Origin of the sequence: Hymenobacter cellulosilyticus, from assembly GCF_022919215.1 — a bacterium.
GTDB lineage: Bacteria > Bacteroidota > Bacteroidia > Cytophagales > Hymenobacteraceae > Hymenobacter > Hymenobacter cellulosilyticus.
In genome coordinates this window covers 982,501-1,036,775 of the sequence record NZ_CP095046.1, presented here as the reverse complement: position 1 = coordinate 1,036,775, position 54,275 = coordinate 982,501, and the positions used below count along the sequence as shown (strand labels likewise).

62 protein-coding genes and 4 pseudogenes (1 of these 66 running past the window's edge) are annotated in these 54,275 nt (G+C 59.5%); 30 read left to right on the top strand and 36 right to left on the bottom strand.

The genetic code is table 11. The features are described 5' to 3' along the window. The 6 genes and pseudogenes from MUN79_RS05170 to MUN79_RS05145 all read right to left on the bottom strand — a co-directional run. Positions 1-190: the beginning of an MFS transporter gene (locus MUN79_RS05170; RefSeq protein WP_244676706.1), read on the bottom strand. Its footprint begins 353 nt before the window's first position; 190 of the gene's 543 nt are visible here — the first part of the coding sequence; it begins with the start codon at positions 188-190; its stop codon lies off the left edge, out of view. Positions 191-266: 76 nt separating this feature from the next. Next, complete coding sequence (locus MUN79_RS05165; RefSeq protein ID WP_244676705.1) at positions 267-2,111, bottom strand: alpha-amylase family glycosyl hydrolase; 1,845 nt, start codon at positions 2,109-2,111, stop codon at positions 267-269. A gap of 119 nt (positions 2,112-2,230) precedes the next feature. Continuing rightward, the gene (locus MUN79_RS05160; RefSeq protein ID WP_244676704.1) at positions 2,231-2,938 is read right to left on the bottom strand and encodes an SDR family oxidoreductase; all 708 of its coding nucleotides are present in this window, start codon (positions 2,936-2,938) and stop codon (positions 2,231-2,233) included. A gap of 88 nt (positions 2,939-3,026) precedes the next feature. Then, entirely contained in the window at positions 3,027-3,200 is a 174-nt protein-coding gene (locus tag MUN79_RS05155; RefSeq protein ID WP_244678281.1) for a cyclomaltodextrinase C-terminal domain-containing protein, read from the bottom strand. Continuing rightward, a complete protein-coding gene (locus tag MUN79_RS05150; protein WP_445991694.1) occupies positions 3,200-4,435 on the bottom strand; it encodes an alpha-amylase family glycosyl hydrolase in 1,236 nt (411 codons plus the stop codon). The genes MUN79_RS05155 and MUN79_RS05150 overlap by 1 nt, the downstream gene beginning before the upstream one ends. 174 nt (positions 4,436-4,609) lie before the next feature. Further along, positions 4,610-4,773, bottom strand: a pseudogene (locus MUN79_RS05145) (cyclomaltodextrinase N-terminal domain-containing protein); the annotation flags it as partial. A 554-nt stretch (positions 4,774-5,327) separates the two neighbouring features. Between MUN79_RS05145 and glgP (MUN79_RS05140) the strand changes: the two are divergent. From glgP (MUN79_RS05140) to MUN79_RS05120, 4 genes and pseudogenes are all read left to right on the top strand, one after another. Next, positions 5,328-6,299, top strand: a complete 972-nt coding sequence (gene glgP, locus MUN79_RS05140) for an alpha-glucan family phosphorylase (RefSeq protein WP_244676703.1) — start codon at positions 5,328-5,330, stop codon at positions 6,297-6,299. 20 nt (positions 6,300-6,319) lie between these two features. Beyond that, entirely contained in the window at positions 6,320-6,976 is a 657-nt protein-coding gene (gene glgP, locus MUN79_RS05135; protein ID WP_244678279.1) for an alpha-glucan family phosphorylase, read from the top strand. A 287-nt stretch (positions 6,977-7,263) separates the two neighbouring features. After that, a pseudogene (gene gntA / locus MUN79_RS31700) lies at positions 7,264-7,934 on the top strand (guanitoxin biosynthesis heme-dependent pre-guanitoxin N-hydroxylase GntA). Next, positions 7,924-8,517 (top strand): DUF1989 domain-containing protein, encoded by a 594-nt coding sequence (locus MUN79_RS05120; protein ID WP_244676700.1) that lies wholly within the window; start codon positions 7,924-7,926, stop codon positions 8,515-8,517. Before gntA ends, MUN79_RS05120 begins: the two are co-directional and overlap by 11 nt. Before the next feature lie 69 nt (positions 8,518-8,586). Here MUN79_RS05120 and MUN79_RS05115 read toward each other — a convergent pair whose 3' ends face one another. Beyond that, positions 8,587-9,273 carry an arylesterase gene (locus MUN79_RS05115; protein WP_244676699.1) on the bottom strand — a complete coding sequence of 229 codons (687 nt, stop codon included), beginning with the start codon at positions 9,271-9,273 and terminating at the stop codon, positions 8,587-8,589. 303 nt (positions 9,274-9,576) lie between these two features. Between MUN79_RS05115 and MUN79_RS05110 the strand changes: the two genes are divergently transcribed. Together MUN79_RS05110 and MUN79_RS05105 are read left to right on the top strand one after the other, a co-directional pair. Further along, the gene (locus tag MUN79_RS05110; RefSeq protein ID WP_244676698.1) at positions 9,577-9,894 is read left to right on the top strand and encodes a thioredoxin family protein; all 318 of its coding nucleotides are present in this window, start codon (positions 9,577-9,579) and stop codon (positions 9,892-9,894) included. Positions 9,895-9,908: 14 nt separating this feature from the next. Further along, the gene (locus MUN79_RS05105; RefSeq protein WP_244676697.1) at positions 9,909-10,151 is read left to right on the top strand and encodes a DUF6952 family protein; all 243 of its coding nucleotides are present in this window, start codon (positions 9,909-9,911) and stop codon (positions 10,149-10,151) included. Between the two features lie 68 nt (positions 10,152-10,219). On the opposite strand, the gene MUN79_RS05100 is transcribed toward MUN79_RS05105, so the two are convergent. From MUN79_RS05100 to MUN79_RS05075, 7 genes are all read right to left on the bottom strand, one after another. Further along, the gene (locus tag MUN79_RS05100; protein WP_244676696.1) at positions 10,220-10,834 is read right to left on the bottom strand and encodes a TetR/AcrR family transcriptional regulator; all 615 of its coding nucleotides are present in this window, start codon (positions 10,832-10,834) and stop codon (positions 10,220-10,222) included. A 30-nt stretch (positions 10,835-10,864) separates the two neighbouring features. Next, positions 10,865-11,551: a carotenoid biosynthesis protein gene (locus MUN79_RS05095; RefSeq protein ID WP_244676695.1), complete on the bottom strand. Its 687-nt coding sequence runs from the start codon at positions 11,549-11,551 to the stop codon at positions 10,865-10,867. A 146-nt stretch (positions 11,552-11,697) separates the two neighbouring features. Further along, positions 11,698-12,483 (bottom strand): phytoene desaturase family protein, encoded by a 786-nt coding sequence (locus MUN79_RS30635; protein WP_375378238.1) that lies wholly within the window; start codon positions 12,481-12,483, stop codon positions 11,698-11,700. A 53-nt stretch (positions 12,484-12,536) separates the two neighbouring features. Then, the gene (locus tag MUN79_RS30630; protein WP_311136659.1) at positions 12,537-13,079 is read right to left on the bottom strand and encodes a phytoene desaturase family protein; all 543 of its coding nucleotides are present in this window, start codon (positions 13,077-13,079) and stop codon (positions 12,537-12,539) included. Positions 13,080-13,362: 283 nt separating this feature from the next. After that, entirely contained in the window at positions 13,363-13,623 is a 261-nt protein-coding gene (locus MUN79_RS05085) for a hypothetical protein (RefSeq protein WP_244676694.1), read from the bottom strand. 13 nt (positions 13,624-13,636) lie between these two features. Further along, on the bottom strand, positions 13,637-14,824 hold the full coding sequence (locus MUN79_RS05080) for a class I SAM-dependent rRNA methyltransferase (RefSeq protein WP_244676693.1): 1,188 nt from the start codon (positions 14,822-14,824) through the stop codon (positions 13,637-13,639). 74 nt (positions 14,825-14,898) lie between these two features. After that, positions 14,899-15,339, bottom strand: coding sequence for an SRPBCC family protein (locus MUN79_RS05075; RefSeq protein ID WP_244676692.1), 441 nt, complete (start codon positions 15,337-15,339; stop codon positions 14,899-14,901). A gap of 190 nt (positions 15,340-15,529) precedes the next feature. Between MUN79_RS05075 and MUN79_RS05070 the strand changes: the two genes are divergently transcribed. Beyond that, a complete protein-coding gene (locus MUN79_RS05070) occupies positions 15,530-15,787 on the top strand; it encodes a hypothetical protein (protein WP_244676691.1) in 258 nt (85 codons plus the stop codon). 25 nt (positions 15,788-15,812) lie between these two features. Here MUN79_RS05070 and MUN79_RS05065 read toward each other — a convergent pair whose 3' ends face one another. Continuing rightward, positions 15,813-16,325 carry a hypothetical protein gene (locus MUN79_RS05065; RefSeq protein WP_244676690.1) on the bottom strand — a complete coding sequence of 171 codons (513 nt, stop codon included), beginning with the start codon at positions 16,323-16,325 and terminating at the stop codon, positions 15,813-15,815. 489 nt (positions 16,326-16,814) lie between these two features. Next, entirely contained in the window at positions 16,815-17,099 is a 285-nt protein-coding gene (locus MUN79_RS05060) for a hypothetical protein (protein WP_244676689.1), read from the bottom strand. A gap of 213 nt (positions 17,100-17,312) precedes the next feature. On the opposite strand from MUN79_RS05060, the gene MUN79_RS05055 reads away from it, so the two are divergent. Beyond that, positions 17,313-17,990: an SIMPL domain-containing protein gene (locus MUN79_RS05055; protein ID WP_244676688.1), complete on the top strand. Its 678-nt coding sequence runs from the start codon at positions 17,313-17,315 to the stop codon at positions 17,988-17,990. A 110-nt stretch (positions 17,991-18,100) separates the two neighbouring features. Next, entirely contained in the window at positions 18,101-19,105 is a 1,005-nt protein-coding gene (locus tag MUN79_RS05050) for an LLM class flavin-dependent oxidoreductase (RefSeq protein ID WP_244676687.1), read from the top strand. Positions 19,106-19,208: 103 nt separating this feature from the next. On the opposite strand, the pseudogene MUN79_RS05045 reads toward MUN79_RS05050, so the two are convergent. From MUN79_RS05045 to MUN79_RS05030, 4 genes and pseudogenes are all read right to left on the bottom strand, one after another. Continuing rightward, positions 19,209-22,179: pseudogene (locus tag MUN79_RS05045) on the bottom strand (DEAD/DEAH box helicase). Positions 22,180-22,357: 178 nt separating this feature from the next. Further along, on the bottom strand, positions 22,358-23,587 hold the full coding sequence (locus MUN79_RS05040) for an FtsX-like permease family protein (protein ID WP_244676686.1): 1,230 nt from the start codon (positions 23,585-23,587) through the stop codon (positions 22,358-22,360). Between the two features lie 178 nt (positions 23,588-23,765). Next, positions 23,766-24,575, bottom strand: a complete 810-nt coding sequence (locus MUN79_RS05035; protein WP_244676685.1) for a class I SAM-dependent methyltransferase — start codon at positions 24,573-24,575, stop codon at positions 23,766-23,768. Between the two features lie 127 nt (positions 24,576-24,702). Beyond that, positions 24,703-25,140, bottom strand: coding sequence for a ribosome-binding factor A (locus MUN79_RS05030; RefSeq protein ID WP_244676684.1), 438 nt, complete (start codon positions 25,138-25,140; stop codon positions 24,703-24,705). 201 nt (positions 25,141-25,341) lie between these two features. Between MUN79_RS05030 and MUN79_RS05025 the strand changes: the two genes are divergently transcribed. Then, entirely contained in the window at positions 25,342-26,754 is a 1,413-nt protein-coding gene (locus tag MUN79_RS05025; RefSeq protein ID WP_244676683.1) for a hypothetical protein, read from the top strand. Positions 26,755-26,888: 134 nt separating this feature from the next. Here the strand turns inward: MUN79_RS05025 and rpiB are convergent, their stop codons facing one another. The 3 genes from rpiB to glyA form a co-directional block, all read right to left on the bottom strand. Beyond that, complete coding sequence (gene rpiB / locus MUN79_RS05020; protein ID WP_244676682.1) at positions 26,889-27,317, bottom strand: ribose 5-phosphate isomerase B; 429 nt, start codon at positions 27,315-27,317, stop codon at positions 26,889-26,891. A 51-nt stretch (positions 27,318-27,368) separates the two neighbouring features. Continuing rightward, positions 27,369-28,226, bottom strand: coding sequence for a twin-arginine translocase subunit TatC (gene tatC / locus MUN79_RS05015; RefSeq protein ID WP_244676681.1), 858 nt, complete (start codon positions 28,224-28,226; stop codon positions 27,369-27,371). A gap of 150 nt (positions 28,227-28,376) precedes the next feature. Beyond that, a complete protein-coding gene (gene glyA / locus MUN79_RS05010) occupies positions 28,377-29,648 on the bottom strand; it encodes a serine hydroxymethyltransferase (RefSeq protein ID WP_311136750.1) in 1,272 nt (423 codons plus the stop codon). A 186-nt stretch (positions 29,649-29,834) separates the two neighbouring features. Between glyA and MUN79_RS05005 the strand changes: the two genes are divergently transcribed. After that, the gene (locus MUN79_RS05005; protein WP_244676680.1) at positions 29,835-30,359 is read left to right on the top strand and encodes a hypothetical protein; all 525 of its coding nucleotides are present in this window, start codon (positions 29,835-29,837) and stop codon (positions 30,357-30,359) included. 11 nt (positions 30,360-30,370) lie between these two features. On the opposite strand, the gene MUN79_RS05000 is transcribed toward MUN79_RS05005, so the two are convergent. Continuing rightward, a complete protein-coding gene (locus MUN79_RS05000; protein ID WP_244676679.1) occupies positions 30,371-30,778 on the bottom strand; it encodes a hypothetical protein in 408 nt (135 codons plus the stop codon). Positions 30,779-30,858: 80 nt separating this feature from the next. Here MUN79_RS05000 and MUN79_RS04995 point away from each other — a divergent pair, with 80 nt between their 5' ends. Next, positions 30,859-31,215 carry a tetratricopeptide repeat protein gene (locus tag MUN79_RS04995; RefSeq protein WP_244676678.1) on the top strand — a complete coding sequence of 119 codons (357 nt, stop codon included), beginning with the start codon at positions 30,859-30,861 and terminating at the stop codon, positions 31,213-31,215. 18 nt (positions 31,216-31,233) lie between these two features. Here the strand turns inward: MUN79_RS04995 and MUN79_RS04990 are convergent, their stop codons facing one another. From MUN79_RS04990 to MUN79_RS04975, 4 genes are all read right to left on the bottom strand, one after another. After that, a complete protein-coding gene (locus tag MUN79_RS04990; RefSeq protein ID WP_244676677.1) occupies positions 31,234-31,419 on the bottom strand; it encodes a hypothetical protein in 186 nt (61 codons plus the stop codon). Continuing rightward, a complete protein-coding gene (locus tag MUN79_RS04985) occupies positions 31,395-31,931 on the bottom strand; it encodes a metallophosphoesterase family protein (RefSeq protein ID WP_244676676.1) in 537 nt (178 codons plus the stop codon). Before MUN79_RS04985 ends, MUN79_RS04990 begins: the two co-directional genes overlap by 25 nt. A 210-nt stretch (positions 31,932-32,141) precedes the next feature. After that, positions 32,142-32,357, bottom strand: coding sequence for a hypothetical protein (locus MUN79_RS04980; protein WP_244676675.1), 216 nt, complete (start codon positions 32,355-32,357; stop codon positions 32,142-32,144). Positions 32,358-32,453: 96 nt separating this feature from the next. After that, positions 32,454-32,960, bottom strand: a complete 507-nt coding sequence (locus tag MUN79_RS04975) for a hypothetical protein (protein WP_244676674.1) — start codon at positions 32,958-32,960, stop codon at positions 32,454-32,456. Positions 32,961-33,068: 108 nt separating this feature from the next. On the opposite strand from MUN79_RS04975, the gene ybiA reads away from it, so the two are divergent. From ybiA to MUN79_RS04920, 11 genes are all read left to right on the top strand, one after another. Beyond that, positions 33,069-33,638: a riboflavin biosynthesis intermediates N-glycosidase gene (gene ybiA / locus MUN79_RS04970; protein WP_244676673.1), complete on the top strand. Its 570-nt coding sequence runs from the start codon at positions 33,069-33,071 to the stop codon at positions 33,636-33,638. Positions 33,639-33,656: 18 nt separating this feature from the next. Beyond that, the gene (locus MUN79_RS04965) at positions 33,657-33,905 is read left to right on the top strand and encodes a 4a-hydroxytetrahydrobiopterin dehydratase (protein WP_244676672.1); all 249 of its coding nucleotides are present in this window, start codon (positions 33,657-33,659) and stop codon (positions 33,903-33,905) included. A gap of 129 nt (positions 33,906-34,034) precedes the next feature. Beyond that, positions 34,035-34,733, top strand: coding sequence for a 16S rRNA (cytidine(1402)-2'-O)-methyltransferase (rsmI, locus tag MUN79_RS04960; RefSeq protein ID WP_244676671.1), 699 nt, complete (start codon positions 34,035-34,037; stop codon positions 34,731-34,733). 3 nt (positions 34,734-34,736) lie between these two features. After that, positions 34,737-35,627 (top strand): hypothetical protein, encoded by an 891-nt coding sequence (locus MUN79_RS04955; protein ID WP_244676670.1) that lies wholly within the window; start codon positions 34,737-34,739, stop codon positions 35,625-35,627. After that, a complete protein-coding gene (gene lnt, locus MUN79_RS04950) occupies positions 35,537-36,385 on the top strand; it encodes an apolipoprotein N-acyltransferase (protein WP_244676669.1) in 849 nt (282 codons plus the stop codon). The genes MUN79_RS04955 and lnt overlap by 91 nt, the downstream gene beginning before the upstream one ends. Then, positions 36,382-36,726 (top strand): hypothetical protein, encoded by a 345-nt coding sequence (locus tag MUN79_RS04945; RefSeq protein ID WP_244676668.1) that lies wholly within the window; start codon positions 36,382-36,384, stop codon positions 36,724-36,726. Before lnt ends, MUN79_RS04945 begins: the two co-directional genes overlap by 4 nt. A gap of 14 nt (positions 36,727-36,740) precedes the next feature. Continuing rightward, complete coding sequence (locus MUN79_RS04940) at positions 36,741-36,959, top strand: hypothetical protein (RefSeq protein WP_244676667.1); 219 nt, start codon at positions 36,741-36,743, stop codon at positions 36,957-36,959. Between the two features lie 37 nt (positions 36,960-36,996). Further along, entirely contained in the window at positions 36,997-37,809 is an 813-nt protein-coding gene (locus tag MUN79_RS04935; protein ID WP_244676666.1) for an inositol monophosphatase family protein, read from the top strand. Positions 37,810-38,070: 261 nt separating this feature from the next. After that, complete coding sequence (locus MUN79_RS04930; protein ID WP_244676665.1) at positions 38,071-38,268, top strand: FeoB-associated Cys-rich membrane protein; 198 nt, start codon at positions 38,071-38,073, stop codon at positions 38,266-38,268. Positions 38,269-38,401: 133 nt separating this feature from the next. Continuing rightward, positions 38,402-38,743, top strand: coding sequence for a hypothetical protein (locus tag MUN79_RS04925; protein ID WP_244676664.1), 342 nt, complete (start codon positions 38,402-38,404; stop codon positions 38,741-38,743). Positions 38,744-38,819: 76 nt separating this feature from the next. After that, a complete protein-coding gene (locus tag MUN79_RS04920) occupies positions 38,820-40,118 on the top strand; it encodes an erythromycin esterase family protein (protein WP_244676663.1) in 1,299 nt (432 codons plus the stop codon). 283 nt (positions 40,119-40,401) lie between these two features. Here the strand turns inward: MUN79_RS04920 and MUN79_RS04915 are convergent, their stop codons facing one another. The 6 genes and pseudogenes from MUN79_RS04915 to MUN79_RS04890 form a co-directional block, all read right to left on the bottom strand. Continuing rightward, positions 40,402-41,421: an SPASM domain-containing protein gene (locus tag MUN79_RS04915; RefSeq protein ID WP_244676662.1), complete on the bottom strand. Its 1,020-nt coding sequence runs from the start codon at positions 41,419-41,421 to the stop codon at positions 40,402-40,404. A 179-nt stretch (positions 41,422-41,600) separates the two neighbouring features. Beyond that, a complete protein-coding gene (locus MUN79_RS04910; RefSeq protein WP_244676661.1) occupies positions 41,601-43,031 on the bottom strand; it encodes a TlpA family protein disulfide reductase in 1,431 nt (476 codons plus the stop codon). A gap of 236 nt (positions 43,032-43,267) precedes the next feature. Next, positions 43,268-44,651, bottom strand: a pseudogene (gene radA / locus MUN79_RS04905) (DNA repair protein RadA). A gap of 149 nt (positions 44,652-44,800) precedes the next feature. Further along, entirely contained in the window at positions 44,801-45,484 is a 684-nt protein-coding gene (locus tag MUN79_RS04900) for a T9SS type A sorting domain-containing protein (RefSeq protein WP_244676660.1), read from the bottom strand. Further along, a complete protein-coding gene (locus MUN79_RS04895) occupies positions 45,481-46,836 on the bottom strand; it encodes a delta-60 repeat domain-containing protein (RefSeq protein ID WP_244676659.1) in 1,356 nt (451 codons plus the stop codon). Before MUN79_RS04895 ends, MUN79_RS04900 begins: the two co-directional genes overlap by 4 nt. Next, on the bottom strand, positions 46,742-47,341 hold the full coding sequence (locus MUN79_RS04890; RefSeq protein ID WP_244676658.1) for a delta-60 repeat domain-containing protein: 600 nt from the start codon (positions 47,339-47,341) through the stop codon (positions 46,742-46,744). The genes MUN79_RS04895 and MUN79_RS04890 overlap by 95 nt, the downstream gene beginning before the upstream one ends. 167 nt (positions 47,342-47,508) lie before the next feature. Here MUN79_RS04890 and MUN79_RS04885 point away from each other — a divergent pair, with 167 nt between their 5' ends. The 7 genes from MUN79_RS04885 to MUN79_RS04860 all read left to right on the top strand — a co-directional run bounded on the left by MUN79_RS04885 (position 47,509) and on the right by MUN79_RS04860 (position 52,607). Further along, complete coding sequence (locus tag MUN79_RS04885; RefSeq protein WP_244676657.1) at positions 47,509-48,168, top strand: Crp/Fnr family transcriptional regulator; 660 nt, start codon at positions 47,509-47,511, stop codon at positions 48,166-48,168. Next, on the top strand, positions 48,156-48,902 hold the full coding sequence (locus tag MUN79_RS04880) for a sensor histidine kinase (RefSeq protein WP_244676656.1): 747 nt from the start codon (positions 48,156-48,158) through the stop codon (positions 48,900-48,902). The genes MUN79_RS04885 and MUN79_RS04880 overlap by 13 nt, the downstream gene beginning before the upstream one ends. A 363-nt stretch (positions 48,903-49,265) precedes the next feature. Next, positions 49,266-50,189: an FAD-dependent oxidoreductase gene (locus MUN79_RS30625; RefSeq protein WP_311136658.1), complete on the top strand. Its 924-nt coding sequence runs from the start codon at positions 49,266-49,268 to the stop codon at positions 50,187-50,189. Positions 50,190-50,200: 11 nt separating this feature from the next. Further along, positions 50,201-50,920 (top strand): NAD(P)/FAD-dependent oxidoreductase, encoded by a 720-nt coding sequence (locus MUN79_RS30620; protein WP_311136657.1) that lies wholly within the window; start codon positions 50,201-50,203, stop codon positions 50,918-50,920. Between the two features lie 239 nt (positions 50,921-51,159). After that, positions 51,160-51,441 (top strand): hypothetical protein, encoded by a 282-nt coding sequence (locus MUN79_RS04870; RefSeq protein ID WP_244676655.1) that lies wholly within the window; start codon positions 51,160-51,162, stop codon positions 51,439-51,441. Continuing rightward, on the top strand, positions 51,402-51,989 hold the full coding sequence (locus MUN79_RS04865; RefSeq protein WP_244676654.1) for a metallophosphoesterase family protein: 588 nt from the start codon (positions 51,402-51,404) through the stop codon (positions 51,987-51,989). Before MUN79_RS04870 ends, MUN79_RS04865 begins: the two co-directional genes overlap by 40 nt. 123 nt (positions 51,990-52,112) lie before the next feature. Then, positions 52,113-52,607, top strand: coding sequence for a hypothetical protein (locus MUN79_RS04860; RefSeq protein ID WP_244676653.1), 495 nt, complete (start codon positions 52,113-52,115; stop codon positions 52,605-52,607). A gap of 150 nt (positions 52,608-52,757) precedes the next feature. Here the strand turns inward: MUN79_RS04860 and MUN79_RS04855 are convergent, their stop codons facing one another. Continuing rightward, complete coding sequence (locus MUN79_RS04855) at positions 52,758-53,174, bottom strand: hypothetical protein (RefSeq protein ID WP_244676652.1); 417 nt, start codon at positions 53,172-53,174, stop codon at positions 52,758-52,760. Further along, positions 53,120-54,154 carry a lysophospholipid acyltransferase family protein gene (locus MUN79_RS04850; protein ID WP_244676651.1) on the bottom strand — a complete coding sequence of 345 codons (1,035 nt, stop codon included), beginning with the start codon at positions 54,152-54,154 and terminating at the stop codon, positions 53,120-53,122. Before MUN79_RS04850 ends, MUN79_RS04855 begins: the two co-directional genes overlap by 55 nt. Positions 54,155-54,275: the final 121 nt, after the last annotated feature.

Sequence of the window (54,275 nt, the reverse complement as noted above, 5' to 3'; positions counted from 1 at the left end):
TCCAGAGAATCGGAATGTCGTCCTTGTTGGCGCCCAGCGTTTCGAAGATGCGGCTGATGTTGTTGTTCTGCAGCTCGAAGCCAAACTGAATGCCCAGAAAGCCGAAGCTCATGTTCCAGATTTGCCAGAAGCTCAGGCGGGGTTTTGGGCGGGTGTCCGTGCCGGACGAGGCCGCTACGCTGGTTGCCATTTGTGGGGGAATTTTAGGGGAGAGAAGGAGTAGGCTAAGCAGCTCGGGCCTACGCGGGGCCCCGAGCCGCACCGGGTTATTGTTTCGGCTTGATTTCGAACACGTAGGCGCTCAGGGGCGTGAGCGTGATGTTTAGGTTTTCGGTGGCCGGGGCGTTGTTTAGCAGGTCGGTGTAGGTATAGAACTTGGTGGGGTCCAGGCCCATTGCTTTCATGGCCGACTTCGGAATCTCGATTTTGGGCGTCAGGGTCACGTCCTTGCTGAAGTTGGCAATGATGAGCAGCTGCTGCTTGTCGGTGTAGCGCAGGTAGCTGTAGACGCGGCGCTGGTCGTAGTTCTTGCCTAGGTTGTTGGCGTCCTGGAGCTCGTAGAACCGGCCCCGGCGGATGGCGTCGCTGGTGCTCGTGAGGTTGAGCAGGCGGGAGTAGAAGTCGCGCAGCTGCTTTTGCACGCCGTCGAGCTTGCCGCCGTCAAACTTGCCGCCGTTCATCCACTTCTGGTGCTCGGGCACGCCCCAGTAGTCGAAGATGGTGGTGCGGCCGTCGGCGCCGCTGAAGCCTTCCGAGCCGTTGGCGGGCTCCCCCACTTCCTGCCCGAAGTACACCATCACCGGGCCCGAGCCCAGCGTGGCCGACACCGTCATGGCCGGAATAGCCGTGCGCGGGTCACCGGCAAATTCCTTGGAGGCAATGCGCTGCTCGTCGTGGTTTTCCAGGAAGCGCAGCATGCGGGAGCCAAAGCCCCGGCTTTCCTCGCTCCACACCTTGGTAATATCCTCGGTGTTGCCCGAGCCCGTCATCAGGCGGCGCAGGCCATCGTAGAGGCCTACCTTGTCGTAGAGGTAGTCGAACTTGCCCTTTTCCAGATAGTTGCGGTACTCCTTGGGATTGTAGGCTTCGCCCATGAAGATAATGTTGGGCTTCACCTTCTTCACCTCCGGAATTACCCAGGCCCAGAACTCGGTAGGCACCATCTCGACCATGTCGCAGCGGAAGCCGTCCACGTCTTTCTGGGCCCAGTACACCAGGATGTCGCGCATCTTGAGCCAAGTGTCAGGTATGGGCTCGAAATGGGTTTTGCGGTTGTTCTGGTAGTCTACACCGTAGTTGAGCTTCACGGTTTCGTACCAGTCGTCCACCTTGGGCGCCTCCGAGAAAACGTCGTTGCCGGTGGCCTTGGCGGGCATTTCAGCGTATTTGCCGTCTTCCTTGGGGCCCAGGACCGCACCCAGCGGGTTGCCGGCTTTGGGCACTACCAGAGCTTTGCCGGGCAGGTAATAGAAGTTATTGTTGGGCGCAAAGGCCACCGTTTTGTCGTCCTTTTCGCCCAGGTCCACCACGCCCACGGGCTTGGCATTCGACTTATAGCTGCGGGCTACGTGGTTGGGAATGAAGTCGATAATAACCTTCAGGCCGTTGGCGTGGGTGCGCTTCACCAGGGCCTCAAACTCTTGCTTGCGGGTTTTGACGTCTACGGCCAGGTCGGGGGCAATGTCGTAGTAGTCCTTGATGGCGTAGGGCGAGCCGGCCCGGCCCTTCACCACGTCGGCATCGTCGGGGCCGGGGCCGCCGGCCTTGGTGAAGTCGCTCATCGTGGCGTGTTCCAGCACCCCGGTATACCACACGTGGCTCACGCCCATCTTCTTGATGGCCTGCAGCGCCAGGTCGTTGATATCGTTGAACTTGCCCACGCCGTTTTCCGCGTTGGTGCCGTAGGGCTTGTTCACGCTGGTCTTGTTGCCAAACAGGCGGGTCATTACCTGATAAATAACCAGCTTATGATCCTGGGGCACCTCATCGGTGGTGTTCGGGTCGGCAAGGGAGTTAGGCTCGGACACAGAAGAAAAAGAACTCGGAAGTGAAAAGGAGAAAGACGCCAAAGCCAGACTGGCGGCCACGGCAGGCACTAGCAGTTTTTTCATAGTACGGGTAAGATAGGAAAGGTGAAATTGTGAAGTGGTGAAATGGTGAGTCGATGTTCTATTTCGAGCCGCTTTGCGCCAGCGGAACGACTTACTCACCACTTCACAATTTCACCATCTCACCATTCCTGCGTCAGGGGGTGAATCATGAGCTCGTCGACGACGACGTGGGGCGGGGCTTCCAGCACGTAGCGCACGGCCTGGGCAATGTCGGCGGGCTTGAGGTGGGTTTTTTCCGAGTCGGGGCTGCCGGGCTTGGATTCGTTGAAATAGGTATCGACCAGACCCGGGAAGATGCTGCTGACTTTGATGCCGTGGGGCCGCACTTCCTTGCGCAGGGAGCCCAGCAGGGCGTCCTGGGCAAACTTGCTGGCTCCGTACACCGTGCCGTGCTCGAAGGTGCGCCGGGCCACGTCGGAGGTAATGCCCACGATGTGGCCGCTTTTCCTGCTTTTGAAGTGGGGCACCAGAAACTTGCAGAACAGGAAGGTGCCCTTCACGTTCACGTCGAATATCCGGTCCCACTCGTCGGAGGCGTTGTTCTCCAGCAGGTTAAACGAGCCCACTCCAGCGTTGCAGACCAGAATGTCTACGTGGCCATAGTGGCGGATGGCTTCGTCTACCACGTTCTGCACGTCGGCTTCGTCGGCCACGTCGGCGGGAATGGCCAGGCCGTTGGTTTTGTGCACCAGCTCGTCCAGCTCGTCGGTGGAGCGGGCCACCGAAACAACCTTGGCGCCCTGCATGGCCAGCAGTAGGGACACGGCCCGCCCGATGCCGCGTGAGGCTCCGGTAACGATGGCAACTTTGTCGGTGAGGTCGTTCATACGCGGCAGAGCTAGAGGGTGATAGGAAAGTTTAGAAAGTATAGTCTACAAAATTGGACGCGGAAAAGCGGCAATGTGTTCCGTATTTCTACTTTTTCAACTCCAGCACCCAGGCCGTGCGGGCCGGAATCTGTACCGATTTCAGGTCGGCTACCGTGGCTCCCGTCGTAACTTCCGTGGCCGACGAGAAGCCGTTGAGGCGCTCGGCAAACCGAACCATGTCCACGGTCTTGCTGTCCTTGTTCGAGTTCATCATCACCATCACCGTGCCCGCATCGGAGTGGCGGAAGTAGCAGTAAATTCCGTCCTGGGGATGAACTGGGTGAGCTTGCCCGAGTGCAGGGCCGGGTGGGTTTTGCGGTAGTTAGCCAGCTTGCTCACGTAAGTAAAGGCCTCCCCGGCCTGCCCGGTGCGGCCCGCCGCGGTAAAGTAGTTTTTCTGGTCGCCGGGCCAGCCGCCGGGGAAATCCTCGCGCACCAGCCCGTCGGGGTTGCTGAAATTCTTCATCAGCACCTCGGTACCGTAGTACAGCTGCGGAATACCGCGCGTCGTCAGCAGCCAGGCTAGGCCCATCTTGTACTTGGCAAAGTCTTCGCCGATAACCGAGTAGAAGCGGCTCAAGTCGTGGTTGTCCAGGAACACCACATTGCGCATCGGGTCCTCGTACATCCAGTCGCCCTGCAGGGCGTAGTAGAGCTTGGCAATGCCGTCGGTCCAGCCCGCGTCCTTGGTCATGGCCTCGTTGATGGCGTAGTAGCTCTGGAAGTCGGTCACCCCGGGCAGATTCGACTTAAACCCGTTGACGGGCGGCAGAATGTTGCGGGCGAAGAAAGCCTGTTGGCCGTTGCCCTGCACCCAGGTTTCGCCAAACATGCCCAGCTGCGGAAACTCGTTGAGCACGGCCTCGCCCCACTGCATCAGGAAGTTGCGGTCTGAGTACGGGTAAGTATCAATGCGGTAGCCGTCCAGGCCCGTGTATTCCACCCACCAGATAAAGTTCTGAATAACGTAAGTGGCCACCAGCGGATTGCTCTGGTTCAAGTCCGGCATAGTCGTGTCGAACCAGCCTTCCCCGTAGAGCTTGCGGTCCAGGTCCGAGGCGTAGAGGTCGTTGAAGGCCGCGTCGCGGAAGTTGCTGCGCGTAAAGCTGGGCCACTGGTGAAACCAGTCGGCGGCGGGCTGCTCCAGAAACAGGTAGTTCTTGCTGCCCATGTGGTTGAGCACCACGTCGTGAATCACCTTCAGCCCGTTTTGGTGGGCCCGCTGCACAAAGCGTACGTAGTCTTCATTGGAGCCGTAGCGGCGGTCCACGGCGTAGTAGTCGGTCAGGGCGTAGCCGTGGTAGCTGGCCTTGGGCATGTCATTCTCCACCACCGGCGTAGGCCAGATGGCCGTGACGCCCAGCTCCTTGAGGTAGTCGAAGTGCTGCTCCACGCCTTTCAGGTCGCCGCCGTGCCGGGCGTACATCGAGTCGCGGGCCACGCGGGAGGCGTGCATGCCTTTTACCACGTCGTTTTTCGGGTCGCCGTTGGCAAACCGGTCCGGCATGAGCAGGTACACGAAGTCGGCGCTGGTCACGCCCTGCACCTTGGTTTTGTCGCCGGGCGTAGTGCGCTGTCGTAGCTCGTAGCTGTACTTCAATTTCTTGGCGCCCCGAAACGCCAGGTTCAGCTTGCCCGGTTTGGCACTGGGGCTAATCGTGAGGTTGACAATCAGGTAGTCGGGGTTTTCCAGCTTCTGGGTGCCGTCCAGCGTCACGCCGGGGTAGCTCAGCGCCACCGTGCTCCCCCGATTCCGGGGCTGTGCACCAGTAGCTGCAGCTTGGGATTCTTCATGCCCACCCACCAAAACGTTGGGTCGATGCGGGTGGAGGAAGCGGCTTTGACCGGGGCGGCTAGTGGGGCGGCGGGTGCTTCGGCGGCGGTAGCAGCCAGGGGAGCAGTGGCCAGCAGAGCCCCGGCAAGCAGGGGCAGAAAGGCGGGGAATTTCATGGACGAAATCAGGTCAGCGGAAAAGAGACACGGCAAGGTAACTTTAGCAGCCGCAGCGTCCAATATGAAGCACGTGGTAAAGTTAAAAAACCGTCTTTTTAGGCTGTATAAGCCGAAAAAAGCCCGGTTTTCCAGCGGTTAGTGCGGGTTTTAGTTGCGTAATTTATTCGTTTGCTGGCTATACTGTAAACCCATCCGGTGCCGGGTCGTGAATTTCATTTAGGCAAGGCAGGGTCCGTGCGCAGCCAGATTGGGCACTGAAGAGTCGGTAATGCAAACGTTTGCTCTGAGGCTCACGCCGTTCGGGCTTTTTTTAAGTCCGGAATTGTGCTGACCTTGGCGGCTTGGAGGGCCGCTCCGCGTCGCCTTCCGCTTCACCTCTTCCCTCCCCACTGTTCATGTCTTTCCAATTCCAACCATACGCGCCTGCCGCTGAATTCTCCACCCAGGCCGCGTACTTTTCCATGGAGTTTGCCCTCGACCAGGCCCTGAAAACCTACTCGGGCGGCCTGGGCTTTCTGGCCGGCTCCCACATGCGCTCGGCCTACGAGCTCAAGCAGAACCTCATCGGTATCGGCATGCTGTGGAGCTACGGCTACTACGACCAGGGCCGCAACGAGGACCAGACCATGCGGGCCGATTTCCGCCTCAAGTCCTACTCCTTCCTCGAAGACACCGGCCTGGTATTTCCCATCACCATTCACGGGGCTGAGGTGAAAGTAAAGGCCCTGTACCTGGCGCCCGACACGTTCGGTACGGCCCCGATGTTCTTCCTGACCACCGACATTCCCGAAAACGACTACATCTCCCGCACCATCACCCACTACCTCTACGACGCCGACACGGCCGCCCGCGTGGCGCAGTCCATGGTGCTGGGTATCGGTGGTGGTAAGCTCCTCGATTTGCTGGGCGTGAAGATGGACACCTACCACCTCAACGAGGGCCACGGCCTGCCGCTGGCGTTTTACCTCTACGAAAAGCACGGCCGCAGCCTGGAGGAAGTCCAGAAGCGCCTGGTGTTTACGACCCACACGCCCGAGCTGGCCGGCAACGAGGAGCACCCCATGCAGCTGCTCACCGACATGACTTTCTTCGGCACCGTGCCCGCCGATGAAATCCGCCGGGTGGCCCGGGTGGAGAATGAGACGCTGAACTACACGCTCACGGCCCTGCGCTTCTCGCGCAAAGCCAACGCCGTATCGAAGGTACACGGGCAGGTAGCCAACGAAATGTGGGGCCACTACGAAGGCATCTGCCCATCATCCCGATTACCAACGCCCAGAACGGCACCTACTGGCGCGACGCCGAGCTGCACGCCGCCCTGGAAGCTAACGACGATGAGGCCCTGCTGGCACGCAAGCGGGAGCTGAAAAAGCAGCTGTTCGACTTCGTGGCCGACCAGACCGGCACCCTGCTCGACCCCAACGTGCTGACCGTGGTCTGGGCCCGCCGCTTTGCCGGCTACAAGCGCGCCAACCTGATTCTGCATCATTTTGAGCGTTTTGCCCAGATGGTAGCCAAGCAGGACCGGCCCGTGCAGGTTATCTGGGCCGGCAAGCCCTACCCCAAGGATTACGGCGCCATCGGCATGTTCAACGACATCATCCAGCGCACCAAGCAGTTTAAGAGCTGCGTCGTGCTGACGGGTTACGAGCTGGGGCTTTCGGCTTTGCTTAAGAAGGGCTCCGACATCTGGCTGAATACGCCCCGCTTCCCCCGTGAAGCCTCCGGCACCAGCGGCATGACGGCCGCCATGAACGCCAGCCTGAGCCTGAGCATCCCCGACGGCTGGATTCCGGAGTTTGTGCGCCACGGCGAGAATGGCTTCCTACTGCCCCTGGCCAACCTCAACGAGCCCGACCACGTGAAGGACGACGTGGAAGCCCGGGGCGTACTCGACGTGCTGGAAAACGAAATCCTGCCGCTTTACTACGACGAGCCCGCCAAGTACCTGGAAATTGCCAAAACTGCCATGCGCGAAGTTGAGCCCGAGTTCGAGTCGCACCGCATGGCCACGGAGTACTACCAGGAAATGTACAACGCTTGAGCTTAGGCGTTCTGAAACAGAACAGTAGTGTGTACCAGCAAGGCGGTTCGACAAATAAGTCGGACCGCCTTTCTGGTTTTTCAGTGAGGCTAAGGCCGAGCTTTCAACCGGCCATTTTACTGTTTAGTCTAGCCCTAGAGCAAGTTCAACCGTAAGAATAGGCAGGCCTACGCCAATCATCAGGATTTGTTTAACAATTATATTAGTAAACTTCAACAGAAATACAGTCGTATTCAGAAGCAGGAATAGAGCTATTCCGCCCCTGATTGTGAAGTAACCTGTTGGATATGACTGATGACGAGCAAAATATAGTAACAAAGGAATATCTTGATTTTATACAAAACCGAGATTTTCCTTGCGTAGCTGCCAAGACGGCCCTCACCTGGAACCAGATTCAGACCTTGGTCGTCGACCACATGGCCTGCCCCAAAGACGACGCGGCCATTCTGCAGTTCCTTTACGACTTTGTCGATGCCTATCGGCAGTCCGATAAGCTCTACCACAGTGCGGCCATTATCTTCAAAGGCCCCGAGCACCCGACCGAGGCGCAGTTTGATGAGTTTCTGTGGCAGCGTCTGCAGGCCGTATCTAACCTGGATGCCCAGCGCTACGGCTACGACAAGCGCGTCGTGGCCGATGTCAACTCCCCGATTTCAGCTACAGTCTCAAGGAAGAAGCCTTTTTTGTGATTGGTCTGCACCCGGGCAGCAGCCGGCCCGCGCGGCAGTTCAAGTACCCCACGCTGGTTTTCAATGCCCACGACCAGTTCGAGCGAATCCGTACCGAAGGCCGTTACAACAAGCTGCGCGACACCATCCGCACCCGCGACGTAGCGTACTCGGGCTCCATCAACCCCATGCTGGAAGACTTTGGTCAGTCGTCGGAAGTATACCAATACAGCGGTAAAGCGTATGATGAAGCCTGGAAATGCCCATTTTTAAGCCAACATGCCCGATAACCTCACCATCATCCCGCCCCGTAGCGGCGTTTCGTTTCTGCTCAAAAAAGGGCAGCGCCTCAAAGTCGTGGACATTGAAGGCGAGCAAGTGTCTGACTTTGTGTGCTATAACCTCGAAGACAAAGGCGAGGTTATATCCTCGGGCCGCACCATCGACTACGCCGAGACTATCCTGCTGACCAAAGGCCACCCACTGTATTCCAACCGCAGCAACGTTATGTGCGAGATTGTGGAAGACACCGTCGGCCGGCATGACTTCCTGCTCACACCCTGTAGCGCCGACACGTTCCGTATCATTTACGGGCACACCCAGCCGCACCGCGGCTGCTTCGGTAACCTGTGTGCGGCCCTGGAGGAGTACGGCATCAGCCCCGACGCCATTCCAATCAGCTTCAACATCTTTATGCACGTAACCGTGGACGGCAACACGGGTAAGGTGGACGTGCTGCCGCCCAAGAGCAAGGCCGGCGACTACGTGGTGCTGGAAGCCAAGATGGACTTACTGGTGGGCCTCACGGCCTGCTCGGCAGAAATGTCGAATAACTACGCCTTCAAGCCCATCGGCTACCAGATTGAGGAATAGGTTCTGAACGGCCTTGACTGGCGTATGCAGTTGATTATAAACAAGCAGCCCTAAGCTACTACCTGTAGCTTAGGGCTGTTCGCTTAGCAGCGGGCCGAGCGTGGCCCACACGTTGTTGGCCAGAATCTTCTGGCCCTCGGCATTGGGGTGCACGCCGTCGGGTAGGTTGAGGTGACGCTGGCCCAGCACGCCCTGCAGCAGGAAAGGCACAAAGGGCAGACTGTTCTTCTCGGCCAGCGTACGGAACAAAGCCTTGAATTCGGCGGCATAGCGCCCGTACTGGTGGCCACCGAGCACGCTCAAGTCGAAGGGGAATTCCAGGCCTACCAGCACGATTCGGGCCTTGGGGTACTTGAGCTTCACCTGGTCGATGATGGTTTGCAGGTTCTGGGTGGTTTCGCGCACCGGAATGCCGCGCAGACCGTCGTTGGCGCCCAGCTCCAGCACAAACACGTCGACCGGCTGCCGGGCCAGCACGCTGGCAATGCGCTGCCGGCCGCCGGCGGTGGTTTCGCCGCTTACGCCATAGTTGAGGGCTCTGTAAGGCAGCTTAAGCGAGTCGAGGCGGGCCTGAATCAGGGAGGGAAAGGCCTCACTGGCCCGCAACTGGTAGCCGGCCGTAAGGCTGTTGCCAAAGAAAATGATGTTCTGCATACGAGGAGGAACCGCCGGCTGGCGGCGCTGAGCGGAAGAGGAATCAGCCGGTCCGCAGGCGAAAAGCAGCAGGCTCAGGCCAAATAATAGAAGCTGACGCATACGACGGGTAACGACTGAGGTAAGTAATGGCCTCTATACTCCGAACCGCCCTAGCAGGGTTGTTACAGTTGGGTTTTTCGCCGTTTCGGGGTCGGATGATTGGCAAGCAAGTAGTTGCTTCTGGCCGTTGTTGGTGGCGGAAGCAGCAAGGCCCCTCTTGTAACCGACGAATGGGCAGGGAAAAAGAGTAGCGGAAATTAATCGTCGAATAAACCTTTTTACCGCTTTCGTGCTTTAGCTTTGCAGCCAGATAAGAATCGTTCTTATCTGGCTGCTTCTTGTTCAATCAATTTCCTTAGCATAATGTCCGTTACGAAAGCAACTGATTCCGACTTCCAGCAATTGCTCGAAACCAATGAGAAAGTAGTGGTGAAGTACTACGCCGACTGGTGTGGCAACTGCCGCCTGTTCTCGCCTAAGTTTAAGCGGATGGCCCAGGCCGAGCAAAACCAGAACATCAAGTTCGTGGACGTGAATGCCGAAACCAGCCCGGCGGCCCGCAAGCTGGCCAACGTAACCACTTTGCCCTTCTTCGCCATTTTCAAGGACGGCGAGCTGGTAGACACCGTTTCGGCCAGCAAGGAAGAAGCCGTAGCCGACTTGATTAACCGCCTGAACTAAGGCCCGCCGCTGCTATGAAAATACCCGTAATCAAGCGCCTGGTAGAATCGCAGACCCTGCAAAGCCTGGTAGCTGCCGAAGAAGCCCTGCTCGAGGAGCAGCAGCCCGCATTCGAGGTAGAAGGCGAAGACGAAGGTGAGAAGCTGACCCACGTGTTTGCCGCCATCTTCATTCTGAACCACATGCAGGACAACGGCTCCGAGTTCAAGGACGCCCTGCGCGAATACACCAAGAAAGTGCGCGTGTCCATTAGCTAATAGTTGTTTGCACAACGAAAAAGAGGAGCCCCAAGGGCTCCTCTTTTTGTTTCTGGTGGTAGGGTTGCCTACATGCGGGCAAAATAGCCGGAGGCAGCTTTCAGGCCTTCCTCGGTGCAGAGGCCACGCACGTAGTATAGGTACACGCTGCGGAATACCTCGGCCGTATCGTAGCGGCTGGGTGGAAAAATCTGCTCATTGAGCACCATGTAGAGCTGCTCAATAATGATTTTAGCAACCAGGGCAATGTTGATGTCGCCGCGCATGCTCTTGTGCAGAATGGCCTCGTTGAGCAAGCCCTGCAGCTGGGGCGTGGAGTACTCGGCCAAATGCTGCTGGCCCAGCTCCCAGGCCTGGGGGAAGTCCTGAATCAGGTCGGAGAAGTACTCGGGCGACTTCACCTTGCGCAGGTCCCGGATGCCCATTTCCAGCAAGCTCAGCAGGCGGGCCACGGCGTTGTCTACGGTCTTGAACAGCTCGGCGTGCTCCCGCTTCTGCCGCTCAATGTCGTGCTGGGTTACTTGCAGAACCAGGTCTTCCTTGTCGCGGAACATTTCCCGGAACGTAGCCGGCGAAATATCCAGGGCCTGCATGATCTGCTCCAGCGACAGACTGGAGATGCCGCGGGTCTGAAACAGCTGGACGGCTTCTTCCAGTAAGGTGTTGCGTAAGGTTGGGTTCATAGCAGGCTGTCGGAGTGGGACTCACGAAAGTTAGCGAATAAACCAGCCAAGCCCGAAGAAAAATAGCAATTGGAGCAGGTACACAAAGGGAACCAGCGGGTTACGCTTTTCGAAATCGGTCCGGTTGAAGTACACTTGCAGAATCAGGGACACGGCAAACCAGCCCTTGAAATTCTGCAGCGGAATCACGTCGTAGGCCCAGGTCCAGAAATCGTACTGCACGGCTATAGGCTCCAGGCAGATGTCCATGCCCACCAGCAGCAAGGCCGCTGCCACGGCCCGCAGAAAGCCGCCCACGGGCAGGTAGCGGGCCAGGGTGCCGGCCATATACGTCAGCATCAGCCAGTTGAGGCCAATAAGCAGGGGCGTGTTCAGCCATTTAGGGCCCAGCGTGGCCCCGTAGCTGTATACGCCAAAGAGCTTACCGGTCTGCACGCCCACCACTTCCACGAAGAAGCCTACGACCATGGTCGTGATGCAGAAGCCGATGAAGGCAAAGCCCCGGTCGCGCTGAAAAGCGAAGAGCAACACAGCCGTCAGCAGCAGGTTCAGGGGTACAAACTGCAGGTAGAAGTCCGGGTCCTTGGAGAAGCCCAGGCCCAGAAAGCCCGTGACGTGAAACAGCAGCAGAACGCCCTGGGCCACGCGCAGGCGCCGCTGGCTGGTATCGGGAGCTACTGCCGGAGCGGACAGGTGTTGAGTTGGTTCGGAAGACATGAATCAGGAATGCTGAATGCTAAAATAAAGGGGGCTGCAGCAGAAAGGCTTCAACTCAGCAGGTGGAAAGCCGGGACGGGCCCGGAGTGGGCACGCCGTGATCTACTGTAGATAATTCAACATTCAACGCGCTACTAGTTAAAATCTTAGACCAGGTCGGCTACTATCTTGGCCGAGAGCAAACTCAGCGGAATGCCGCCGCCCGGATGCACACTGCCGCCGCAAAAGTACAGCCCTTCCAACTTCCCCGAAAAGTTGGGGTGGCGCAGGAAAGCCGCCAGCGCGTTGTTGGAAGAGCTGCCGTACAGGGCCCCGCCAAACGAGGACGTCCGCTGCTCAATGCCCCGTGGGTCCCAGACCTGCCCGGCCCGCAGCAACGGCTCCAACTCCACGCCCAGCGCCCGGCCGACTTTATCCAGTACGGCGCGGCGGGTCTTTTGGATCAGGGCGTCCCAGTCCTGGCCCTGGTTGTGGGGCACGTTCACCATCACAAACCAGTTTTCGTGCCCGGCCGGGGCGTCGGAAGGCGTTTTTTTGGAAGTAATGTTCACGTACACCGTCGGGTCGTCGGTGACGGTTTTCTCCTCGAAAATAGCCTGGAACTCCCGGCGGTAGTCCTGGGAAAAGAAGATGTTGTGCAGGTCCAGCTCGGGGAAGCTTTGGGCCACGCCCCAGTAGAAAATTAGGGCCGACGACGAACGGGGCTGACCCAGGGTCCGCTCCGGGGCAGGCTGCGTGGGCAGCAGGCGGCGGTACGTCGGCACCACGTCCATGTTGCTGACTACCACACCGAAGTCGTACACGTCCTGGCCTGTGCGCAGGCCCGTAACCCGGCCGGCCGCCGTCAGAATTTCTTCCACCGGCTCATTATAGCGGAATTCGACACCCAGCTCCTCGGCCAGCTCTACCAGGCTGCGGGCAATGCTGTAGATGCCGCCTTCGGGGTAAAATGCGCCGATGCCATGCTCCAGGTGCGGAATCAGGCTCAGCGTGGCCGGGCCTGGTAGGGGTCGGAGCCGTTGTAGGTGGCAAACCGGTCGAAGAGCTGCACGAGGCGTGGGTCGGCAAAGGCCTTGGCGTGGCGCTGGTGCATGGTACCCATCAGGCCCAGGCTGGGCAGAGCTGCCAAAGCGCCCAGCACGTCCTTACTCAGGTACGTGCGGGCCTTGTGCAGCGACTTGTGCAGAAAGGTGCTTTCGGTGGCTTGGTAGGACTGGCCGCTGCGCTTGAGAAACTGCCGGACGCTGACTGCCGGCACGCCCAGCTTGGCTTCTACTTCGGCGGCAAACTTTTCCTCGTCGGCCCAGGCCGTGAGGCGGGTGCCGTCGGTGAAAAAGTACTGGGTGATAGGGTCGAGCCGCTCGTAGCGGAAGTGGTCCTGGGGGTTGCGGCCAGCCAGCTGGAACAGCTCATCGACTAGCGCCGGCAGAGTAAACAGCGACGGGCCGGCATCGAACCGGTAGCCGCCAGGCAGGGCAAACTGGTACATCTTGCCCCCAAACGTGTCCTGGGCTTCGAACACCGTCACGGCGTGGCCTTTTAGGGCTAGGCGCAGGGCGGCGGCAATACCGGCAATGCCGGCCCGATGACGGCGACGGACGGTTTGAGGGAACTGCTGGTTTTGGGTTTGCGGGCCAAGTGTGGTTATCGGTTGCTCAGTGAACGTGTGGCGCTGCGCGGAGTCTTGGCCCAGTCAAGGACAAAACTTTTCGGCTCAGAGACTGGGCTGTCTACTCCTTTCACAAACTGCCCGTCAAAATGTTCTAGCTGCACCACCCGAAAGCGCGGCGCCAGAATTATCAACTCGGCAGTTATAGTATCCAGAAGGGCGACGCGCACGAAAGCCCAGCAGCCAGTGCCGCTCCCACAGTGGTAAAGCTACCCGGCGGCCCACCACACCGCCGGTGCAGCAGCACGACGGTTTGTGCGGCCGTAATCCAGTATGCTGGTCCCCAAACCGGACTGCCCTGCCCAAACTCGTGCAGCGGGCCGTAGTGAATTGCCTGCCGCTGATTCGGGGCCGGAAACCGGCTGGGAAAATTCCACGGGTCGGTTTGCGGCAGGTGCTCCATCACAACGGGCTTTTTACTCCACAGCCAGCACCAGCCCTTTCAGGTACTCGCCCTCGGGGTGGAACAAGCTCACGGGGTGGTCGGCGGGCTGGGTAAGGCGGTGCAGGATGCGGGCCGGGCGGCCGGCTTCGATGGCCGCGGCCAGCACTGCCCCTTCAAACAGCTCGGCCGATACCACCTGGGAGCAGCTGAAGGTGAAGAGCAGGCCGCCGGGCGCAATCTGCTTGATGCCGGCCACATTCAGGCGCTTGTAGCCCATCAGGGCATTATGGCGGGCCGAGAGGTGCTTGGCAAAGGCCGGCGGGTCGAGCACGATGAGGTCGTATTGGTTGTGGCGGTCCTTGAGGAAGCTGAACACGTCCTGGGCGTAGGCTTCGTGCTTGCTTTCGAGGCCGGTCAGGGCCGCGTTGCGCTCGGTCAGCTCAATGGCCTTCTTGGAGCTGTCCACGGAATGCACCAGCTCGGCGCCGGCCTGCAGGGCGTAGGAGCTAAAGCCGCCGGTGTAACAGAACGTGTTCAGCACGCGGCGGCCCGGGGCGTAGCGGGCCAGCAGACTGCGGTTGTCGCGCTGGTCGATGAAGAAGCCGGTTTTCTGGCCGGTTTCCCAGTCTACGGCGAAGGGGTGGCCGTTTTCCTGCACAATGTGCTCTTGCCCGTTGCTTTCGCCGAAGAGGTAACCGTTCTGGGCGCCGGGCGCGGCCTTGGCGGGCACGGTTTCGGCGCTCTTGTCGTAAATGGCTCGCAGACCCGGAATTACGGCTTGCAACGCGGCGGCAATCAGCGGGCGGGCTTTATACATGCCCGCGCTGTGGGCCTGCACCACGGCCACGTCGCCATACACGTCGATGATGAGGCCGGGCAGGCCGTCGCCCTCGGCGTGGGCCAGGCGGTACACGTTAGTATCACCCTGGCCCGTGAGCTGCAGGCCTTTGCGCAGCTCGTAGGCATTGCGGATGCGGTTTTCCCAGAATTCGGCGTCGGGCAGTTGGGCCTCGGTGCCGAAGTCGAGCATGCGCACGGCAATGGAGCCAGGAGCATAGTGGCCCATGCCCAGCACTTCGCCGTTGGAGGCCTGTACCATCACCACCTCGCCTTCCAGCACCTCGCCCTGCATCCGGCCGATGGCGCCCGAAAACACCCACGGGTGGCGGCGGCGCAAGGATTGGTCTTTACCAGGTTTGAGCGTGACAATGGCAGGCATAACGAAGAAGCTAGGTGACAATACGAACTACAAAAGTACGCCAAAGCCGGGCAGCCGCCGTTATGCCCGGCGCATTAAGCGAATACGCGGCGGTAAATGGGCTTGCGGTAGGCAAACTGAGCCCACATCAACGGGTAAAGCAGGGCGTCGAGGACCGGGGAAGCGGTGCGAAACTCCAGGGCATCGACAATTACGCTGCCGCCATTGGGACCGGGCTCAATCAGGTGGCGGTGGCGCCAGAACCGCAGCGGGGCGGGTGAAATCTGGCCTTCGTCGATAAAGAAATGGGTACCGTCGGGCTGCACGCCGTGGTCGGTAATGAGGCTGGTCCAGCGCTGCCGCAGCGGGCCGCTGACGAGCTCAATTTCGACCTGGTCGCCGCGCTGGCAGCCGTCGAAACGGTGGAGGCGCAGCTTCGGAAACGGCGGAGCCAGGGCCAGAAACAGCTCCCGGGTGAAGCCGGCAAAAACCTGGGCGGGCGGCTGGGCCACCGGCGTACGAAGCGTGACATGCATAGGCCGTGCTAACCCGGATTCGGCCGCTTTGGTTTTCAATAGGATGCCGACCTAGTTATGTCACCATACTGAGCAAACAGGCTAGAAATGCACTCAGTGAATAGGTTGAGCTTGGCGTTTTTTCAGCGTCGAAATCTAGCCTTAGCGCTACCAGGTGCCGTAAACTGAAGGAATCTTTCCTCCGACTCCCATGCCACTGCACCCCGAACTAGATAAGAAACTGAGCAAAACATACGAGCCGTCGGCCAGCATCAATGATGTGTTTAAAGGCTACGACATAACCTTCGTTACCAACGAGAATGGGGAGCCGATGACCCTGTTTTTTGGCAAGCGCCGCCCCGACGGCCTCATTGCCGGGGAGCGGTACACGCGCACCATCAAGCGGGAGCCCGACGGCCTAGCCGTTAAATCAAGCCACTGGGATTTACGCGGCAAAATAATGCGCTAAGACCGGCATCGGCTGCTACAGGCCGCTATTTACTGGTTTTCGAGGCCGGTTGGTCAACGTCTTTATTGAGTCGGTAGCTGAGCAGTGCGTTCAGGCTCCAGCTTGCCACGTGCTGGCCGGCAAAGATCTGGCCGGCATACAAGCGGCTGTTGAGCTGCGCGCCGAAACGGCCATGAGCTAAACCCACCTCCAGGTAGGGCAGCAGGGTGCCACGGAAACCGCCCAGAAAGTTCTGCGTGTACCCCCCGTACGTCAGCTCCGACTTCGGATTCAAGAAGCTGTTGATTTCGTAGCCGGCCCCATACAGTAGCTGCAGCTTGGTGCCGAGGGGCGCAAAGCCCCGCAGTCCGATTTGCAGATTTACTACGGTGCCCCGCCAGACAAAGCTGCCCGGCTGCGCCCCGTTCTGGCTGAGCGTGCGGAAGCTGACCGGCTTGGTACGCCCAAACCGTGAGGCCAGCAGCGCCGCGTGCAGCGCCAGCCGCCGCCCCCACTGATAACATCCACGTACCCCCGGCTTGCGCGTGTACCTTACCATCGGCATCAAGGCCCGTGAAGTCGGCAACGTCTCTGGCTTCCCCACTGAACAGTACCGAGTTGTAGCGGGCTCCGGTTAGAATTCCGGCCCGAACGGCCACCCGGCCGGCAGCCAATTTCTGATCCGCCGTTTCCCGGCCCAACTGGCGCGTGGCCGAGCATTCCCGGTTGTAGGCCTGCACCACCGTTTTTAGGCCTTCAGCCGTGAATGGAGCCTTGGCCGCAGCTGTGGTAGCAACTTTGCAGTCCCCGAAATACTGGAGCAGTTGGCCCTGATAGTTATTGGCGTCGGCAATGACCCGCACTCCGTCCTGAACCTTGATGTAGTTACGCTCGGTCATTTCAATGTAGGGCTGCGCTTCGCGGCGTACAAAAAAGTGGTGAACATTACTTAAAGTAACGCTCAGCAGGGAGGCCGGGCCTTCTACCAGCACGTCGGCCAGCACCTGTTCGGGCTTTTGGTAGCTGCGCGCGTTATTGGGCAAGTGGCTTACATCTGTGGTGGCGCTACGGTCCAGGGGAGCAGTTCAAGTCGCAGATGCCGGCCGCTGACCAGTCCCAGGCCCCGTAGCTGCAGCGCCGAATACGTGATAAGCTCCACCGTGGGTGCGCTACGGAAACGCACGGAGGCAGGTGGGTCTTCCCAGAAGGCATTTTCCACTTCGCCCCGTAGCGTGTCGCCGCTGCTGAGCACCACGTAGCCGGGCTCAATGGTTTGCGCCTGCAGGCGGAAGCAGGCCGAGAATACTGAAAACAGGAGGAGATAAGGACGCATTCGGACCGGATAGTTTCCGTAAATGACGAGCTTTTGCGGGGAAAATTCGGGCGGCAATTCACTCCGCAAAAGAAAATTGTGGGCCGCCATACGCTGAGCTGCCAGGGTTTAGTTATATAGCCTCACTCCTATTCTACTCGACCCCGTATGACTCATTTTTCTTCCTTTGCAGCACTTCTTCTGGTTTTGGGCGGGCTTGGTGCCTGTCAGTCGGTGCCCTCCACTTCGGCCGTGCCGCGGCAGGTGCGCAGCGTGGGCTACGGCAGCGTAACGGTGTACCCCGACTATGCCGAGCTGACCGTAGACGCGGCCTTTACCCGGCCCAAGCTCAAGGATGCTGTGGCCGAAGTACAGGGCGTAGTCGACCAGGTGCTGACCTTGTCCAAGCGGTATGCGCCGGGCCCCAATGATGTGCGGGTGAGCAGCACGTCGTCCAATAAGGAGTTCACCTACGTGCGCGGCAAAGAGGTCTTTGCGGGCTTCAACTCCACCCAGTCGGTAACGGTGCGCATCACGGACCTGAAGCGGCTGACGCCATACCTGGAAGAGCTGCTCTCTACCCGCATCAGCCGCATCAAGGACCTGAGCTATGGGCACACCCGGGCCGACAGCCTGCGCCGCGAGGCCGACGTGCTGGCCTTGCTCGACGCGACCAAAACGGCCGACAAGATGTGCGCTGCCCTCAAGGTGAAGCGGGGCGAGGTGCTGGAAGCCTCTGACTCGTCGAGTCCCGAAAGCAGCTCCGGCGGCTATGGGCAGTCGGCTGATATTGAGCTTTATGGCAAGGGCTTTGGGGCCGCGGCTTCAAAACTACCCCCGAGTTGCTGCACTTCAACAGCACCTGCACCCTGGCCTCGGCCCTGGAATAAGCTTCGATGCTGGCCGGGGTAATGAGGTTGGCTTTGCTGGCGGCTTATTGGTCAGGACGAAACGGGGCCGAATTCTAATCCAGGGAAACAACCGGGCGGCGTGGGCTGTTTTAGAGCCTTACATCGAAATCAATGCCTGAACATAGCTCCCGAATACCCGTTTCCATTCTCGATTTAGCGGCCATTACCGAGGGCTCCACGCCCGCCGATACCTTCCGCAACAGCCTGGACCTGGCCCGGCACGCTGAGCAGTGGGGCTACATCCGCTACTGGCTGGCCGAGCACCACAACATGGCCAGTATTGCCAGCTCCGCTACGGCCGTGCTTATTGGGCACATTGCCGGCGGCACATCTACCATCCGGGTAGGTTCGGGAGGCATTATGCTGCCCAACCATGCTCCCCTGGTAGTCGCCGAGCAGTTTGGAACCCTGGCTTCCCTCTACCCTGGCCGCATCGACCTGGGCTTGGGCCGTGCCCCGGGCACCGACCAGGTTACGGCCCAGGCCCTGCGGCGCGACCGGCTCGGGGCCGGCACCGAGTTTCCGCAGCAGGTGCAGGAATTGCAGCAGTATTTATCGGCTGAAAATCGGGTGAACAAGGTGCGGGCCGTGCCCGGCGAAGGACTGGATATTCCTATCTGGCTGCTGGGCTCTAGCACCTACAGTGCCCAGCTGGCGGGTATGTTGGGTTTGCCTTTTGCCTTTGCCAGTCACTTCGCCCCTACGCACTTGCAGGCAGCTTTGCAGTTATACCGTTCTTCGTTCCAGCCTTCTGAGCACCTCGAGAAGCCCTATGCCGCGGCCTGCGTCAACGTTATCCTGGCTGACACCGACGAGCAAGCTCAGCAGCTGGCTACGTCCTTTCACCAGTTTGCCCTGAACATCATCCGCGGCACTTCCCGGCCTCTGCAGGCCCCGGTACCCAGTATGGATGGCCTGTGGAGTGAGTTGGAAGAAGAAGCCGTAAGCCACATGATGGCCTACTCGTTTATTGGCTCCCCCGCCACGGTACAGAAGCAGCTGCAGTATTTCCTGGGTGCCACCCAGGTCGATGAGCTACTGGCTGTAGCCCACATCTACGACCACGCGGCCCGCCTGCGCTCCTACGAGCTGCTGGCCGAAATTAGCAAGTGGTAAGCTCAGCCGCGGGCCATAAAACACTGAGGCTGGTAGCAAAACAGGCGAGGTGCTTATCCGAAAACTTCCGGTAAGCGCCTCGCCTGTTTTGCTTGAGGAAAATTTACCCCAGCAACTCCTCAATATCCTCCTTGGTCAGGCTCTTGATAATGGCCTCGTCAGTGGTAATCAGGTCCGTGACCAGCTGAATTTTCTTGTTCTGCAGGGCCAGGATTTTCTCCTCCACCGTGTTCTTGGTGATGAACTTGTAGGTGAACACCGTGCGCTGCTGCCCGATTCGGTGGGCGCGGTCTACGGCCTGGGCTTCTACGGCGGGGTTCCACCAGGGGTCCAGGATGAAGACGTAGTCGGCGGCGGTGAGGTTGAGGCCTACTCCCCCGGCCTTGAGCGAAATCAGGAACACGCGCAGCTCCTCGGTTTCCTGGAAGCGGATGACTTCCTTGTGCCGGTCCCGGGTGTTGCCGTCAAGGTAGGCGTACTCCACCTGTTTCTCGTCGAGCGAAGCCCGTACAATGTCGAGGTGCTTTACAAACTGGCTGAAAACCAAAACCTTGTGCCCCTCAGATACCACGCTGCGAATCATGCGAATCACCTCCCGCAGCTTGCCCGACTCATGCTCGTAGTCCTCGTGGGCCATGCGCGGGTGGTTGGCAATCTGGCGCAGCTTGGTTAGGCCCTGCAAGAGCATAAACTGCGTGCCGGCCGTGCCGTGCTCCTCAATGTTCTTAAGGATCTTATTGCGGTAGTAGCTTTTGGTTTCCTCGTAGCACTGGGCCTGCTCCTCGGTCATGGGGCAGTAGCTCAGGTGCTCAATCTTGGAAGGCAACTCCTTAGCCACCTGGGCTTTATGGCGCCGCAGAATGAAAGGCTTAATCAGCGCGTGGAGCTTACGGGTGCGCACCTCGTCCTTGCCTTTCTCGATGGGCTTGAGAAACTCCTTGCGGAAGAACGTCTGGGAGCCCAGCAAGCCGGGGTTGATAAACGACATCTGGGACCACAGGTCCATGGTGCTGTTTTCGACCGGCGTACCGGTCAAAATCAGGCGGTGCCGGGAGCGTAAGCCGCGCACAGCCTGCGACGTAGTTGAGCTAGGGTTCTTAATGGCCTGCGACTCGTCCAGAATCACATAGTCGAAACCGTAGGAGCGCAGCAGCTCCGCATCCAGCCGCACAATGCCGTAGCTGGTCAGAATTACGTCATAGTCGGCAAACTGCTCCACGTTTTTGTCGCGGTAGGTGCCGGTATACGTCAGGATGCGCAGGCCGGGCGTAAACTTGGTGGCCTCGCTCAGCCAGTTATACACCAACGAAGTCGGCATCACTAAGAGCGAAGCCGCCCCGTTCGACTCACCGCTTTCCTTGCGCTGCAGCAGTAAAGCCAGGGTCTGCACCGTTTTGCCCAGACCCATATCATCGGCCAGGCAGCCCCGAAGTGGTAGTCCTTCACGAAGTGCAGCCAGTTGTAGCCCGCCTTCTGATATGGCCGCAGCTCCCTTGAAAGCCAACCGGCATGGGCTGGTCTTCCACCGTTTCGAAGCCCCGCAGGCGCTCCAGCTTCCGACTCATGGTCACGGTAGCCAGGTTGCCGTTCTGCAGATCCGACACCAAAGCCAAGTGGTGCTTGCGCAGGGTCAGCGTATGGTGGTGCTCCTCGGCAAAGGCAAACAGCTCGAGGTACTGGGTAAACCACTCCTCTGGAATAATGGCAATCTGCCCGTTGGGCAAACGGAACTCGTGGCGCCGGCCCAGGATGTAGGGCCGCAGCTTGATAAAGGGAATTTCAAACTCGCCGAAGCTGACTGTGCCGTGCACGTCAAACCAGTCGTTGCCTTCCGTAATGCCCACCTGCACCGTAACGGCACCGATGAAGTAGTCTTTACTGGAAGAAGTGCCTTGCTGCACTGTGAAGCCCATACGGGCCAGCTCTTCGGCGTGGCTGTGGAGCCAGCGGAAAGCCGTGGCTTTTTCCAGCACGGCCCGGCCGTTGCGCACTTCCAAAGCCCGGTCGGCCAGCTCCCGGATGATTTCCTGCTCCCGGTCCAGGTTGCGAATCAGGCGGTGGAAAATGTAGGAGTCTTCGTTTTTCTCCAGCTTCACGCACACCCGCTTGTCGTAGCTGTTGTGCACAGTATGGTCGCCGTAACGGAACGACAAGTCGAAGTGAATATGCTCGGATGGGGCGGCAATAACGGCTGTAGCAGAGTCGCTGGCGCTGCTGTTGCGGCGCATGGCGGCGGGGCGGCCCCGGTCCTCGTCGGCCACCAGCGTGACGCCGGGCACGTCCGAGAACGTGAGCTGGGGCCGGGCCACGTAGCGCTCCGAGCGGATGTCGAAGCCCCGGGCATGCACGTCGAACGACTCAACCAGGGGCGCCACAAAGCGCTGGAAGTAGCTGTCCTCGACCTGCCGGGGAATAACGATGAATTTCTTGTTGAGGAAAGGCTGCAACTTCTTGCCATCCACGTCGTTGCGGAAGTTGTGCAGCATGTCGTTGAGCAGCATCCAGGCCGGCTGGAAGCACACCATCACGGCATTCTTAAACTGGAAGTCGAGCTTCTGCCCTTGGTACTGTATGGTAGGGAAGTAATGGGTGCTGTCCTCGTTGCGGCGAAAGTGGAACAAAACCGAAGCCGGCTCCGGGGCCACCCCGATTTCCTTCCAGGTCGGCTCCCCGTCTTTGCCCATAATAAAGACGAACTTGCCCTGCAGCCGCTCCAGAATCTGACCCATGCGGTCTTGCACGTAGCGGCAAATAGCTTCTTGCAGACCTTTGTCACCCTTTTCCGGGTCGTAAATCTTGAAGAAGAAGTCGGCGGGCGTGGTTTTTTTCGCCCAGAACTCTTTAATCACCGCATCCTGCTGGATTTGGTCGGTGAGGGCAATCAGTTCAAAGTCGGTTTCATCGAGGCCATCCGCAAATTCCGGCGCGTTCTTGGCTGAGACTGTCTGATGCTGAAGCGTGAGTTGGCCTTTGGCGTTACGCTGAACCACGTAAGACTCAAATAGATAGCCTAGATACTCGTGCTCAAGTAACGAATAGACAATCTGAAAAGGCTGTGAAGTTGAAACCTTCATAGTCGGATGGGAAGCCTGAATAAGGCATTGAATTTAAGGACAAATCCTAAAAATCATGGGATTTAAAGAAAAGTAAAATTTATTATTGAAATAGTGAAAATAATAAGACAGAGATATTCAATTTAGGTGATGAATGGGGCTAATGAGTAGATGAACTACTATAGTAACCGCGAAAGGGTTACAAGTTCTCCCGCAAATCCAACCGGGCCGCGTTCAGGGCCGGGCGAATCGAAACCGTGATGGTGATGACGATGATAGCAATGCCGGTAAGTACAATATCGGAGAGCTGCATCTTCACTGGGTATGAGTCGACTACGCTCGTAGCCATGCCCATAGATACAATATGGAAGGTCTGCTGGGCCCAGCAAATGGCAATACCCAGCGTCAGGCCAGTAATGGCGCCCACCTGGGCCACAATAGCGCCTTCGAGCAGAAAGATGTTGCGCACCGTACGGCTGGTAGCCCCCATAGCCAGCAGAATGGCTACGTCTTTCTTCTTATCAAGCACCAGCATCGAGAGCGAGAAGAAGATGTTGAGCGAGGCAATCAGCAGGATGAAGGCGAAGGTGATAAACACGAACATCTTTTCGACCTTGATGGCTTTGAGCAGACTCACATGTTGCTCGTCGGAGTCGTGGACGTGGAAGCCATTGCCGAGCACTCGCTGCAGGTCCTGCTTAACCTCTTCAATGGTGCGGCTGGCGCCCACTTTCACTTCCAGGGCCGTGCGGCGGTTGCCGTAGTTGAGCAGCTTCTGGGCAAAGTCGATGGGCACGAAGATGTAGCTGTCGTCGATGTGCTGCTCGATAAGGAAGACGCCACCGGCAATAATGGTTTGCTGGCTGAAGGCCGTTTCCGGGTTCATCGACAGGGTTTTCTTGCCCGTGTTACGCGGATAGAGTAGGTGCAGGGGGGCAAAGCGGTTGTCGAGGGCAATGCTGAGTTCGTGCTGCACGCCGGCCCCGAGCAGGGCGTAGTTTTCGCCGTTGCGCACCAGGCGGTGGTCGCCTTCCACGATGGCCGAGTCGATGTCGCTCTGGGCAAAGTAATTCTCGCTCACGCCCTTCATCTTGACCACCATCTGCCGGTCGTGGTACTGCAGCAAGGCGTTGTCTTCAATTACTTCGGTAAGCAAGCCCACGCCCACGGTGCTGCGGATGCGCTGCATCAGGGCCTCATTGGTGGCGAAGGATTTGCCCTGGACGGCGGTAATGAGCAGGTCCGGGTCCGACTTGCCGTAGAGCGTGCGCACCAAGTCCTCCAGCCCGTTGAAGACGGAAAGCACGATAATCAGGGCCATGGTACCCACGGCCACCCCCACCATCGAGATGTTGGAGATGATGCTGATGATGTTGCGCTTATTCTTAGACGAGAAATAACGCCGGGCGATGAGCAAGGATACGTTCATGCAGGGCGCTTTTTAGGGTTGGAGGAAAAAGAAGGTCGGCAGCACGAAGCACTTGTACGAAAAGGGCCGCAGAAAGCCGCGTTTACCGATTATACTCTGTTTAATTAGCAGGCAAGTTAAGGTGCTCCCCGCAATTCTGCCTAACTAATAGTCAAGCTTCCCTGCGGCTGAGTCTAAGCTATTTCCAAGCCTTTACAATCAGGCCCGTACCCGAGTCGTGCTTGGCCGTGGAGTCAATCCAGTTCAGGAGCAGGCAGAAGGGGAAGGTGATGAGGTAATAGAACGGCAGCAAGATGAAAAACCACTTCGACATGCCCAGCATTAGGATGGGGTATTTCATGCTCAGGCGCCACGATACCTGGCCCGGCTCGCCGTAGCTGTAGCGGGCCTCAATCCGCTCGAAACCGGCGGTGCGCAGCTTCTGCTGAATCTCGTGAATGTTGTAGCCGTCGCGCACGTGCTCCTCGATGAAGCTGGTTTCGCCGTCGGCGTGCACGTCGGAGCCGCCCTGGTCACTAGGGGTCGAAATCAGCAGCATGCCGCCGTCCTTGAGCGAGGCGTGAATGTTGCGAAACACTTCCACATCTTCCAGAATGTGCTCCATTACGTCGACCGACAAAGCCAGGTCAAACGAGTTAGGCTCCTGGTAGAGCACCAAATCCTGCACGGCAAACTGCACGTTGGTACGCCCGATCTGGCGGAAAAACTGGTTGGAGTCGGCAATCTGCTCGTCCTTTACGTCGACGGCCAGAATGTTCCACTTCTTACTTAGGCCCGACAGCCAGTAGGTGTACTGTCCGTAGCCCGAGCCGGCGTCGAGAATGGTCAGGTTCTCATCCTGGCGGCCGGCAGCCCACTGCCGCAGCTCCCGGTGCACGTGCCAGGTGCGGAGCAGCAGCAAGTCGAGCAGGGTGTAAAACAAGCGGCGCAGCCACGGAGTACGGTTGAATACCTGGCCCAGTGACTTCTTAATCGGGTCGTAATACAAGGGGGAAAATCGTGAGATGGTGAGAAGTGAGATAGTGAGGTGGTGAACTGGTGAGTTTGCTGTTCGATTGGCGCTATACTGCGCAGATAGAACGTCAAATCACCAGTTCACCACCTCACCATTTCGCCTATTCGTCTTCGTCGGCGAACAGCTTGGGCCGGGCGGGACCTTTGCCGTCGGTGGTTTTGGGGTCGGAGCTGTCCTCGGGCGTTTCGGCCGGGATGTCGAGCTTACCCAGCACGGCATCCATGTGGGCGGCGTACTCGGCGCTGTCGTCGAGGAAGAAGACCAGCTCGGGGATAATGCGCACTTGCTTCCGAATACGCTTGGCCAAGGCCTGACGAATTTCTTTGCTATTGTCGCGCACCAGTTCGAGCAGGGCCGGGCCGGTGTTGGCCAGCAGGCTGCTCAGGTAAATGCGGGCCACGCCCAAATCGGGTGAAACCCGAATGGTGCTGATACCCGGCGGCAGGCCAGGAAACAGGTGCGGTAAGTCGCGTTGAAAGACGGCTGCCAGGTCCTGCTGCAGGAGGCTGGCAAACTTTTGCTGTCGTTTACTTTCCATAAGAATCAGCAAAGATAGGGAGTTGGGAAGTCAGGAACTTAGCTACTTGGGTTTTCCCCGATAATTACGGCTACGGCCCAAGGGCAGCCGGCGGTTTAAAGCCCAGGCGGGGAAAGCCAATGACGGGCCGCGGGGCTTGGCCCGGATGCGCGTACCTTTGCCTGCCCTTGTCTTCGAGCACCTTAGAATTTCGCTCCCGCTTTGCTTCGTTTCTTTAAAAGTCCGCTCCCGACGCGCCTGGTGGCCCTACTGCTGCTGGTGCTGGCCCTGCGCCTGCCGCTGCTCTGGCTGGGCATTCCGCTTACGGCCGCCGAGCTGCGGGCCCTGCTCATTGGCGAACGGCTCAATGAAGGCGCCCTGCTCTACCGCGACATCTACGACAGCACCGCCCCGCTGTCGGCCCTGCTTTTCGGCGCCTTGGATGCGGCCTTGGGCCGGCCGCTCTGGCTGTACCGGATTCTGGCCCTGGTGCTGCTGCTGTTTCAGGCCCTGCGCCTCAACCTGGTGCTCAACCGCGCCGACGTGCACCCCGACCGGGGCTTCGTGGCGGCCCTCACCTACCTGCTGCTTGCCAGCCTTACCACCGACCTCGATACCCTGTCGCCGCTGCTTATCGGGCACACCTTCATCATTGCGGCCCTGAGTGCCCTGCTGCCGACCTCCCGGGAAGGCTACGACAACCGCCGCCTGTTCCGGGCGGGCTTTCTAATTGGGGTAGCGGCTTTGTGTTACCTGCCGCTGGCGCTGTTTCTGCTAGTGGGGCTGTTTGCCGTTATCATCTTTGCGGCCAACTCGTTCCGGAGCTTTTTGCTGCTGGTCTGCGGGTTTCTGTTTCCCTACGCGGCGGCCGGCACCTTCTTTCTCTACACCGAGTCCTTGCCCAACTTCTCGCAGTTTCACCTCAAGCCCGTGTTGAGCGGACTGGTGGCCGGCACAGACGGGATACCCCTGTTTGTGCAGCTCCGCCTGCTCATTCTGCCCGGTATTGTGCTGGTACTGGCTTTGTTCCGCTCGTTTACCACTTCTCTGGGCCTCGTGTTCCAGGTTAAGTTTCAGCAACTGATGCTGGTGTGGCTGGTGGTGGCCGTGGCCATGGGGGCCGCCGGCCGGGGCATGGCGCCGGGCACGTTGGTGCTGGTTTTGCCGCCCATCACCTATTTCTGCCTGTATTTATGGCAAAAGGCGTCCCGAACCTGGGTGCCCGAGCTGCTGCTGCTGTTGCTTATTGGGGCCGTAGTGCTGGTGCGCTACCGTACCACGCTGAGCCTGGAAGCCGTGATTCAGATTCCGGCTGAGCAGCGCTACGCCGTGCAGCCCAATCCTGCTTACGCCGCCCTGCAGGGCCACCGCCTGCTGGTGCTGGGCCCCGACCGGCGCTCTTACGTGCAGAACCGCCTGGCTACTCCTTACCTCGACTGGCGTTTGGCCCAGGTAGATTTCGGCCATCTGAATGAGTATAGCGCCGTGTTCCGCTTAGCCCACAACTTCGCCAGCCTGCCCCCAGAGTATATCATCGACGAAGCCGGCCTCGTACCCGAGCTGCAATACAAGGTGCCCGCCGTTTTTAGCCGCTACCAGCTGACCAAAATTCCGAAAGTGTACCAGCGGAAGTAAAGCCAGCCTCTGAAACGTAGCATCCTAAAGCAAGAAGCCCTTTCCCGTCGCAACGGGAAAGGGCTTCTTGGTATTAAGGGAGGTCCTGCGCCGCCGAGGATAACCTCCTGCGCGCTGCGGCCAGTATCTTAAGCCTAGCAGTCGATCTTGCTGACGCGGTTTTGGTGCCGACCTCCTTCGAAGGCGGTGTTTAAGAACCTGCTCACAATATCTCGGGCAGCTTCCTCGGTCACAAACCGCTCGGGCACGCAGATAATATTGGCGTTGTTGTGCTGCCGGGCCAGCTCGGCCAGCTCGGGCTGCCAGGCAATAGCGGCCCGGATGCCCTTGTGCTTGTTGGCCGTAATGGCCACTCCATTGGCCGAGCCGCACACCAAAATGCCCTGCTCAAACTCGCCGGCGGTAATGGCTTCGGCTACCGGATGCACAAAGTCCGGATAATCCACCGAATCAGCCGAATAAGTGCCGAAGTCCTTTACCTCGTAGCCGTTGTCGCGCAGCCAGTGGGTCAGCATTTCCTTGTAAGCAAAGCCGGCGTGGTCGGAACCGATGGCAAGTTTCATCTTTAATGAGCTAGTGAAAATGAGTGTGCTGCTGAAGCAATCTGTGGCACCTTAGCTGACGCCGTTATTCTCGGCCAGCTGGGCATTCAGGGCTGCCGTTCGGCCACGGGCTACGACGCGGGCAATGTTGATGCTCAGCTCGTAGAGAATCAGAATCGGGATGGTCACGATAATCTGGGCCGAAATGTCCGGGGGCGTAATAACGGCGGCAATAACCAGGATGACTACAATGGCGTGCTTGCGGTACAGGCGCATGATTTCGGGCGTAATCAAACCGGCTTTGGCCAGGAAGAACACTATCATGGGCAGCTCAAACACGAAGGCCGTGGAAATGGACATCGTGGTGAGCGTGCTCAGGTAGCTCTGCATGTCAATCTGGTTTTCGATGGTCGGATCGACGGTGTACGAAGCCAGAAAGTTGATGCTCAGCGGGGCCGCAATGTAGTAGCCAAACATGAGGCCCAGGGCAAACAGCACCGACACGAAGAACACCGCCCCCTGGGAGTTTTTCTGCTCGTGCGGGTACAGTCCGGGCTTGATAAAGCGCCAGATTTCCCAGAATGTGTACGGGAAGGCCAGCACAATGCCCACCATAAACGAGGTGCTGATGTGCATCGTCAGCTGCCCGCTCATCTCCCGGTTCTGGATGATAAAGCCCACTTTATCCATGCACAGATCCGGCGCCCCAATCCACTGCCCAAACCGGCAGAACATGCGGTAGGTCCAGAAATCGGCGCGGGACGGGCCCAGCAACAGGTCGTGGAACAGGAAGTCTTTGTTGAAAAACGCTATGGTAGCAAAAACGACAATCGAGATGGCCGAGCGGATAATGTGCCACCGCAAGGCCTCCAGATGGTCGATGAAGGACATTTCGTGCACTTCACCCAGATTGGGTTGGTCAGTATTCAAGGGAACAAGTGAAATGGTGAGATGGTGAAATGGTGAGTTGTCGTGCAGACAAATACCGGTGGAGAAACAAACGAAAAACCCCGGTAACAAGATGCTTGTTGCCGGAGGACGGTGAAAAACTCACCAGTTCACCATCTCACCATTTCACAGTTAAGCAAACAGCGGGTATTGCTGCATCCACTCATTGATCTGGCCGCGCACTTTCAGCAAGTGGGCCTCGTCGGTGTGGTGCATCAGCACGTCGTCGATAAACTCCACGATGCGGGTCATATCAGCCTCGCGCAGACCGCGGGTCGTCACGGCGGCCGAGCCGATGCGCATGCCGCTGGTCACGAAGGGCGACTTGTCGTCGAAGGGCACCATGTTTTTATTGATGGTGATATCGGCCTTGATGAGGGTGTTTTCGGCCAGCTTGCCGGTCAGGCCCTTGCTGCGCAGGTCGATAAGCATCAGGTGGTTGTCGGTACCGCCGCTGATAATCTGGTAGCCGCGGTCCATGAAGCCTTTGGCCAGGGCCTGGGCGTTGCGAATTACCTGCTGGGTGTACTCGGTGTAGGCGTCTGAGAGGCACTCACCGAAAGCCACAGCCTTGGCGCCGATAACGTGCTCCAAGGGGCCGCCCTGGGTACCGGGGAATACGCCCGAGTCGAGCAGGGCCGACATCATGCGCAGCTCACCTTTCGGTGTTTTCAGGCCGAAGGGGTTTTCGAAGTCCTTGCCCAGCATGATGAGGCCGCCACGGGGGCCGCGCAGCGTCTTGTGGGTGGTAGTAGTTACGATGTGGCAGTGCTCGAAGGGCGAGTTGAGCAAGCCCTTGGCAATCAGACCCGAGGGGTGGGAAATATCAGCCAGCAGTAAGGCGCCTACCTCGTCGGCGGCTTCGCGCAGGGCTTTGTAGTCCCAGTCGCGGGAATAGGCCGAGGCTCCGCAGATGATGAGCTTGGGCTGCTCGCGGCGGGCAGTTTCCTTTACTTTTTCCCAGTCAATCAGGCCGGTTTCGGGCTCCACGCCATAGAAGGAAGGCTTGTAGAGCTTGCCCGAGAAGTTTACGGGTGAGCCGTGGGTCAGGTGACCACCGTGGCTCAGGTCGAAGCCCAGGATTTTGTCGCCGGGGTTCAGGATGGCCAGCATTACGGCCGCGTTGGCCTGGGCACCAGAGTGCGGCTGCACGTTTACCCACTCTACACCAAACAGTTCCTTGGCGCGGTCAATGGCCAGCTGCTCTACTTGGTCCACGATTTCGCAGCCGCCGTAGTAGCGCTTGCCGGGCAGGCCCTCGGCGTACTTGTTGGTGAGGATGGAGCCCTGCGCCCGCATCACTTGCTCCGAAACGTAGTTTTCCGAGGCAATCAGTTCAATTCCGTGGGTCTGACGTTCCTTTTCCTGGCGGATGAGGTCGAACAGGACCGTGTCCTGGGCAATGGGGCAGTGCGAGTTTCCATAGGTTCAAAGGTACGGGTGAATCGATTATCAGAGAACACCTGGCCGCCAACAATCGGCGGCGGGCTGCTTGGCGGTGCGAACTTACGAGAGCCGGCGTAGTAATGCCGAGTTCGGCTTTTTGTCCGGCTTCTCTCGTATTGTCATCCGTTAGTTGTTACTTGAAGCATGAACCAGCCTCTGGCCGAAGCCCTGACCCATCTGCGGATGGGCAATCAGTCGTTTCTGATTACGTTTTACGAAGAGCAGCGGGACCATTTTGCCCGTTGGGCCCGCCGCCAGCACCAGCTTGAGCCCGCCGCGGCCCACGAGCTGCTGCGCAGCGTGCTGGTTGACTTTTACGACCAGGTAATCGATGGCCGGGTAACCAAGCTGCCACCCGATCTGCGCAACTACCTCTACGGCATGGCCCAGGAGCATATTCAGGCCCAGAAAACCACCGCCGAGCTGCCTAAAGTGGAAGCCGGCCGCCGCCAGCAGCTGCTCCGGGTATTCACCCAGCTCGGCACCGACTGTCAGCAGGTGCTTATGTACTTCTACTTCCGGGGCTACAACTTCGAGAAAGTAGCCGGCAAGATGGGCTTCGCCAACGCTACCGTAGCCCGCCTGCAGAAAGCTAATTGCCTGCGCAAACTCATTGAGCTGCGCGCCCGGGCCATTGAGGAAGATGGCGCCTCGGCTGCCACCGTCTGATTCTGCGTAGCTTAGTGCCCTGCTATTGTTATTTCCTCTGCTTCTCTTTCGAATAAACCTGCATGATGTCGCCCGCTGAGCTGCGCCCGTTTTTGGATGAGCTGGAACGCTTTGCCGATGGCCAAATGACGACTGTCGAGCAGGACGCCTTTGAGGAGCGCCTGCAGCACGACCCGGTTCTGCGGGAAGCCTACCAGGCGTTTGAGCAGGTAACGGCCGACCTGCGCTGGGTGGCCGGCCACGAAACTTTGCGCCACCGCCTGCTTTCCCTCGACCGTCGCCTCGACCAGCGGCAGACGGCTTTGGTGCGCATCAAGCGGCGGCAGCGCCGGGCCCAAACCCGCTGGGGCACCGTCTTCACCGTTCTGGTAGTGGTGCTGCTCGGGCTCTGGTTTTTGCTGCGGCCCGGCAGCCGGCACACCGATAATGCCTGGAGCACCTATTACGTAGCCGACCCCGGCCTGCCGCCGTCAGCTACCGAGGATGAGCCCCGCCCCTGTTGGCCGAAGCCATGGAGCAGTACCGGCAGGGGCATTACCCGGCCGCCCTGCACGCCTTGCGCCGCGTACCCACCGACAACCTTGGGGCCGACACCATGCTGTATTACAACGGCATTTTCCTGCTTAGCCAGGGCGACGGTCGGGCGGCCCGGCCCTACCTGCGCCGCGTGCTTCAGCAGCCGGGCTCGGCACTGTCGCGCAAGGCCCGATACCATTTGGCTGTGGCGCACTGGGCGGCCAAGCAGTGGCCCGAGGCCCGGGCTACCTTCCGCGAAGTAGCCGTGGACTCGCTCAACCCCTACCGCCGGGCTGCCCAGAAGGTGCTGCGCAACGACGTGCTGCGGGAAGAAGAGTAAGCCGGGTAGCAGAGCCGCTTAGCGGTGCATAATAAAGTACGGCGGCTCGATATTGGGCTGCAGCGTGAGCTTAAACGAATCCAGCTCCAGCACAGCTAGGTGGGAAAGCTCGGGGTTGTGCCGGTACACGCAGCCCGCATCCAGTCCAATTGAGCCCAGCCTCTTTTTTACCTGGTGCTTCACCTGAGCCGTCGGGGTGGGCACATGCCCGTGCAGCAGCCGGCGGCCCTGCAATCGGGAAGCATCGAAGGTGAACTGCTTGATGTTGAGCATCGTGTGCCAGTCGGTGCGCATCTTCTCGGGGGCAAACGAAAATCGTAGCCGGCGTGCACCAGCGTAAAGCCCGGTATATCTAGCTCGTAAGGCAGCGTTTCCAGCCACGCCAAGTAGGGTTCAGGAATGGCCGTGCAATCTGTTATATCGAAGCTCTTGAGCGTCATGCTCCGGTCGGCCTGGGAAGCCCAGGACAGGTGCGTCCGACCCCGGGCCGCGTCGAGTAGTTCCTGGTCGTGGTTGCCGCGCAGGCACTGCACCTGGTAACCGCGCCGGGGCAGATCCATCAGGTAGTCGAGCACCCCGCGGCTGTCGGGGCCTTTGTTCACGTAGTCGCCCAGCAGGTAGAGCTCATCAGCCGGCTGTAAATCGAGTACTTTCTCTATCAGATGCCGGAAGGTGTGCAGACAACCGTGAATATCAGTAGTGACGTAGCGGGCCATATAAGATAATTGATCTGCCCGGAAAGTAGACTCGGATGCTACTATACGAAGCCGCTAGGCCCAGCGGTTTGCCGGCCGCACTTCTCCCCGCTTTCAGGCTCTTGCTTCAGTTCTTTTTATCGGCTGCCTATATAGAACACACAAGCGCCCGGCCTCCGATATGTAGTCGGAAACTGGGCGCTTGGTACTCATACTGATTATCAGACAAACCTAGCTATACGGAGGCTTGTCGAGGTCGGGCTTTTCGAGGTTGCGGTTGGGGTGGCGCTGGGGCGCGTCCTGGGCTTCCTGCGCCAGGCGCTCTTCCGTCTCGTCGTCCCGCAGATTTACGGGCAGGTCGCCAGTGCCTTTGGGCAGCTCACTCTGGGTAGGGCTGCCGTGGTTTTCCTTGGACTGATGGTTGGTGTTATTGCTCTTGTAAGGCATGGCGTTCTTCTGGTTTCAGGGTGAAAGACAATGCAATAGAAAAAACAAACCAACAAACAGCGGGGCGGCCACGTGGCTAGCCGCCGCCCCGCTGCCTTATTGGTCAATAGCCGTATCGGTGGCGTTGGGGTCGGTTAGCTCGGCGTTGGTCTGGGTGGAAGCACCGACCTTGGACGGGTCGGGCTGAATCTGTTCCATCTGGCCCATGCCCACGCGGGAGTTGGGGTTCTGCATTTCGTCGCGGCCGGGGCGCTGGTCGTCAGCTTCCAGCTCATCGATGGGCGGTGCTACGCGGCGCTCATCCATGTCCTCTTCCGAGGGCAGGTCCTGGTTGGGACGCTGGTCGGCGCCCTGGTCGGCCAGCAGCATGTTGTCGGGCACGTGGCCGGGCTTGTCGGCGTCTTCATTTACCGAAACAGCCGTGATGCCCGAGCCACTGTCGGTACCGAAGCCTTCTTTGCCGTCGCGGTTGCCGAAGCCCCCGCGGGCCGCTTCATTTTTCGGTGGGTCAGCGTCCGGAATAATGTGGCCGGCTTCAAACTCCTCGTTGGTCGTGTCTTCGTTTATCACCCGCACAGGGCGGTTATTTGGATCAATAGCCATGGGGGTCGGTTGTGGGTTAGGTTGATAGGGTGGTAGAGAAGTGTACTAGGTTTTTTTGAATAGGGTTTTGCTAGGTGCTAGGGCAAACCGGTGTAAACTGCGGCCGCTATGACAAATTCCGCCTTCCCCGCCCCCATTCGCGACTTAAGCAGCCTACAAGCCGCCCTTGCCGCAGGCCAGCTTGGTCACTACCTCTACTTCTGGGGCCACACCGCCAAGGCCGACAGCCTGGGCAAGGAGTGCTTCAGCCAGTGGTACCCGGCTGCTTTCGAGCTGGATGGGTACGTGTACCCCACTGCCGAGCATTATATGATGGCCGAAAAAGCCCGCCTGTTTCAGGACGAAGCCACCCGGGCCGCTATTATCACGGCCAAGCACCCTAATGATGCCAAAAAGCTGGGCCGCCAGATCAAAAACTTTGACGAAGCCGCCTGGCTGGCCGCCCGCTTCGCCATTGTTGTGCGCGGCAACCTGGCCAAGTTCAGCCAGCACCCCGAGCTGCGAAAGTTTCTGGTTGGCACAGGTAGTCAGATTCTGGTAGAAGCCAGCCCTGTGGATACCATCTGGGGTATCGGCCTGGTCCAGGACCACCCCGCTGCCGCCGACCCCAGCACCTGGCGCGGACTCAACCTGCTGGGCTTTGCCCTGATGGAAGTGCGCGACCAGCTTGCCGACTAAACCCCTAAAACAACCGCCATGTGGACCGAACACGACAACAGCCTGACTCGCCGCTTTCAGTTTGCGGACTTCAAAACCGCCTGGGCCTTTATGACCGAAGTAGCCGCCGAAGCCGAGCGCCTCGACCATCACCCCTGGTGGGCCAATGAGTACAGCTGGGTCGAGTTCCGCCTCCGTACCCACGACGCGGGCAACACCGTCACCAAACGGGACCACCGACTAGCCGACGCTATTGATGCTGTAGCCGCTCGGTACGGGGTGGCGTAAGCTGCTGCATTCATAGGCAGGGTAACCGGTAAGATGAAGCAGGGTACCGCCGTGAAGCTATGAGTAGCTGCGAGATTGACTTTAACTGGGCCGTAGCCAGTAGCGCCTGCGCCTGCTACCTTTGCCCTTATGTCTGACTCGTCTGAAACGCCTACTGTTCTGTACCTCGTGCCCACGCCCATCGGCAACCTGGAGGATATTACCCTGCGGGCCATCCGGATTCTGGGCGAGGTGGATGTGGTGCTGGCCGAGGATACCCGCACCAGCGGCCGGCTCATGCAGCATCTGGGGTTGAAAAAGCCTATGCTCAGCTACCACCTGCACAACGAGCACCAGACCGTGCAGCGCGTGCTCGACCGGCTCGAAAAAGGCGAGAAAATGGCCCTGGTATCGGATGCCGGCACCCCCGGAATTTCTGACCCCGGCTTTTTGTTGGTGCGCGAGTGCCTGGCCAAGGGCCTGAAGGTGGAATGCCTGCCCGGGGCCACGGCCTTCGTGCCAGCCTTGCTCAAGTCGGGCTTCGGAGCCGAGCGGTTCACCTTCGAAGGTTTTTTGCCCGTGAAGAAAGGCCGCCAGACCCGCATCCGGGAACTGCAGCAGGAAACCCGCACCATGATTTTTTACGAGTCGCCCCACCGCATCGTCAAGACGCTGGAGCAGCTTTCGGAAGCTTTCGGGCCCGAGCGGCTGGGCTCCGTGAGCCGGGAGCTCACCAAGTTATTCGAAGAAACCGTGAACGGGACGCTGGCCGAGCTGGCCGCTGACTTCGCGGGCCGTCAGACCATTAAAGGAGAAATCGTTGTCGTCATTCAAGGAAATCGGGAATAGTACGTGGGGCCGGCCGGCTTGGCCCTGCTCACCGCGGCATTGTTGTGGACGGGCTGGCCGGTGCATCCGGCCCCGTTGGCCCTGTTGCTGCTCATTGCCTGGGTGCCGTATCTGCGCATGGAGCAGGTGTTGGTGCAGCAGGGCAGCAGCGGCTGGAAGGTATTTCGCTACACCTACCTCACGCTGGTGCTCTGGAACCTGTTTGTGACCTACTGGGTGAGCTACAGCACGGTGGGCGGCGGCGTTACGGCCGTGGTGCTCAACTCTTTGCTGATGTGCCTGCCCACCATGGCCTTCTACCACACCAAGCGGCTGGCCGGCCCGGTGCTGGGCTACATTTCCCTGCCCATCTACTGGATTGCCTTCGAGCAGCTCCACCTGCACTGGGACTTCACCTGGCCCTGGCTGACGCTCGGCAACGGATTTGCCCAGGCCAATGAGCTGATTCAGTGGTACGAGTACACCGGCTTCCTCGGCGGCTCCCTCTGGATGTGGGTAGTCAATATCTTGGTGTTCAAGGCCTTGTTTGGGCTGGGTTCCAAGTCCGAAACGGCCCGGCCAGCCGCGCCCCTGCGCCGCTGGGCTGCACCCGTGCTGGCTACCGTGTTGCCCATCGGCCTGTCCTTCCTGATTGGGGAAACCTACCAGGAAAAAGGTAAGCAGGTAGAAGTGCTGGTCATTCAGCCCAACGTGGACCCCTTTCAGGAAAAGTTTGAGGGCACGGCCAACTTCATTTCCTACGAAGAGCAGCTCACCCGCCTGATTCAGCTCACCGAAAAGCAACTCACCCCCAGACCCGCCTGGTGCTTTGGCCCGAAACGGCCCTGGATGAGCCGTACTGGGAGTCCAACTTCGAAACCTACCCCAAGGTGCAGCGGGTGCGCCAGTTTCTGAGTTTGCACCCCGGCGTAGAGCTCATCACCGGGGTGACCAGCGTGGTGGCCTACCCCAGCAAGGAAACGGCCAGTGAAACGGCCCGCTTCCGCGACGACCTGGGCTACTACGACTTCTTCAACACGGCCGTGCACTTCCCCAGCGCCACGGGCAAGGCTAGCTTCTACCATAAGTCGCGCTTGGTGCCGGGCGTGGAAGGCGTGCCCAACTGGGTGAAGGCTGCTACCATCGACCTGGGCGGCACGGCCGGCGGGCTGGGCAGCCAGAAGGAGCGCACCGTGTACCGCATGGCCGCCGCCGACTCCACCTTGCGCGTGGCCCCGGTCATCTGCTACGAGTCGGTGTACGGCGACTTTGTCAACCAATATATTAAGAACGGAGCCACGCTTATCGGCATTATCACGAACGACGGGTGGTGGAGCGACTCGCCCGGCCACAACCAGCATTTGCAGTACGCCACGCTGCGCGCCATCGAGACCCGCCGTGACATTGCCCGCTCCGCCAACACCGGTATTTCCGCCTTCATTGACCAGAAAGGCCGTATTCGCAGCCAAACTGGTTGGTGGGTGCAAACGGGCCGCCGCTTTCCCGTGCAGCTCAACGAGGAGCTGACTTTCTACGTGCGCCACGGCGAGCTGCTGGGTCCCGGCATGCAGGTGCTGGCCGTGCTGCTGCTCGTTGGTACGCTGGTAATGAGCCTGAACCGCCGCTTCGGCACTCAGCCCGTAGCCGCCGAGCCCGTTGCCCGCCCGGCATGAGAAAAGGTGCCCTGGTGCCCCGGCCTACCACGGAAGTAGTGCGGCTGATGATTCATGACGATGGTGCCAACGGCGTGTACCTGTTCGGCTTCGATACGCTCCAGGACACCGCCGGGCAGTGGGATGAGTGCTACGAAACAGTGGAGGAGGCCGAAGCTGCCGCTGCGCACCAGTACCACGTTGGGCCCGGCTCCTGGCAGCCCCTGCCGGATATAGCCGAGCACTGCCAGCAGGACTGGATTGCGCCAGTACGTGTGCAAGGCCGGGCGGAAGGCAGCCCGCAGTGGGGACAATTTGAACGGCTTATTGCCGGTCATTGGGTAGCTTTCCGGCCCGAATAACCGTTATTGACCTCATGGAACTCGTGCCTTCGTGGCTGCTGCCGCTGATTTTCTACACCATCATGTTGTGGTTTTACCGCATGACGGAAGGCAAAACCGTGATGGGCAAGCCACGCCAGAACGGGGATGAGGCCTGGCGGGCCACCAATGGCCGCACCCTGCGCCGCATCATCATCATCGTGACTGTGGTGTATACAGCCCTGCTGTTGCTGCAATACCGCCCCTCGCTTTAATCCGCAACCCGGTGCCTGTGCCGAAGTATTCTTTCTCATGACCGATTTTTCCCAACTCAGCCTCGGCCTAGCCGAGGTGTGCCGCCGTGCCGGCCAGTTTATTCACCAGGAAGCCACCTCCTTCGACCGAAGCCGCGTGGAAACCAAGGGGTTGCACGACATGGTGTCGTACGTCGACCAGGAAGCGGAGCGCCTGCTCGTGGCCGGACTCCGGGAATTGCTGCCCGAGGCCGGCTTTATCACCGAGGAAGGCACCACTGGCGGCAACAGCCTGGCTACCACCACCGATACCGAGTACACTTGGATTATCGACCCGCTTGACGGCACCACCAACTTCATTCACGGCCTGCCCTGCTACTGCGTAAGCGTGGGCCTGCTCCACAATGGGGAGCTGGCGGCCGGCGTGGTATATGAAGTAACCCGCGACGAAACCTTCCGGGCCGTGCGCGGCGGTGGGGCCTTCTGCAACGACCGGCCCATCCGCGTCTCCGACGCCGCCACTCTGGGTCAGAGCCTGATTGCCACTGGCTTCCCTTACACCAAGTTCGGCCAGCTCGACGACTACTTGCAGATTCTGGGTGCCTTTATGCAGCGCACCCACGGCGTGCGCCGCGTGGGCTCAGCCGCCGCCGACCTGGCCTGGGTAGCTGCCGGCCGCTTCGAAGGCTTCTTCGAGTTCAACCTTAACTCCTACGACGTGGCGGCTGGCATCCTGCTCGTGCGCGAAGCCGGCGGCAAAGTCACCCAGTTCCTGGAAGACGGCGACCCGCTTTTCGGCCGCCAGGTGGTAGCCAGCAACGGCCACGTGCATGCCGAAATGCAGCAAACCATTGGGCAGTTCTGGAAGTAGGCTGTCGTCGGTAGGCTAACCTAACCCATGGGTCATTGCGAGGCGTTAGCCGAAGCAATCCGTCCTCTAAAATGTGCTGAGCCTTGTAAAGTGAAAAGCCCTAACACCTGAGCAGGCTTTAGGGCTTTCTGGTAAAAGGACGTCTGGCACTAGTAGAGGACGGATTGCTTCGTTCCTCGCAATGACAATACACTCCCCATTTAGCTCCAGCAGCACGTCATCCTTAAACTTTTCCCCGCTCGTCGTAGTTTTGTGGACGTTATGATACTGCAATACACCATCATTGTCCTGCTTTTTCTGGCGGCCACGTTCTACGTGGGCCGGATCTTCTGGCGGGCCTTCTTCGTGAAAACGGCCAGCGGCTGCGCCAAGGGCTGCGGCGGTGCCTGCAGTACTATCGATGTGGACCGCCTGCAGCGAACCATCGAAACGGCTGCGGCCCGGGCGGCGGCCAAGTAGGCCCGCTTAGCCGTTTTTAACTTCGGACAACCTGCCCCCGTGCCCGCTGCGTATAGCGGGCACGGGGGCTTTGTTTTTAACCCTCCTATTTTTATTCCTAAACACTGCCCTGCCAACCCGAACCCCTACGACCATGCAAGACAAAGAAGAAGAACGCTCGCTGATAAATGTTGAGAAAAAGCTGAGCTCCGACGGCTTTACCGAAGACTTCACTGTGCGGGAAGGCCGGCTGTGCTCGTTCAACTCGGAAAATAAGAAAACCTACGGCCCCGAAGACGTAACCATCGTCGACTTCTACCGCTTCGAAGGCGAAAGTGACCCGGATGATATGTCGATTCTTTACGCTTTGGAAACCAATGATGGTCTGAAAGGCACGATTTCGTCGGCCTTTGGTACCTATGCTGATTCCGATTCGCTGGAGTTCTTCAAGCAAGTAGAAGACCTAGGCAAAAATTTGAAAAAGGCCCACAAATAGGCTTTTAAGCTCAACTGAGCGCGCTTTGGCTAAGCCAAGGCGCGTTTTTGTGTTTTCACCCCACCCAACCTGAACTGTGAAGACCTTTTCCCTGCCCACCCACCCGCTCCGCTCCGCCGCCGACCTCGACGCAGTGCTCACCGCCATCGGCGACGCCCGCATCGTGCTGCTGGGTGAAGCTTCCCACGGCACCCACGAGTATTATACCTGGCGCACGGCCCTGTCCAAGCGCCTCATCCAGGAGAAAGGCTTCCAGTTTATAGCCGTGGAAGGCGACTGGCCCGACTGCTTCGAGGTCAACTGCGCCATCAAGCAGGACAAGGCCGACTACGGTAGCGCGGCTCAGTTGCTGCAAACCTTTAACCGCTGGCCCACCTGGATGTGGGGCAACTGGGAAATTGCCGCCCTTATCGACTGGCTGCACCAGCACAACCAGCAGCGCCCCCTGGCCGAGCGAATCGGGTTCTACGGGCTTGATGTGTACAGCCTCTGGGAGTCGCTACAGGAGATTCTACAGTTTGTCAGCAAGCAGGGCGACGGGGCCGTGGCGGCCGCGCACAAGGCTTTCCAGTGCTTCGAGCCCTACGGCGACGACCCGCAGGAGTATGCCCAGCACGTAGCTTTCGTGTCGGATGACTGCGAGGATGAGGTGACCCACATGCTGCAAAGCCTGCGCCGGCAGCTGCGCAACACTACTGCCCCCACCGGATTAGAGCGCGAAACCAACTTTGCCGCCGAGCAGAACGCCCTGGTCGCCGTGAATGCTGAGCGGTATTATCGGGCTATGATCAGCGGGGGCTCGGCCTCCTGGAACGTGCGCGACGGGCACATGATGGAAACCCTTACCCGCCTGCTCGACCTGCACGGCCCCGACAGCAAAGCCATTATCTGGGAACACAACACCCACATCGGCGACGCCCGCTACACCGACATGGCCCGCGACAATACCGTGAATATTGGCCAGCTGGCCCGCCAGATGTACGGGCGCGAGCAGGTGTTTGCCGTGGGCTTCGGCTCCTATCAGGGCAGCGTTATTGCTGGCAAGCGTTGGGGCGCACCCTTCGAAGTAATGCCTGTACCCCGGGCTACCAACGGTTCCTGGGAAGACCTTTTGCACGACCAGTTGAAGGGCGAAAACGCGCTGCTGCTATCGTCAGAGCTGAAAGGCACTCCTGCCCAGAAGCAAACCTTCAAGCACCGGGCCATTGGCGTCGTGTACCGCCCCGAGTTCGAGCAGTTCGGCAACTACGTTCCCTCTCTTATGTCGGAGCGCTACGACGCTTTTCTCTTTATCGACCAAACCCAGGCCCTGCACCCGCTCCTTACTCAGGTTGCCGAACACACCCCACCAGACATGTTCCCCTGGACGGAATAGTGGTGAAATGGTGAGATGGTGAAGAAGTGAGTTTTTGTGCTGACGGTGCGAAAAGCGCATACTTTTCCTGTCATTGCGAGCAGGGCGAAGCAATCCGTCCTCTGCTAGTGACAAACGGCCTTTTACCAGAAAGCCCTTTCCCGTTGGTTACGAGAAAGGGCTTTTCACTCAAGAACGCTCTTCACATTTCAGAGGACGGATTGCTTCGTCGCGCCTCCTCCCAATGACAGGCTCTTATTTACAAGTTAGCTGAACAACATACTCACTATTTCACCACCTCACCTCACCCCCACACCTTGGTGCCTTCGGTGCAGTTGCGGCACATGTCTATCTGGTCCCGGCCTTTGAGCAGGGAGGCTCGGAACTGCTGGTATTTGGGGCCGTGCCAAAGCTGGCGGAAGGTTTCGGTTTTAAGGTCCCCCTGGCGGTACTCCGCGTCCTTGTCGAAGCAGCAGGGCACTACCAGACCGTCCCAGGTGATGACGCAGCTGTGCCACATCTTCCAGCAGTGGTCCAGCAGCTTGTTCTTGATGCTCCAGGTGCCGTTGTTGTTTTCGTAGCGCGAGTAGTAGTCAATGGTCGGGATAAGCGGGGAGCCTTGCTGGTAGTCGTAAATCTGGGCCGTCTTAAACCACACGTCGTCCACGCCCAGGTCTTTGGCCAACTGCTTGGCATCTTCAATCTGGTGCTCGTTGGGTCGCACCACCAGAAACTGGAAGATGATGCGCGGGGTGCTCGACTTCAGTTCCTTGCGCCACTTCACGATATTCTTCGTGCCTTCCAGCACCTTATCGAGCTTGCCGCCCACCCGGTATTGCTGGTACACTTCCTGGGTGGTGCCGTCCAAGGAGATGATCAGCCGGTCGAGGCCCGACTCCACGGTGCGACGGGCATTGTTGTCGTTGAGGTAGTGGGCATTGGTGCTGGTAGCGGTATAAATACCCTTGTCGGCGGCATACTTCACCAGGTCCAGGAAGTTGGGATGCAGGTACGGCTCCCCCTGGAAGTAGAAAATAAGGTACCACAGGCGCTTGTGCAGCTCGTCGATGGTGCGCTTGAACAGCTCGTCGGGCAGCATGCCGGTGGGGCGCGTGAAAGAGCGCAATCCGCTGGGGCACTCTGGGCAGCGCAGGTTGCAGCTGGTGGTAGGCTCAAAGCTTAGGGCCAGTGGCAAGCCCCAGTGCCGGGCTTTACCGGTGAGCTTGCTTAGGGCGTAGCCGCCCACCACCTGCGCCGTGTTCAGGGCGCGGCGGGGCGTGAGCTTGCTCAGAAAATTCAGACCGTCGGTAAGTGTGGAAGCCATGCGCAGCAAAGGTCGGCAACTGTAGCCGAAGTGCGCCAACTAACCCCTATGCCCGGCAAAGAGTTTAGGAAGCAGACGGATTGCAGGCGCAAGTGCCGGGGTATTACCTGGCTCGTCAACAAATAAAAACGCCTCCCAGGAATTTGGGAGGCGTTTTGTAAAGGTGTCAAGAGGAAGCTTTATTTGCCTGCCGACGAAGGCAGCGTGCTACTGTAGGTAGAAGCTTTGCCGAATGATTCCTTGATTTCGTCTACGGCGGCGCGGCTGCTCAGGCGCTTGGGCTTGGTATTGAGGAAGGTGCCATCCTCGGCCAGCAGGAAGTAAGCCGGCACGTCCTGAATGGCATAGGCCCGGGCAATGGCTGAGCGCATGCCGCCGGTAGCCCGCACGTGGGTGCCCGCCAGCTTTTTGCCGATTACCAGCTGCTTCCAGGCTGGCTCATTCTCGTCCAACGCCACATTGAGGAATACAATCGGCTTGCCGTCGAACTTCTTAGCCAGCTCGGCTGCGTAGGGCAGGTCCCGCAACGACAGGCCGCTGGTGGTGCGCCAGAAGTTGATGTACACCAGCTTGCCGCGCAGGCTTTGCAGCGTCACACTGTCGCCGGTAGAGGAAATCAGCTTGAAGTCTGGGGCAGGAGCGCCGATGGCAAAGGCCTTATGGGTCTCAAAATCGTGCTGCAGCACGGGGTAGTACTCGTTCTTGGTGTCGATGCTGCGGTAGTTCTGCAGCATCGCCGCCGACTGCTTTACGTGCCCGAAGCGGAACGACTCCTGCAGCACCCGGCCCATAATAACGGCCCGGACGGGGTCGGAGAGCTGGTTTTTGGCCATATCGTAGCACACCTGGTAAAAGTCGGGGTCGGAGCGCTGGTGGTTGCTGGCAACGGCTAGATAGTGCACGTAGTTGATCAGGAACTCCTGGTACTGCTCGTTCTGCAGGGCCGCCGGGTTGTTTACCAGGGCTTTGTCGTTCAAGAAGTCGTAGTAGGTAGGCGACATCTTCAGGCGGCCCTCGGTGGCTACCACCTGCTCGCGCAAGTCCTGGAAAGTGAGCCGGTCGTTGGCGTAGCTGTACTCTATTTCGGCCTTGGCGTATTCCTTGAAGGCCGGGCTCAGCTGGTTGTCCTGGGCGTAGTTCTCAAAAAACTTCTTTTCCTCTTTGCGCCGGTAGTCCAGAAAGGAAAGAAAGGGCGTCTCGTACAGGTTGATGTTGTCGGGCAATACCTGAAATCCATCGTTTTCCACAAACCGCTCATCCAGCTCGGCCAGGTAGGTGTTGGCCTCCGCCCCTTTGCCCTTGAAGCTCACCGACGATGAGAGGTCCTTGCCCTTGAAGCGGATTTCCATGGCGTTGCCAGGCTCCAGAAACAGGCTGGCTACGTCGTCGCCGTACACCAGGTCGGCCTTGGTAGGGCCGTTCACGTTCAGGGCCAGGCGAAACTCGCCGCGGTTGTCTACCCGGGCGTACGTAATCTGCTCCTTGGGGTCCAGCGGACTTTCGCGCACGGATACGGCTACCGTATCTGCCGTTTTACTGCTGATTTTGCCCGTTAGCGTTACAGTGCCTTGGGCCTTGCCCGCCAGGGGTAAGACCAGCAGCGCGCTCACGAGCAGGCCAGGTATACAAGAACGGAAAGTATATGCCATCGGTAGGGAGGATCAAGCGCTAGGTATTCTTAAAAATTAGCTTTATCCCAGCCTGCATTGTTATAAACCATGCGCAACCGGGATTTCGCGGGAAAAGCCAATTCTTATACCGAAGATAAGGTATTCGGGTTGAGAAAGTCCAATCCAGATTTTGGCTTTTTTCGTAATGGGCCTTCAGCTCGAAGGTTTTGAAGGTTTTACCCGAACAATCCGCTGAGCACTTCGTCGAGGCGGCCTACTGGTTGAGCTCTAATTCCGTACCGGGCCAAATCTAATCCGCGGGCATTGAACTGGGAGATGTACATTTCCCGGAAGCCCAGCTTTTCGGCTTCCGACAGGCGCTGATCCAGCCGGCTCACCGCCCGGATTTCCCCGCTCAAGCCTACCTCCGCCGCCAGACACACGTTGCCCGGAATGGGCAAATCGTTCAAGGACGAAACTACCGCGGCGCACACGGCCACGTCCAGGGCCGGGTCGTCGAGGCGCAGGCCGCCGGCAATGTTGAGGAACACGTCGTGCTGACCCAGGCGCAGGCCGCTGCGCTTTTCGAGCACGGCCAGCAGCATGTTCAGGCGCTTGGCATCGAAGCCGGTGGCCGAGCGCTGGGGCGTGCCGTAGGTGGCCGGCGTTACCAGGGCCTGCACTTCCACCAGCAGGGGCCGGTTGCCTTCCAGCGTGGCCCCGATGGCCATGCCACTCAGGCTCTCGGTGCGCTGGCTGAGCAGAATCTCCGAGGGGTTGCTGACCTGCCGGAGGCCGGTGCCCTGCATCTCGTAAATGCCTAGCTCCGAGGTTGATCCAAACCGGTTCTTGGTTGTGCGCAGAATCCGGTAGCTCAGGTGCCGGTCGCCCTCAAACTGCAGCACGGTATCCACCATGTGCTCCAGAATCTTGGGGCCGGCAATGGAGCCGTCCTTGGTGATGTGGCCGATGATAAGTACCGGCACGCCAGTTTCTTTGGCAAACTTGAGCAGCTCGGCCGTGCACTCCCGCACCTGGCTTACCGAGCCCGCCCCCGACTCGACCAACCCGAGTGCAGGGTCTGGATAGAGTCCACGATGACCACGTTGGGCTGGAGCTGGTCAATCTGCTTGAAGATGTTCTGGGTGTTGGTTTCAGTCAGGATGTAGCACTGCGGGTGCTGGGGCCCAGGCGCTCGGCCCGCATCTTGATCTGCTGCTCACTTTCCTCGCCCGAAATGTAGAGCACCTTCATCTGCTGCAGGCTCATGGCAATCTGCAGCATCAGGGTGCTTTTGCCGATGCCCGGTTCGCCGCCGATAAGCACCAACGAGCCCGGTACGAGGCCGCCGCCCAGTACCCGGTTCAGTTCCCCGTCGTTGGTATCGAAGCGCGACTCTTCCTCATAGTGAATCTCGCCAATAACGCGGGGCTTGGCGACGGTTTTGCCGCCGGGGCTCGACGTGGGCGGTTTCCAGGAGCCAGCGGCCTGGGTGTCGTCCTTCTGGATAACCTCCTCCACGTAGGTGTTCCACTCGCCGCAGGAGGGGCAGCGCCCAATCCACTTAGCCGACTGGGCACCACATTTTTGACAGAAATAAAGAGTCTTGAGCTTGGCCATGAAAACAGGTAGAAGGGAATACTAAATAATGCGCAGGGCGGCTAAATAGTTTGGCAAGAACGGAGTTTTTCCGGGTTGGAGCAGCGGAATAAAAAAGCCAGCCCATCTGCTGATAGGCTGGCTTAATAAAGCTGAGCTACCTAAGCTGATTAGTGCCGAACCATCACCTTTTGCTGATACACGCCACCCGCGTCCTGTACTTGCAGCAAGTAAACGCCGGCCGGCAATGCCTCCAGGCTTAGGGATGCCTCCCCCTGCCGGGCGGGTATGGTCCAGGTGCGCACCGGGCGGCCCTGCAGGTCGAGCAAGGAAGCTGGGCGAGCCTGCACCGCGGCGGGCAGCTTCACGGTCACGGCTTCGTAGGCCGGGTTGGGGTAGGCGTGCAAGGGCTGAATTGCCAACGCGTTGCGCGTAGCCAGCGTCGTGTTGGTGAGTCGGGCCAGACCCATGCGCAGCTGCCCGGCCACGTAGCGGAACGAGCCGTAAAGCAGGATTTTGTTGTCAGCAGGCTGCACCACGGCCCCGGTCACGATGTCGTCGCCGTTGAAGAAGCTCTGAGGTGTGGCTACCGGGCTGAAGCTGGTATCGAGGCTGCCATCAGCGTTGAGGCGCACGACGGCCGATGTGGCTAGCACGTTGGCGGCGTTATTGCGGACGGCCAGCAACTGGCCGTTGGGCTGTACTACTAGCGGAGAGTACCCTTCACTCAGACCAGAATAGGTGGCATCTACTGCGCCGTCGACCGTGAGGCGCGTCAGGCCGTAGGGCGTAGGCTGCCCATTGAAGCTTGCTCCCAGGCCGCTGACCAGCAAACGACCGTCGGGCTGCATCATAATCCGGTACACGGCCCCGGCCCCGGCGGCCGTACCAACGGAGAAAGTATTGTCGGGGTGCCATCGGCGTTGAGGCGGATGACGACAGTTGCCAAAGCTGCCGAAAGCTCATCCGACACTACGATGAGCTTGCCGCTGGGCTGCACCAGTACCTGCGTTACGCGGCGGGCCGCTGTACCACCAGTAGGCCCAAAGGTGTTGTCGGGGCTGCCATCGGCATTGAGCCGTACCAAGCCGTTGAGGCCCGTTAGGCTGCCGTAGGTGGTAAAGCGCCCGAATACCAGTAGCTTACCATTGGGCAGACCCGTAGCGCCCACCAGGATTACGTTGGTAGCACCGGAGCTGGGGCCAAAGGCCTGCATGGTAAAGGTGTTATCAACGAGGCCGGTGGGCAGAAGCCGCCGCACGGCATAAGTAGGGTTGATGCTCACCACGTAGAAGCTGCCGTCGGGCTGCATGTTGCGCACGGAGCCCGTCACGGTCGGGGCGAAGGTAGGATCCAGGCTGCCATCGGCATTGAGCCGCCGCAGAGCATTCTGCGTACCCGGGGCGGCCTGCCCATTAAACTCCGTAAAGCTGCCCGATACCAGCAACTGACTATTGATGGTTGGCACGACCTGGTTGATAAAGCCGCGGGGTTCGATGCGGGGGGCGAAGCCGGCGTCGCGGGTGCCGGTGCTGGCATCCAGCCGCACAATTTCTGCAGCGGCAACGCCGTCATACTGGGTGAAGCTGCCGGCTGCCAAGACCTGGCCGGTCGCAGTTTGTCCCAGCGCCAAAACCAGGCTGTTAGCCCCGGCTCCGGCTCCCAGGGTAGCGTCCAAACTGCCATCGGGCATAAGCCGGGCGAAGCGGTTACGCGCCACCCCATTAACTCTGGTGAAGTGGCCTCCCACCAGAATTCGGCCTGCATTGTCTACTAGCAGCGTGCGTACAAAATCACTGGGGCCTGAGCCAGTCTGAAAGGTGTTGTCCACATTTCCATCGGGCAGCAGGCGGACAAGGTTCGGGTTTGGCTGTCCGGTGGTTTGCACAAAGCCGCCGCCGATTAGCAGCTTGCCGTCGGGCTGCTGGGCTAGGACCTGCACCAACCCCGCGCTAATGACGTTGAGGGCAAAGCTGGGGTCGAGGGCTCCGGTGCTGGTGAGGCGCACTACACTATTCGCACTCCGGCCGTTGAAGCTGGTAAAGCTTCCACCCAGCAATATTTTGCCATCGGTCTGCACCAGAACGGCAAAGACTGCGCCCCCGCTGGTGTTACCGGTACCGATGTCGAAGCTGGGGTCGAGAGTTCCGCTGGGCAGCAGCCGCACGATGCCCCCGTTGGGGAAAGCCAGGAAAGCTGGGAGCACTGCCTACCAATATCTTCCCATCCGGTTGTAGGGCCAGGCTGGTAATCTGCCGACTCGAAGCCGACGAGCCAAAGCTAAAGCTGGTATCCAGAGAACCATCGTTGTTGAGGCGCACTACCATCGGGCGCACCTGACCGTTGTAGGTAGTAAAGCTGCCGCCTAGTATATACTTGCCATCCAGTTGCTGCACTACTGCCACGATGGCGCCATTAGCGCCGCTGCCGCCTACGTTGAAGGTAGGATCGGTGCTGCCATCAGGATTAAGGCGCTGGAGCTTGCCCGTCAGCGGCCCATTCACGAAGTCGAAGCCGCCGGCTACCAGCACCTTGCCGTCGGCTTGTACCACTAGGGCATTGACGCCCTGGCCAGAGGTAGAGGTAGGCGTAGTCCGAAGCTCCGTCGGCTGAAAAGTAGGGTCCAGCGCCTGGGCCCGCACGCCAATAAGGCTGCCGAGCCAGCCCAGAATAGCCGCAACTAGTACCTTTCGGGTAAAACGTTGATACATAAAGTCAGATAAGAGAGAAAGAGGAATTGCCAAAGGTAAGCCCGTAAGCAGCCCTGTTGTACATGGTTTACTTCGGGTAGTCAGGATTTTGCGGGCTCTGGCGCTAGGCCATAAACCGCCTGTTAAGCCCGCTTCTACTATATTTCTTTCTCCTAATGCAAGCTCATATGCCCGCTGCCCTCACCGCTACCGACTTACTGGCTATTCCCACCTTCGTGGACCTACCCGCCGAAACCCTGGACTGGCTGATTGCCCACGGCGAGCGGCGGGCCTATGCTCCCGATGAGCCCGTGATTCAGCCCGGCGATGAGGTGCAGTACATGCTGGCTATTCTGGCCGGCGGCCTGCAATACTACGCCGTGCGCAACGGGCAGCGGGAGCCGATTTTCCGTATCGAGGCGGGCCAGGTGAGCGGCGTGCTGCCCTATTCCCGCCTGCGTACTGCCCAGGGGTATGGTATAGCCATGGGCGAAACAGTGGTGTATGCCCTGCATCGTGACTTGTTTCCGCAGCTGGAGCAGGCCAGCCCCGAGCTGGTGCAGCGCCTGGTAAGCCTGATGAGCGACCGGGCCCGCGACGAGGCCCGCGGGCAGGAGCGCGACGAGAAGCTGCGGGCCCTAGGTAAGCTTTCGGCCGGGCTGGCCCACGAGCTCAATAACCCCGCGGCCGCCATTGCCCGCGGTGCCCAGGCTCTGCGGGAGCGGGCCACTGCCAAGCCGGCCCTGCTGCTCGACCTGGTGCGGCACTGCCCCGAGCCGGAGGCCCTGGCGGCCCTGATGGCCCTGTCGGTGCCCGGGGAGTCGCCGGTGGGGTTATGTCGGCCCTGATGTGCGCCGATCGGGAAGACGAAATTGCCAGCTGGCTCGAAGACCAGGGCGTGCCCGATGGCTACCGCCTGGCCGCTGGCCTGATGGAAGCCGGCCTGACGCTTAAGGAGCTGCAGCCAGTAGCCGCGGGGCTGCCGGCCGGAGCCTTGCCGGCCGCCTTTGCCTGGCTTGAAGGCCAGCTCACCATGCTGCGCCTGATTCACGACGTGCAGGAAAGCGGGGCCCGCATCAGTACGCTGGTGCAAAACGTGAAAACCTATTCCCACATGGACCGCGGCGGCGACTACGCCCTGCTAGACGTGAAAACCGGGCTGGAAAGTACGCTGAACATGCTGGGCTATCAGCTGCGGGCCAAGAACATCCGCCTCGTGCGCGACTACGCCGAGCAGCTGCCCGCCATCCGCGGCCAGGTCAGCAGCCTGAACCAGGTGTGGACCAACTTGCTGGACAACGCCATCGACGTGCTGCCCAGCGGGGGCGAAATCACCGTGCGGACCCGGGTTGACAGCCAGTTTCTGCGCGTTTTTATCATCGACAACGGCCCCGGCATCAAGCCTGAAGTGCTGCCGCATATCTTTGAGCCGTTTTACACTACCAAGCAGGCCGGCGAAGGCACCGGTTTGGGACTCGATATTGCCCAGCGCATCATCCGCAACCACGGCGGGGGCTGGAGGTCCAGTCCCGGCCCGGCCACACCGAGTTCTGCGCCTGGCTGCCGGTCGGTGAAGTTGTGAAGGTGTAAGTGTAGGTCATTGCGAGCTTGCGAAGCAATCCGTCCTCTGAAATGTGCTGAGCTTCCTGAAGTGACAAGTCTCTCCCTGTTAGCAACAAGCCTCGTGCTATTAACAACGATAAAAGACTTTCTGGTAAAAGGGCGTGACTACCTTCGCAGAGGGCAGACTGCTTCGCAAGCGGGCAAGGACATGAGGTGCTTTCCTGCTGCTCAATAGTACTTCTCCTAGGAGCCACTTTCGGGGTGGGTTCGGGGTAGGTTCGATGTAGCTTCGTTCAAGGCTGCCCATGTAACCGACTTAGAAGCAAGCTGAATTTTAGACAAAACCAAGAAAGCCGCCGGCATTTCATCTAGCTGCAAAACCATGGAAAAGAAACCCGTTCTACTCGCCGTCGACGACGACCCCCAGGTGCTGGGCGCTATTGACCGGGACCTGCGCAGCGAGTTCCGGCGCGACTACCGGGTGCTGCGCGCCTCCTCTGGGGCCGAGGCCTTGGCTACGTTGCACGAGCTCAAGGCCCGCAATGAGCCCCTGGCCCTGATTCTGGCCGACCAGCGCATGCCCGAAATGGAGGGCGTGGAGTTTCTGGAGCAGGCCCGCCGCATCTACCCCGATGCCAAGCGCGTGCTGCTCACGGCCTATGCCGATACCGAAGCGGCCATCCGGGCCATCAACAACGCCCGCCTCGACCATTACCTGATGAAGCCCTGGGACCCGCCCCAGGAACTGCTTTTCCCCACCCTCCACGATTTGCTGGCTGCTTGGCAGGCTCAGTACAAGCCCCGGTTTCAGGGCCTGCGCCTGATTGGGTTTCAATGGTCGCCCCTCTCCCACGAGCTCAAGGACTTTCTGGCGGGCTACATGGCGGCGTATCAGTGGCTTGATTTCGAAACCAACCCCGAGGCGAAGATCTTGCTGGGAAGCACCGGCTTCACGGCTCAGGAGCTGCCCGTCGTGGTTTTTGAGGATGGCACGGCTTTGTCGCGGCCGGAGCGCGGGGCGGTGGCTGCCCGCATGGGCCTGGCCTCCACCGCTTCCCAGGACCTGTACGACGTAGTGGTTATCGGTGCCGGGCCTTCCGGACTGGCCTCGGCCGTGTACGGAGCTTCCGAGGGCCTGAAGACCCTGATTGTGGAGCGCCAGTCGCCGGGCGGACAAGCCGGTACCAGCTCCCGCATCGAAAACTACCTGGGCTTTCCTACCGGCCTGAGCGGGGCCGAATTGGCCCACCGGGCCTGGAGCCAGGCCGTGCGCCTGGGTGCCGAAATGCTGGCCCCCAGGAAGTAGTAGACCTTTGCGTGCAGGACGGCTATAAAGTGCTGACTCTAAGCAACGGCAGTGAAATCCGGACCCGGGCCGTGGTCCTGACCATGGGCGTAAGCTACCGGACGCTGGAAGTGCCTGGCATTGAGAGCCTGACCGGCGCGGGCGTGTATTACGGCGCGGCCCGTACCGAGGCCCGCTCCTGCGACCAGCAGGACGTCTACATCGTGGGTGGCGGCAACTCGGCCGGGCAGGCCGCTATGTACTTAGCCACTTACGCCCGCCGGGTATTCATCCTGATTCGGGGCGAGTCGTTGGCCGCGTCCATGTCGGCCTACCTGATTGAGCAGATTCGCCAGACGCCCAACATTGAGATTCTGCCCTTCACCCAGGTGCGCGAAGTCCGTGGGCAGGACCATCTGGAAGAAGTCGTTATCGACAACAACGGCCAGCGGGAAGTGCGTCCGGCCCGGGCCCTGTTCGTGTTTATCGGCGCTAAGCCCAGCACCGAGTGGATTTGCAGCCTGGCCCTGTGCGACGCCAAGGGCTTTCTGCTCACCGGCCGCGACCTGGTAGCCGACCCGCGCTACGCGGCCAGTTGGAAGCACAACCGGGAGCCTTATCTGCTCGAAACCTGCGTGCCCGGTATTTTCGCCGCCGGCGACAGTCGGGCCGGAGCCATGGCCCGGGTAGCCTCGGCGGTGGGCGAAGGGTCCATGGCCATCAAGTTTGTGCACCAGTATCTGGACGAGTAAGAGGGCAGCTCGGCAGTTTTTTTCGGGAAACACAGAAAAAGAACAGAATTGGCTTGTCGGCTAAAAAGTGGTTTTGCCGGTTAAAAACAGGCCTCAGTCGGACAATGGGTGGAAACGTTCCTCTTCTGGCAGGGTAATGCCGAGCTTGAAGGCGGAAACACAGGGCTGCCCTAAGCGGTATATAGCGCCGAGCCTATTCAAAGTTGAATAGGTATTTCCGCCGCTATAGTGCCGAGGCCATGTTACCAGCAGTACGCTTTCCAATCAAGTCTTCCCTTCTCTCCCTGGCCGCTGCTTTTGCCTTAGGTAGCTGCGACCTGCTGGAGTTTAGTCCCAACGACCACCGCGCCCCGGAGGATGAGCGGCAGTTGACCGAGAAAAACCTGGCCCGTCTGCGGCAAGCCCCTTACCGGCCGGCGACACGCTGCGTTTCGTCTTCACCGGCGACTCCCAGCGCTACTACGACGATGCCGACGACCTGGTGGCCAGCGTCAACCAGCAGCCTGGTATTTCCTTCCTAGTAGTAGCCGGCGACATATCCGACTTCGGGTTTGCCAAAGAGATGCGCTGGGTAAATGAGAAGCTGCGCACCCTGAAAGTGCCCTACGTAACGGTTATCGGCAACCACGACTCAGTGGGCAATGGCCGCGAAGCCTATAAGGAGATATTCGGGCCCCTGAACTACTCCTTTATCTACGGCGACACGAAGTTCATCCTCGTCGATACCAACGGCCGCGAGTACAACTTCGACGGGCATATTCCCAACATGCCCTGGCTGAACCAGCAGCTCAGTGACCTGCAAGGGGCCCGGCGACAGGTGGTTATTTCCCACGTGCCCCCGCAGGATGAGGACTTCGACCCTAGCCTGCGCAACTCGTATGCTCAGGCCCTGCGCGAAGCCAAAAGCCTGGTATTCGAAATGAACGGGCACCGGCACAGCTCCAGCATCGGTCAGCCCTTCGGCGACGGAGTGTGGTACGTCAACTCCGACGCCTTTTCCGAGCGCCGCTACATGGTAGTTACCGTGTGGGGCGACAAGCAATTCCGCGTTAAACAGGTCAAATTCTAATGAAACAGCGCTTCTACTTCCCCGCTGCGCTGGCCGCGGCTCTGCTTGCTCCCTCACTTGCTCAGGCCTCCGAGCCCGATACTCCCCGGCTGATAACCCTCACCCTGGTACCGGCCGCGCCATTTGGTGGTACAAACGGCCGGCGGCCTGGGCATGATTTCGGCCGGCGCAGGCTACTCTTACCTCAACGACAAAGTCGATACCGACATCTTGTTGGGCTATGTGCCCAAGAAGCTGGCTGGCTCCACGCTCACGCTGGCCTCGGCCAAGCTGCTGTACTCACCCTTCACGGTGCGCATTTCCGATAAGTGGCAGGTAAAGCCCGTGTCGGTGGGGGCGTATTTCAGCTATACCCACGGCACCCTCAACGATGAAGAACGTGGGCAGTACACCCGCGACTATTACTGGTGGTCGTCGGATACGCGCTACGGCCCCTTGGCCGGAGGCCGCGTAACCTACGTGCGCCCGGCCAAGACCAACGGCCGGCCCCGCACCGTGTCGCTCTACTACGACTTGAGCACGAACGACTTATACCTGCACAGCTACCTCACCAACACCAAAGGCCTCAGCGTCGGCCAGATTCTGGTACTGGGCCTGGGAGTTAAAGCCGATTTCTAAAGGCTGAGTCGCTTGATATAAGTAGAGCGTCATGTCGACCAGCGGGAGACATCTTGCGTGTAATAGTAATTAGATTACTCTAGTAGTCTCAGCACGCAAGATGTCTCCCGCTGGTCGACATGACGTTTTGGGGTTACTCCTTTTTGCTCTCTACCCTACTTGGCGCGGTGTAGCGGCACCCGTAGCGGCCAGGAAGGCAGCCCGGGCTTCGCTGAGCAGTTTCAGAATCGATTGGCGCTGGCGGAGTAAGGCCTCCATGGCCGGACGCTTGGTGCGGAACAGCTTCAGGGCCCGCAGGCGCCGCAGGCGGGCTTGCAGGTTGTTCCAGTAGCTCAGGGCGTAAAAGCCGGTGGGAGCCAGGCTCAGGGCGTAAAGCAACGTCCATAGCCAGTTTTGGGTGAAGTGATGCACCAAGCCAATCTGCAGAGCGTAGCCGAAGCCAAAGGTAAGAATGCCGGTAACCAGCATGATGGGCGCCACAAATTCCAGGTCCTTGGTAGCCCGTTTGGCAATCATGGACGGCAGAATGTAGGGAATGTAGTTGTTGACGAGCCCGTATACATACACGGGAAAGCCCAGTACCAGCTTGATGCCCGAAACCGTAGCCCGCGCCCAGCGCTTGCCCCACCCTTACTCGACTCCAATGCTTCGTCGGTGAGGCGCAGGCGGTCCAGGTCGAGCAAATAGGCGCTGAGCTGCTCGCGCACCTGGGTTAGGCGGGCCGGGTCGTGCTGCTCAAAGTAGGGTACAGCTTCCAATAGGGCCCGGCTTAGCTGGAAGTTGTCGTAGAGAGTTTCTTCGTCGTCGGGAATCAGATGCTCGCCGAAAGTGCGCTCAATCTGCAGTACCAGCTCATCCTCGGCCGCGTCGCGGGTAATGACCAGCCGCTGCTCCAGCCGCCGCCGAATTTCCTCGGTCAGCGCATCGGCAGCAGCTTCGGGGTCAGCGTGGTAAGCGGCGGCGTAGTCGGCCACCATGATGGGCTTGCCAATGTTGACAAACACGTCGGAGCGGAACCGGCTGGGGTCGAAGTAATTGATACCAATGGGCAGGATGCGCAACCCCAGCTTAAAGTCATGACGGGCCTCAGCTCCCAGGCTGATGCGGGCCGCCCCGGTTTTGAGGGGCCGCAACCGCCGCTCACTTACGCTGGTGCCCTCCGGAAAAATCTGAATCGAGCCTCCCTTGTCGAAGTAATTATAGCACTGCCCGAAGGCGGCCTCGTTCCGCTGGGCCAGCTCCTCGGGCGTGATGCCTGCGTCGCCGCTTTCGGCATCCTGGCGCCGGTAGATTGGAATGCAGTTGCCCGACAGGAAAATGGCCCTGGAAATTGGGTTCTTGAAAAAGGTGCTCTTGGCCAGAAAAGCAATAGGCTCCCGACGGTTGGCAGCCACCACCAACGGGTCCATAAGGGTATTCGGGTGGTTCGAAACGATGAGCATAGGCCCCGGGTGCTCCAGCCGCTCGTGGTGGCGGATTTCGAGGCGACGGAAAAACACGCGCAGAGCAAGCTGCACCACGGGCTTTACAACAGTGTAGAAGAGCATGGGCCTAAGTACGGCCAATTCCCGGAGCCGGGCAATGAAACCGCCTGATATGCGTGGCTAACGGCGTTTCGTCAAAAGTCCGGGCCCTAGCACCCGATTTTGCTCTGCCTAAGTTCTCAAA

Excerpts from the sequence above, each read along its gene's own strand:
- MUN79_RS05165 (WP_244676705.1), bottom strand. The coding sequence starts at position 2,111 with ATGAAAAAACTGCTAGTGCCTGCCGTGGCCGCCAGTCTGGCTTTGGCG.
- MUN79_RS05160 (WP_244676704.1), bottom strand. The coding sequence starts at position 2,938 with ATGAACGACCTCACCGACAAAGTTGCCATCGTTACCGGAGCCTCACGC.
- MUN79_RS05155 (WP_244678281.1), bottom strand. The coding sequence starts at position 3,200 with ATGGTGATGATGAACTCGAACAAGGACAGCAAGACCGTGGACATGGTT.
- MUN79_RS05150 (WP_445991694.1), bottom strand. The coding sequence starts at position 4,435 with ATGCACGCCTCCCGCGTGGCCCGCGACTCGATGTACGCCCGGCACGGC.
- glgP (WP_244676703.1), top strand. The coding sequence starts at position 5,328 with ATGTCTTTCCAATTCCAACCATACGCGCCTGCCGCTGAATTCTCCACC.
- MUN79_RS05120 (WP_244676700.1), top strand. The coding sequence starts at position 7,924 with ATGCCCGATAACCTCACCATCATCCCGCCCCGTAGCGGCGTTTCGTTT.
- MUN79_RS05115 (WP_244676699.1), bottom strand. The coding sequence starts at position 9,273 with ATGCGTCAGCTTCTATTATTTGGCCTGAGCCTGCTGCTTTTCGCCTGC.
- MUN79_RS05110 (WP_244676698.1), top strand. The coding sequence starts at position 9,577 with ATGTCCGTTACGAAAGCAACTGATTCCGACTTCCAGCAATTGCTCGAA.
- MUN79_RS05105 (WP_244676697.1), top strand. The coding sequence starts at position 9,909 with ATGAAAATACCCGTAATCAAGCGCCTGGTAGAATCGCAGACCCTGCAA.
- MUN79_RS05100 (WP_244676696.1), bottom strand. The coding sequence starts at position 10,834 with ATGAACCCAACCTTACGCAACACCTTACTGGAAGAAGCCGTCCAGCTG.
- MUN79_RS05095 (WP_244676695.1), bottom strand. The coding sequence starts at position 11,551 with ATGTCTTCCGAACCAACTCAACACCTGTCCGCTCCGGCAGTAGCTCCC.
- MUN79_RS05085 (WP_244676694.1), bottom strand. The coding sequence starts at position 13,623 with ATGGAGCACCTGCCGCAAACCGACCCGTGGAATTTTCCCAGCCGGTTT.
- MUN79_RS05080 (WP_244676693.1), bottom strand. The coding sequence starts at position 14,824 with ATGCCTGCCATTGTCACGCTCAAACCTGGTAAAGACCAATCCTTGCGC.
- MUN79_RS05075 (WP_244676692.1), bottom strand. The coding sequence starts at position 15,339 with ATGCATGTCACGCTTCGTACGCCGGTGGCCCAGCCGCCCGCCCAGGTT.
- MUN79_RS05070 (WP_244676691.1), top strand. The coding sequence starts at position 15,530 with ATGCCACTGCACCCCGAACTAGATAAGAAACTGAGCAAAACATACGAG.
- MUN79_RS05065 (WP_244676690.1), bottom strand. The coding sequence starts at position 16,325 with ATGGTAAGGTACACGCGCAAGCCGGGGGTACGTGGATGTTATCAGTGG.
- MUN79_RS05060 (WP_244676689.1), bottom strand. The coding sequence starts at position 17,099 with ATGCGTCCTTATCTCCTCCTGTTTTCAGTATTCTCGGCCTGCTTCCGC.
- MUN79_RS05050 (WP_244676687.1), top strand. The coding sequence starts at position 18,101 with ATGCCTGAACATAGCTCCCGAATACCCGTTTCCATTCTCGATTTAGCG.
- MUN79_RS05040 (WP_244676686.1), bottom strand. The coding sequence starts at position 23,587 with ATGAACGTATCCTTGCTCATCGCCCGGCGTTATTTCTCGTCTAAGAAT.
- MUN79_RS05030 (WP_244676684.1), bottom strand. The coding sequence starts at position 25,140 with ATGGAAAGTAAACGACAGCAAAAGTTTGCCAGCCTCCTGCAGCAGGAC.
- rpiB (WP_244676682.1), bottom strand. The coding sequence starts at position 27,317 with ATGAAACTTGCCATCGGTTCCGACCACGCCGGCTTTGCTTACAAGGAA.
- MUN79_RS05005 (WP_244676680.1), top strand. The coding sequence starts at position 29,835 with ATGAACCAGCCTCTGGCCGAAGCCCTGACCCATCTGCGGATGGGCAAT.
- MUN79_RS04985 (WP_244676676.1), bottom strand. The coding sequence starts at position 31,931 with ATGGCCCGCTACGTCACTACTGATATTCACGGTTGTCTGCACACCTTC.
- MUN79_RS04980 (WP_244676675.1), bottom strand. The coding sequence starts at position 32,357 with ATGCCTTACAAGAGCAATAACACCAACCATCAGTCCAAGGAAAACCAC.
- MUN79_RS04975 (WP_244676674.1), bottom strand. The coding sequence starts at position 32,960 with ATGGCTATTGATCCAAATAACCGCCCTGTGCGGGTGATAAACGAAGAC.
- ybiA (WP_244676673.1), top strand. The coding sequence starts at position 33,069 with ATGACAAATTCCGCCTTCCCCGCCCCCATTCGCGACTTAAGCAGCCTA.
- MUN79_RS04965 (WP_244676672.1), top strand. The coding sequence starts at position 33,657 with ATGTGGACCGAACACGACAACAGCCTGACTCGCCGCTTTCAGTTTGCG.
- rsmI (WP_244676671.1), top strand. The coding sequence starts at position 34,035 with ATGTCTGACTCGTCTGAAACGCCTACTGTTCTGTACCTCGTGCCCACG.
- MUN79_RS04945 (WP_244676668.1), top strand. The coding sequence starts at position 36,382 with ATGAGAAAAGGTGCCCTGGTGCCCCGGCCTACCACGGAAGTAGTGCGG.
- MUN79_RS04940 (WP_244676667.1), top strand. The coding sequence starts at position 36,741 with ATGGAACTCGTGCCTTCGTGGCTGCTGCCGCTGATTTTCTACACCATC.
- MUN79_RS04935 (WP_244676666.1), top strand. The coding sequence starts at position 36,997 with ATGACCGATTTTTCCCAACTCAGCCTCGGCCTAGCCGAGGTGTGCCGC.
- MUN79_RS04930 (WP_244676665.1), top strand. The coding sequence starts at position 38,071 with ATGATACTGCAATACACCATCATTGTCCTGCTTTTTCTGGCGGCCACG.
- MUN79_RS04925 (WP_244676664.1), top strand. The coding sequence starts at position 38,402 with ATGCAAGACAAAGAAGAAGAACGCTCGCTGATAAATGTTGAGAAAAAG.
- MUN79_RS04915 (WP_244676662.1), bottom strand. The coding sequence starts at position 41,421 with ATGGCTTCCACACTTACCGACGGTCTGAATTTTCTGAGCAAGCTCACG.
- MUN79_RS04900 (WP_244676660.1), bottom strand. The coding sequence starts at position 45,484 with ATGATGCAGCCCGACGGTCGTTTGCTGGTCAGCGGCCTGGGAGCAAGC.
- MUN79_RS04890 (WP_244676658.1), bottom strand. The coding sequence starts at position 47,341 with ATGTATCAACGTTTTACCCGAAAGGTACTAGTTGCGGCTATTCTGGGC.
- MUN79_RS04885 (WP_244676657.1), top strand. The coding sequence starts at position 47,509 with ATGCCCGCTGCCCTCACCGCTACCGACTTACTGGCTATTCCCACCTTC.
- MUN79_RS04880 (WP_244676656.1), top strand. The coding sequence starts at position 48,156 with ATGTCGGCCCTGATGTGCGCCGATCGGGAAGACGAAATTGCCAGCTGG.
- MUN79_RS30625 (WP_311136658.1), top strand. The coding sequence starts at position 49,266 with ATGGAAAAGAAACCCGTTCTACTCGCCGTCGACGACGACCCCCAGGTG.
- MUN79_RS04870 (WP_244676655.1), top strand. The coding sequence starts at position 51,160 with ATGTTACCAGCAGTACGCTTTCCAATCAAGTCTTCCCTTCTCTCCCTG.
- MUN79_RS04850 (WP_244676651.1), bottom strand. The coding sequence starts at position 54,154 with ATGCTCTTCTACACTGTTGTAAAGCCCGTGGTGCAGCTTGCTCTGCGC.